54 protein-coding genes (1 of these 54 cut by a window edge) are annotated in these 55,140 nt (G+C 65.1%); 20 read left to right on the top strand and 34 right to left on the bottom strand.

Annotated features, from left to right (window positions below):
* The first annotated feature begins 372 nt into the window (after nucleotides 1–372).
* The 3 genes from AB4068_RS05945 to AB4068_RS05935 all read left to right on the top strand — a co-directional run bounded on the left by AB4068_RS05945 (nucleotide 373) and on the right by AB4068_RS05935 (nucleotide 3,451).
* Nucleotides 373–1,074 carry a queuosine precursor transporter gene (locus AB4068_RS05945; protein WP_059388549.1) on the top strand — a complete coding sequence of 234 codons (702 nt, stop codon included), beginning with the start codon at nucleotides 373–375 and terminating at the stop codon, nucleotides 1,072–1,074.
* A 182-nt stretch (nucleotides 1,075–1,256) separates the two neighbouring features.
* Entirely contained in the window at nucleotides 1,257–1,943 is a 687-nt protein-coding gene (locus AB4068_RS05940; RefSeq protein WP_284988682.1) for an ABC transporter ATP-binding protein, read from the top strand.
* 2 nt (nucleotides 1,944–1,945) lie between these two features.
* A complete protein-coding gene (locus tag AB4068_RS05935; RefSeq protein WP_284988808.1) occupies nucleotides 1,946–3,451 on the top strand; it encodes a DUF6297 family protein in 1,506 nt (501 codons plus the stop codon).
* A 63-nt stretch (nucleotides 3,452–3,514) separates the two neighbouring features.
* Here the strand turns inward: AB4068_RS05935 and tgt are convergent, their stop codons facing one another.
* The 4 genes from tgt to AB4068_RS05915 form a co-directional block, all read right to left on the bottom strand.
* Nucleotides 3,515–4,849: a tRNA guanosine(34) transglycosylase Tgt gene (tgt, locus tag AB4068_RS05930; protein WP_441432933.1), complete on the bottom strand. Its 1,335-nt coding sequence runs from the start codon at nucleotides 4,847–4,849 to the stop codon at nucleotides 3,515–3,517.
* Between the two features lie 51 nt (nucleotides 4,850–4,900).
* Nucleotides 4,901–5,626 (bottom strand): SRPBCC family protein, encoded by a 726-nt coding sequence (locus AB4068_RS05925; RefSeq protein WP_059388552.1) that lies wholly within the window; start codon nucleotides 5,624–5,626, stop codon nucleotides 4,901–4,903.
* A gap of 61 nt (nucleotides 5,627–5,687) precedes the next feature.
* On the bottom strand, nucleotides 5,688–6,737 hold the full coding sequence (locus tag AB4068_RS05920; protein WP_306963285.1) for a DUF6707 family protein: 1,050 nt from the start codon (nucleotides 6,735–6,737) through the stop codon (nucleotides 5,688–5,690).
* Nucleotides 6,738–6,843: 106 nt separating this feature from the next.
* The gene (locus tag AB4068_RS05915) at nucleotides 6,844–7,383 is read right to left on the bottom strand and encodes an NUDIX hydrolase family protein (RefSeq protein WP_059388553.1); all 540 of its coding nucleotides are present in this window, start codon (nucleotides 7,381–7,383) and stop codon (nucleotides 6,844–6,846) included.
* 291 nt (nucleotides 7,384–7,674) lie between these two features.
* Here AB4068_RS05915 and AB4068_RS05910 point away from each other — a divergent pair, with 291 nt between their 5' ends.
* On the top strand, nucleotides 7,675–8,277 hold the full coding sequence (locus tag AB4068_RS05910; protein ID WP_306963287.1) for a YdeI/OmpD-associated family protein: 603 nt from the start codon (nucleotides 7,675–7,677) through the stop codon (nucleotides 8,275–8,277).
* Between the two features lie 3 nt (nucleotides 8,278–8,280).
* Here the strand turns inward: AB4068_RS05910 and AB4068_RS05905 are convergent, their stop codons facing one another.
* Together AB4068_RS05905 and AB4068_RS05900 are read right to left on the bottom strand one after the other, a co-directional pair.
* Nucleotides 8,281–8,790, bottom strand: a complete 510-nt coding sequence (locus AB4068_RS05905) for a hypothetical protein (RefSeq protein ID WP_059388555.1) — start codon at nucleotides 8,788–8,790, stop codon at nucleotides 8,281–8,283.
* Nucleotides 8,791–8,819: 29 nt separating this feature from the next.
* On the bottom strand, nucleotides 8,820–9,992 hold the full coding sequence (locus tag AB4068_RS05900) for a glycoside hydrolase family 76 protein (RefSeq protein ID WP_332602448.1): 1,173 nt from the start codon (nucleotides 9,990–9,992) through the stop codon (nucleotides 8,820–8,822).
* 110 nt (nucleotides 9,993–10,102) lie between these two features.
* Here AB4068_RS05900 and AB4068_RS05895 point away from each other — a divergent pair, with 110 nt between their 5' ends.
* Together AB4068_RS05895 and AB4068_RS05890 are read left to right on the top strand one after the other, a co-directional pair.
* The gene (locus tag AB4068_RS05895; RefSeq protein ID WP_059388556.1) at nucleotides 10,103–10,894 is read left to right on the top strand and encodes an SDR family NAD(P)-dependent oxidoreductase; all 792 of its coding nucleotides are present in this window, start codon (nucleotides 10,103–10,105) and stop codon (nucleotides 10,892–10,894) included.
* Nucleotides 10,891–12,153, top strand: a complete 1,263-nt coding sequence (locus tag AB4068_RS05890; RefSeq protein WP_441432906.1) for an acyl-CoA dehydrogenase family protein — start codon at nucleotides 10,891–10,893, stop codon at nucleotides 12,151–12,153. The genes AB4068_RS05895 and AB4068_RS05890 overlap by 4 nt, the downstream gene beginning before the upstream one ends.
* 43 nt (nucleotides 12,154–12,196) lie before the next feature.
* Here the strand turns inward: AB4068_RS05890 and AB4068_RS05885 are convergent, their stop codons facing one another.
* The 4 genes from AB4068_RS05885 to AB4068_RS05870 form a co-directional block, all read right to left on the bottom strand.
* The gene (locus AB4068_RS05885; RefSeq protein ID WP_441432905.1) at nucleotides 12,197–14,539 is read right to left on the bottom strand and encodes a hypothetical protein; all 2,343 of its coding nucleotides are present in this window, start codon (nucleotides 14,537–14,539) and stop codon (nucleotides 12,197–12,199) included.
* Nucleotides 14,540–14,864: 325 nt separating this feature from the next.
* Nucleotides 14,865–15,197: an L-rhamnose mutarotase gene (locus tag AB4068_RS05880; protein WP_059388558.1), complete on the bottom strand. Its 333-nt coding sequence runs from the start codon at nucleotides 15,195–15,197 to the stop codon at nucleotides 14,865–14,867.
* A gap of 65 nt (nucleotides 15,198–15,262) precedes the next feature.
* Nucleotides 15,263–16,657, bottom strand: coding sequence for an MFS transporter (locus AB4068_RS05875; RefSeq protein WP_441432904.1), 1,395 nt, complete (start codon nucleotides 16,655–16,657; stop codon nucleotides 15,263–15,265).
* Nucleotides 16,658–16,920: 263 nt separating this feature from the next.
* Nucleotides 16,921–17,979, bottom strand: coding sequence for a LacI family DNA-binding transcriptional regulator (locus tag AB4068_RS05870; protein ID WP_441432903.1), 1,059 nt, complete (start codon nucleotides 17,977–17,979; stop codon nucleotides 16,921–16,923).
* 214 nt (nucleotides 17,980–18,193) lie between these two features.
* Here AB4068_RS05870 and AB4068_RS05865 point away from each other — a divergent pair, with 214 nt between their 5' ends.
* The 3 genes from AB4068_RS05865 to AB4068_RS05855 are packed head-to-tail and all read left to right on the top strand — an operon-like array spanning nucleotide 18,194 to nucleotide 21,398.
* Entirely contained in the window at nucleotides 18,194–19,330 is a 1,137-nt protein-coding gene (locus AB4068_RS05865) for a Gfo/Idh/MocA family protein (protein ID WP_284988692.1), read from the top strand.
* Complete coding sequence (locus AB4068_RS05860; RefSeq protein WP_441432902.1) at nucleotides 19,330–20,544, top strand: dihydrodipicolinate synthase family protein; 1,215 nt, start codon at nucleotides 19,330–19,332, stop codon at nucleotides 20,542–20,544. Before AB4068_RS05865 ends, AB4068_RS05860 begins: the two co-directional genes overlap by 1 nt.
* Nucleotides 20,541–21,398 carry a sugar phosphate isomerase/epimerase family protein gene (locus tag AB4068_RS05855; protein WP_307052828.1) on the top strand — a complete coding sequence of 286 codons (858 nt, stop codon included), beginning with the start codon at nucleotides 20,541–20,543 and terminating at the stop codon, nucleotides 21,396–21,398. The genes AB4068_RS05860 and AB4068_RS05855 overlap by 4 nt, the downstream gene beginning before the upstream one ends.
* Nucleotides 21,399–21,460: 62 nt before the next feature.
* On the opposite strand, the gene AB4068_RS05850 is transcribed toward AB4068_RS05855, so the two are convergent.
* Entirely contained in the window at nucleotides 21,461–23,536 is a 2,076-nt protein-coding gene (locus AB4068_RS05850) for a DUF6807 family protein (RefSeq protein WP_441432901.1), read from the bottom strand.
* Nucleotides 23,537–23,681: 145 nt separating this feature from the next.
* Nucleotides 23,682–24,518, bottom strand: coding sequence for a DUF1684 domain-containing protein (locus tag AB4068_RS05845; RefSeq protein WP_284988696.1), 837 nt, complete (start codon nucleotides 24,516–24,518; stop codon nucleotides 23,682–23,684).
* A 300-nt stretch (nucleotides 24,519–24,818) separates the two neighbouring features.
* On the opposite strand from AB4068_RS05845, the gene ppc reads away from it, so the two are divergent.
* Both ppc and AB4068_RS05835 read left to right on the top strand, forming a co-directional pair.
* Complete coding sequence (ppc, locus tag AB4068_RS05840; RefSeq protein WP_306963311.1) at nucleotides 24,819–27,617, top strand: phosphoenolpyruvate carboxylase; 2,799 nt, start codon at nucleotides 24,819–24,821, stop codon at nucleotides 27,615–27,617.
* A 197-nt stretch (nucleotides 27,618–27,814) separates the two neighbouring features.
* Nucleotides 27,815–28,120 carry a hypothetical protein gene (locus AB4068_RS05835; RefSeq protein ID WP_059388561.1) on the top strand — a complete coding sequence of 102 codons (306 nt, stop codon included), beginning with the start codon at nucleotides 27,815–27,817 and terminating at the stop codon, nucleotides 28,118–28,120.
* A gap of 17 nt (nucleotides 28,121–28,137) precedes the next feature.
* Here the strand turns inward: AB4068_RS05835 and AB4068_RS05830 are convergent, their stop codons facing one another.
* The gene (locus AB4068_RS05830; protein ID WP_059388562.1) at nucleotides 28,138–28,761 is read right to left on the bottom strand and encodes a DedA family protein; all 624 of its coding nucleotides are present in this window, start codon (nucleotides 28,759–28,761) and stop codon (nucleotides 28,138–28,140) included.
* A 57-nt stretch (nucleotides 28,762–28,818) separates the two neighbouring features.
* Here AB4068_RS05830 and AB4068_RS05825 point away from each other — a divergent pair, with 57 nt between their 5' ends.
* The gene (locus tag AB4068_RS05825; protein ID WP_441432900.1) at nucleotides 28,819–29,346 is read left to right on the top strand and encodes an O-acetyl-ADP-ribose deacetylase; all 528 of its coding nucleotides are present in this window, start codon (nucleotides 28,819–28,821) and stop codon (nucleotides 29,344–29,346) included.
* A 21-nt stretch (nucleotides 29,347–29,367) separates the two neighbouring features.
* Here the strand turns inward: AB4068_RS05825 and AB4068_RS05820 are convergent, their stop codons facing one another.
* Nucleotides 29,368–29,808 carry an SRPBCC family protein gene (locus AB4068_RS05820; RefSeq protein WP_059388564.1) on the bottom strand — a complete coding sequence of 147 codons (441 nt, stop codon included), beginning with the start codon at nucleotides 29,806–29,808 and terminating at the stop codon, nucleotides 29,368–29,370.
* 367 nt (nucleotides 29,809–30,175) lie between these two features.
* Nucleotides 30,176–31,123 carry an RluA family pseudouridine synthase gene (locus AB4068_RS05815; protein WP_441432932.1) on the bottom strand — a complete coding sequence of 316 codons (948 nt, stop codon included), beginning with the start codon at nucleotides 31,121–31,123 and terminating at the stop codon, nucleotides 30,176–30,178.
* 89 nt (nucleotides 31,124–31,212) lie between these two features.
* On the opposite strand from AB4068_RS05815, the gene AB4068_RS05810 reads away from it, so the two are divergent.
* Nucleotides 31,213–31,851, top strand: a complete 639-nt coding sequence (locus AB4068_RS05810) for an ArsR/SmtB family transcription factor (RefSeq protein WP_306963319.1) — start codon at nucleotides 31,213–31,215, stop codon at nucleotides 31,849–31,851.
* Complete coding sequence (locus AB4068_RS05805) at nucleotides 31,844–32,536, top strand: SRPBCC family protein (RefSeq protein ID WP_441432899.1); 693 nt, start codon at nucleotides 31,844–31,846, stop codon at nucleotides 32,534–32,536. Before AB4068_RS05810 ends, AB4068_RS05805 begins: the two co-directional genes overlap by 8 nt.
* Nucleotides 32,537–32,564: 28 nt before the next feature.
* Here AB4068_RS05805 and AB4068_RS05800 read toward each other — a convergent pair whose 3' ends face one another.
* The gene (locus AB4068_RS05800) at nucleotides 32,565–33,140 is read right to left on the bottom strand and encodes a TetR-like C-terminal domain-containing protein (protein ID WP_059388567.1); all 576 of its coding nucleotides are present in this window, start codon (nucleotides 33,138–33,140) and stop codon (nucleotides 32,565–32,567) included.
* Nucleotides 33,141–33,232: 92 nt separating this feature from the next.
* Between AB4068_RS05800 and AB4068_RS05795 the strand changes: the two genes are divergently transcribed.
* Nucleotides 33,233–33,721 (top strand): DUF4188 domain-containing protein, encoded by a 489-nt coding sequence (locus AB4068_RS05795; protein ID WP_059388568.1) that lies wholly within the window; start codon nucleotides 33,233–33,235, stop codon nucleotides 33,719–33,721.
* Nucleotides 33,722–33,818: 97 nt separating this feature from the next.
* On the opposite strand, the gene yczR is transcribed toward AB4068_RS05795, so the two are convergent.
* A complete protein-coding gene (gene yczR / locus AB4068_RS05790; RefSeq protein ID WP_441432898.1) occupies nucleotides 33,819–35,279 on the bottom strand; it encodes a MocR-like transcription factor YczR in 1,461 nt (486 codons plus the stop codon).
* A gap of 59 nt (nucleotides 35,280–35,338) precedes the next feature.
* Here yczR and yczE point away from each other — a divergent pair, with 59 nt between their 5' ends.
* Nucleotides 35,339–35,959, top strand: a complete 621-nt coding sequence (gene yczE, locus AB4068_RS05785; RefSeq protein ID WP_059388569.1) for a membrane protein YczE — start codon at nucleotides 35,339–35,341, stop codon at nucleotides 35,957–35,959.
* Between the two features lie 76 nt (nucleotides 35,960–36,035).
* On the opposite strand, the gene AB4068_RS05780 is transcribed toward yczE, so the two are convergent.
* The 9 genes from AB4068_RS05780 to AB4068_RS05740 form a co-directional block, all read right to left on the bottom strand.
* On the bottom strand, nucleotides 36,036–36,926 hold the full coding sequence (locus AB4068_RS05780) for an Fpg/Nei family DNA glycosylase (RefSeq protein WP_441432897.1): 891 nt from the start codon (nucleotides 36,924–36,926) through the stop codon (nucleotides 36,036–36,038).
* Nucleotides 36,919–41,943, bottom strand: a complete 5,025-nt coding sequence (locus AB4068_RS05775; protein ID WP_441432896.1) for a DNA glycosylase AlkZ-like family protein — start codon at nucleotides 41,941–41,943, stop codon at nucleotides 36,919–36,921. Before AB4068_RS05775 ends, AB4068_RS05780 begins: the two co-directional genes overlap by 8 nt.
* 52 nt (nucleotides 41,944–41,995) lie before the next feature.
* On the bottom strand, nucleotides 41,996–42,634 hold the full coding sequence (locus tag AB4068_RS05770; protein ID WP_084784462.1) for a DUF4232 domain-containing protein: 639 nt from the start codon (nucleotides 42,632–42,634) through the stop codon (nucleotides 41,996–41,998).
* Between the two features lie 105 nt (nucleotides 42,635–42,739).
* Nucleotides 42,740–43,468, bottom strand: coding sequence for a YcnI family copper-binding membrane protein (locus AB4068_RS05765; RefSeq protein WP_441432895.1), 729 nt, complete (start codon nucleotides 43,466–43,468; stop codon nucleotides 42,740–42,742).
* An 84-nt stretch (nucleotides 43,469–43,552) separates the two neighbouring features.
* On the bottom strand, nucleotides 43,553–44,176 hold the full coding sequence (locus AB4068_RS05760) for a hypothetical protein (RefSeq protein WP_441432894.1): 624 nt from the start codon (nucleotides 44,174–44,176) through the stop codon (nucleotides 43,553–43,555).
* A 139-nt stretch (nucleotides 44,177–44,315) separates the two neighbouring features.
* Nucleotides 44,316–45,560: a cation:proton antiporter gene (locus tag AB4068_RS05755; protein WP_332602426.1), complete on the bottom strand. Its 1,245-nt coding sequence runs from the start codon at nucleotides 45,558–45,560 to the stop codon at nucleotides 44,316–44,318.
* Nucleotides 45,561–45,599: 39 nt separating this feature from the next.
* The gene (locus tag AB4068_RS05750; protein ID WP_059388573.1) at nucleotides 45,600–45,995 is read right to left on the bottom strand and encodes a hypothetical protein; all 396 of its coding nucleotides are present in this window, start codon (nucleotides 45,993–45,995) and stop codon (nucleotides 45,600–45,602) included.
* Nucleotides 45,988–46,560, bottom strand: coding sequence for an SRPBCC family protein (locus tag AB4068_RS05745; RefSeq protein WP_059388574.1), 573 nt, complete (start codon nucleotides 46,558–46,560; stop codon nucleotides 45,988–45,990). Before AB4068_RS05745 ends, AB4068_RS05750 begins: the two co-directional genes overlap by 8 nt.
* 93 nt (nucleotides 46,561–46,653) lie before the next feature.
* Nucleotides 46,654–47,805 carry a sulfite oxidase gene (locus AB4068_RS05740; protein ID WP_441432893.1) on the bottom strand — a complete coding sequence of 384 codons (1,152 nt, stop codon included), beginning with the start codon at nucleotides 47,803–47,805 and terminating at the stop codon, nucleotides 46,654–46,656.
* Nucleotides 47,806–48,235: 430 nt separating this feature from the next.
* Here AB4068_RS05740 and AB4068_RS05735 point away from each other — a divergent pair, with 430 nt between their 5' ends.
* From AB4068_RS05735 to AB4068_RS05725, 3 genes are read left to right on the top strand one after another with little or no spacing between them, the layout of a single operon-like run.
* A complete protein-coding gene (locus tag AB4068_RS05735; RefSeq protein WP_284988709.1) occupies nucleotides 48,236–48,838 on the top strand; it encodes a DUF1214 domain-containing protein in 603 nt (200 codons plus the stop codon).
* Between the two features lies 1 nt (nucleotide 48,839).
* Complete coding sequence (locus AB4068_RS05730; RefSeq protein ID WP_332602417.1) at nucleotides 48,840–49,499, top strand: DUF1254 domain-containing protein; 660 nt, start codon at nucleotides 48,840–48,842, stop codon at nucleotides 49,497–49,499.
* 1 nt (nucleotide 49,500) lies between these two features.
* Nucleotides 49,501–49,677 (top strand): hypothetical protein, encoded by a 177-nt coding sequence (locus AB4068_RS05725; RefSeq protein ID WP_441432892.1) that lies wholly within the window; start codon nucleotides 49,501–49,503, stop codon nucleotides 49,675–49,677.
* 27 nt (nucleotides 49,678–49,704) lie between these two features.
* On the opposite strand, the gene AB4068_RS05720 is transcribed toward AB4068_RS05725, so the two are convergent.
* From AB4068_RS05720 to AB4068_RS05705, 4 genes are all read right to left on the bottom strand, one after another.
* Nucleotides 49,705–50,346, bottom strand: a complete 642-nt coding sequence (locus tag AB4068_RS05720; protein WP_284988711.1) for a dihydrofolate reductase family protein — start codon at nucleotides 50,344–50,346, stop codon at nucleotides 49,705–49,707.
* A gap of 227 nt (nucleotides 50,347–50,573) precedes the next feature.
* The gene (locus AB4068_RS05715; protein ID WP_216363181.1) at nucleotides 50,574–50,930 is read right to left on the bottom strand and encodes a ribbon-helix-helix domain-containing protein; all 357 of its coding nucleotides are present in this window, start codon (nucleotides 50,928–50,930) and stop codon (nucleotides 50,574–50,576) included.
* Nucleotides 50,927–51,136: a hypothetical protein gene (locus tag AB4068_RS05710; protein ID WP_284988712.1), complete on the bottom strand. Its 210-nt coding sequence runs from the start codon at nucleotides 51,134–51,136 to the stop codon at nucleotides 50,927–50,929. Before AB4068_RS05710 ends, AB4068_RS05715 begins: the two co-directional genes overlap by 4 nt.
* A gap of 183 nt (nucleotides 51,137–51,319) precedes the next feature.
* On the bottom strand, nucleotides 51,320–52,207 hold the full coding sequence (locus AB4068_RS05705) for a methyltransferase family protein (RefSeq protein WP_307055419.1): 888 nt from the start codon (nucleotides 52,205–52,207) through the stop codon (nucleotides 51,320–51,322).
* 208 nt (nucleotides 52,208–52,415) lie between these two features.
* Between AB4068_RS05705 and AB4068_RS05700 the strand changes: the two genes are divergently transcribed.
* Nucleotides 52,416–52,889: a MarR family winged helix-turn-helix transcriptional regulator gene (locus AB4068_RS05700; RefSeq protein WP_059388590.1), complete on the top strand. Its 474-nt coding sequence runs from the start codon at nucleotides 52,416–52,418 to the stop codon at nucleotides 52,887–52,889.
* Here AB4068_RS05700 and AB4068_RS05695 read toward each other — a convergent pair.
* The 4 genes from AB4068_RS05695 to AB4068_RS05680 all read right to left on the bottom strand — a co-directional run.
* Nucleotides 52,886–53,140 carry a hypothetical protein gene (locus AB4068_RS05695; RefSeq protein ID WP_059388591.1) on the bottom strand — a complete coding sequence of 85 codons (255 nt, stop codon included), beginning with the start codon at nucleotides 53,138–53,140 and terminating at the stop codon, nucleotides 52,886–52,888. The genes AB4068_RS05700 and AB4068_RS05695 overlap by 4 nt on opposite strands.
* 197 nt (nucleotides 53,141–53,337) lie before the next feature.
* A complete protein-coding gene (locus AB4068_RS05690; RefSeq protein ID WP_306963346.1) occupies nucleotides 53,338–54,135 on the bottom strand; it encodes an SRPBCC family protein in 798 nt (265 codons plus the stop codon).
* A 22-nt stretch (nucleotides 54,136–54,157) separates the two neighbouring features.
* Nucleotides 54,158–55,012: an FAD binding domain-containing protein gene (locus AB4068_RS05685; protein WP_441432891.1), complete on the bottom strand. Its 855-nt coding sequence runs from the start codon at nucleotides 55,010–55,012 to the stop codon at nucleotides 54,158–54,160.
* A protein-coding gene (locus tag AB4068_RS05680; protein WP_306963350.1) for a xanthine dehydrogenase family protein molybdopterin-binding subunit crosses the window boundary here: on the bottom strand, nucleotides 55,009–55,140 show its 3' portion. Its footprint extends 2,238 nt past the window's final position; 132 of the gene's 2,370 nt are visible here — the last part of the coding sequence; its start codon lies beyond the right edge, outside the window — the gene reads right to left on this strand; its stop codon occupies nucleotides 55,009–55,011. Before AB4068_RS05680 ends, AB4068_RS05685 begins: the two co-directional genes overlap by 4 nt.

Genomic DNA, 55,140 nt, shown 5'->3' with positions numbered 1-55,140 from the left:
GTATCCCGCCGCTCTGCTGGTCTTCGACCAAGCTTGCCGTACCCCGCGCCGCCCCGCCAGAGGGGGTCGAACGGGTCCGGGGCGACCCCGACGCTCGCTCGCTTATGTTGGGTTTTGGCCGGACGCTCGCTCACCTATGTCGGGTTTGGGCCGGACGCTCGCTCACCTATGTCGGGTTTTGGCCGGACGCTCGCTCACCTGGGGTGACACGCGTCGTCGGCGGTGGCGAGTTTGCCTGACAATTCTCGATTCCCCGATGCGAGAATGGGGGAGGCTCCGCGGTTTTGCAGGCGGGTCCACCACCAGTGCTAATACAGCGGGGCGCCGTGCTTACTCCAGCCGCCTGCGCGAACCACTATGAACGGACAAGCTATGACGTCAGCACCAGAATCCCAGACCCTCAGTAAACCCGCGCCGCGCTTCGCGTCGATAGGCTCCCCGTACTTTGGCATCATGCTGGCATGCATGGCCGTCGTGCTGATCCTGTCCAATATTGGCGCTGCCAAAGGCGTCGTCTTCGGTCCGATCATCACCGATGGCGGATTCTTCCTCTTCCCGCTTGCCTACATTCTTGGCGATGTCATGAGCGAGATCTATGGATTCAAGGTTGCCCGCAAAGCGATCATCACCTCGTTCGCGCTGTCAGCGTTCGCATCGCTCTGCTACTGGATCATCATCGCGCTGCCGGGTTTCAATGACGACTATGGCAACGCCAAGCAGGCCGCCATCGAAGGCGCACTGGGGCCGGTTCCCCAGATCGTCCTTGCTTCCCTTCTCGCATTCCTGGCCGGCCAGACAATCAACTCCCTGATCCTGGTGAAGATGAAAGCCCGTTCGGGTGAGAGAACTCTCTGGGCCCGGCTCATGGGCTCGTCCGGGGTCGGCGAATTCGTGGACACGCTTATCTTCTGCAGCATCGCGGCGTCGGTCATTGGCATTACGGACTTCGGAAGCTTCGTCAACTACGTGCTGGTTGGCTTCGTGTACAAGGTCGGCGTCCAGTACATCCTCGTGCCGGTGACGTCCTTGGTCATTGGCTGGATCAAGAAGCGCGAGCCCAGCTACTGGGCCTGAGCAGGAAATCCAGGATGGCATTTATGTGAGCGCGCGTCGGGCCGGGATGGCATTTATGTGAGCGGGCGTCGGGCCGGGACGGCATTTATGTGAGCGGGCGTCGGGCCGGGACGGCATTTATGTGAGCGGGCGTCCGGCCGTCGGCTCAGGGGAACCGCAGGGAAGTCCGGTAGTTTCAGAGGATGAAGCTGGGAAGCGCCGTTCTGACGGCCGAGAATCTTGTTGCAGGCTATGGCGAGCATGCTGTGTGCGGGCCGCTCGACGTCGAGGTTTTCTCCGGGCAAGTGCTCGGGATGGTGGGCGAAAACGGTGCCGGCAAGTCCACCCTGCTGCGCACGATGATTGGCGCCCAGGCCGCCATTGAGGGCGATGCCCACGTTCTTGGCTTGATGCCGGACGACCGCTCGGCCCTCTTCCGCAGCAAGGTCTCGGTGCTGCTGGATGAGGATGCCTACTTCGATTCACTCACGGTCCGTGAGCACCTTTCCTTGGTGGCCCGTGGGCATGGCCTCGCCAACCCCGACGGGGCTGTGGAGGAAGAGATCGGCTTCTTCGAGCTTCAAACCGCCGCCGATGCCTTTCCCGATCAGCTTTCCTCCGGACAGCGCCGCAAACTCCTCCTCGCCTCGGCATTCATCCGGCCCTTCGAACTGCTTGTCCTGGACGAACCGGAACAGCGGCTCGATACCCGCATGCGCGGCCTGCTTGCGCAGCGGATCGCCCGGACTGCCAAGAAGAGTGCCGCCGTCGTCATGGTCACCCACGATGCGGACGTCGCCCAAGCGGCGTGCACCCGGGCGGTAATAGTCGACGACGGCGGTGCGCGCGTGGTCAGTACGGACGAGGCTGTGGCAAGGATTCGCCGGTGAGCATGTCCACTGCTGCCGTAGCGCAGCCGGAGTTCGTGGATTTCGACCCCGAGCGTGCCACTCGAAAGGTGATTCGCCCGCGGGGCCAGTCCTTGCTCTCCAGGCTCAACGAACTGTACATCCAATTCCTGACGTTCGGCGTCGGCCTGATTTACGCGATTGGCCTCCTCAACGGGCTCACTGCCGCAGCGGAGCATGGCTTCGGCGGCCACCTGATTTCGGTCGGCTACGGCGTGGTCCCCGTTGAATACGGCCTGGTGGTTGGGTTCGGGCTCTTGGGCCTCGCGGCCTATTGGGTGGCGGGCAGGCTCGGGCCACTGGCCATCACGGCGAATCAGCGGCACTGGTGGTACTCGCTGGCTATCGACCGCGAGCCGCTTCTAGCCCGAGGATTGCGTCGCGCAGTCTCGGCTGCCGCCGTCGTCGGAGCCCTCGCCACCATCCCGGTAGCAGTCATCAGCGGTTCGAACGCGATGGTGTTTGCCGGACGGGTCCTGGCAGGGGCACTGACAGGTGCCGCTATTCTCGCGCTGGCCGCGTTCGCCCAGACGCGTTCACGGGCGGCGGCCGGGCAAGGTAGGCCGATGAACTGGCTGTTGGCGGCTGCTTCGGCCGCACTCGGCGCGATGCTGTTCGGGACGCTGCAGGGGAACTGGATCTTCGCCGTTGCCCCTGCTGTCGCTTTGGTTGCGGCGGCGCTCGGGATGCGGAACAAGCTTTCCAGCGTCCGCACGACATCGCTGCTCAAAGCCGGGTCCGCGAGGGGACATGTTCAGGCTGCACTGACGCTCATGGACACCGGGGAACTCAGTGCCTCGCTTTCCAGCGGCGGCAAACGGAGCCGGGTCAAGCTCCCCGGCACGCCCAGCACCGCAGCAGGCGCGCTCTTCCACGCGGAGGCAACTGTGCTCGCCCGGCAACCCGGGCGGCTGTGGCGCTGGGGCCTGGGTCTCGCCGTCGTTCCCTTGACCGGGCTGGTCCGGACGTTCGATTCACCCGTCATCCTGCTTCCGGTGCTGCTTGCCGCGGCGATCTTCTCGTCCACAGCGGCGGCAGGGCCCCTTTGGCAATTGCGCATGGCCCCCAGCCTCGACGCCCTCCTCCCGATTTCGAGGACAGCTTCGCGCTGGGTCCACGTCGCGCTGCCGGTCATGCTGATGGGTTTGTGGACGACGGCGGCTGCCGGATTTTTCGTGCTGGCGGGCGGCTTCCGGGTGGAGCTCCTCGTCCTGGGTGCGGCGGCGGGAGGCGGTTTGGGCGCGGGGATGCTGCGACGAGCCTTCCGCCAGCAGGAAGACCTGACCAAGCTCGTGTACCTGATGCAGCTTGGGCGGAGCGGACCCGCCATGCTTGGAACCAGGATCCGGGGCTACGTGCTGTGCCTCTTCGCCCTGGCGCCTTTGGCCTTGGGCATGCTGTTCAACGCGCCGGAGGTTTTGGTGACGCCCGCCGTCGTGCTCAATGTGGTGCTGCTGGTGATCGGCGTGGTGACGGCCGACCGCCCCTGAGGCGCCCCTTGGCGCGATCTCGACGACGACGGCGGGTCGCCTGCCCGGGAAGCGACCGAGACCCTAGGAGTAGTACCGCCCCAACGTCTCGGCCTTGAACTCGAAGAAGTCCCCGGATTCGATGGCCAAGCGGGCGTCGTCCACCATCTTCACCACGAAGCGCTCGTTGTGGATGGAGATGAGCGTGTGCGAGAGCAGTTCATGGGCCTTGTACAGGTGGTGGATATACGCGCGCGAATAGTTGGCGCAGGTGTAGCAATCGCAACCGTCCTGCAAGGGTCCGAAATCCGATTTGTAGCGGGCTCCGGAAAGGTTGAACCGACCGGACGGAGTATAAAACGCCGAGTTGCGGGCCACGCGGGTAGGGGAGACGCAATCGAAGGTGTCGGCACCGTTTTCGATGGACGTGAAGATATCGTCCGGCTCGGAGATGCCCAGGAGGTGGCGGGGCTTGTTCTCGGGAAGTTCCTCGTTGCACCAACGCACAATGGTGCCGAGGTTCTCCTTCTCCAGTGCACCGCCGATGCCGAAACCGTCAAAGGGCATCCCACCAAGATCCCGGCAGGCCCTGCGGCGGAGGTCCTCGTATTGCGCCCCCTGGATGACGCCGAACAGGGCTTGGTAGGGCTTGCCCACGCGCTCCGCCGTCAGCCTCTCATGCTCCACCACGCAGCGCTCGGCCCAACGACGTGTGCGCTCCAGGGATTCCTCCTGGTAGCCGCGGGAATTCTGCAGGGTGGTCAGCTCGTCGAAGGCGAACATAATGTCTGCGCCGATCTGGTGCTGCACCCGCATGGAGATCTCCGGCGAGAAACGGTGCCTGTCCCCGTTCAAGTGCGACTTGAACCAGACGCCGTCCTCATCCACGTGCGCCAGCCGCTCCTTGCCAGGGGCCACGGCATCGTCTGGGCCCGACGCATCCACGGAGGTCATGTCGATGACCTTCTTGAACCCCGAGCCGAGGCTCATCACCTGGAATCCGCCCGAGTCCGTGAATGTGGGTCCGTCCCAGTTCATGAAGGCGCCAAGACCGCCCGCCGCGTCGAGGATCTCCGGCCCTGGCTGCAGATACAGGTGGTAGGCGTTGGCCAGCAAAGCCTGCGCGCCGAGCTCCTTCATGGATTCGGGCAGAACGGCTTTGACAGTGGCTTTCGTCCCGACGGCGATGAACGCGGGCGTCTGGATCTGGCCGTGCGGGGTGGTGATGGTGCCGGTGCGGCCCAGGAACTCTCCGCGCTGGCCGCCGTCGTGACGGCTGCCGCCGTCGGCGTTCAAGAAGCCCGACGACGGCGGGCGCGTTTCGCTGAGCCGCGCACCCACCTCGAAGGAAAACGCGGACTGCTGGGCAGCTGCGAGCGTGGACGGATCGGACTCGGAGTTAGACCCGGAATGGGGCACGGAAGAATCGGCTGGCACCGTTACAGTCTGCCAGCCCCGGAGCGTGAATCGTCAGTGCGAATGCACCTCTGTGGGGTAGTTCTCAGCCTTCCAGCTGTCCCAGTGGGAGCGGATCGAGTCCAGGCTGGCCGCGCCCAGGTCGTAGGTCGAAGCGATCACGATCGTGCCGCCGTCGGGCCTCTTCTCCGGAATCACCGGCTGGTCAGCCACAATCAGCAGCCCGTCGCCATGTTCCGCGTAACTGTGGACGGTGAGGCCCACCTGGTGGTTGCTCCGGAACCAGACCTTGCCGGAGAGGGCCTCGCCCGTGGGAAGCGTGAGCGAGTATTCCTCGCCAGGTGCCGGGACGTCGGCCAGTCCAAGTTTCTGGATCCCGGATCCGCTGCCGCCAGGCAGGGAGACAAAATGCGTGCGCCGGTGCCCGTGCGGATGGCGTTCCAGGGCGAATCGGAGCTGGTGCAGGAACGTCAGCCAGCCCTGGGTGATGTCTTCGTCCCACGCGGCCCATTCGGAATCATGGTCCAGGGCCGCCCGCGTCACGCGGACCTCGGTGCCTCCGCTGACCGGGGTGAGCTCGAAGACGTCGCCGCCGTTCACAGTGAGGCTTGTGTGGTCGGGACCCTCGACCACGTCGGTGCTGAAGTAGATCTGGTTGATTTCGTCGCCGAGTTCGTCGGCCTCCCAGCCGTGCCATTGAGCTACGAGCGACGGTTCGCGCAGCGAAGTCCAAACTTGCTGCGCGTCGGCATTAACAACAACGCTCAGATTGTTCGTCATGGCCCGAATCTACCGCCGTTGGCGCGAACGCGACAGGTCTTGCGAAATCCTCCGATAGCGCCTACGCCCGCACGGCCTCGAGTTCGTTCGCGATCCGGTGATCGAGTTCCCCCACGCCCAGGGTGTTCGAGCCGCCGTGCGAGCGGAGGAACAGCAGGGTTTCGAGCCGGAGCAGCCGCCATTCGCGCTCGGCATCGCGGTTGCCGTTGTCGATGGAGCGGAAGATTTCCTTGTCGTACAGGTTCGGTTCGTTGAGCCCGCGCTGCCGGACTTTGGCGGCGATCCGGGCCTTGAACGGGTCTGTCTCCACGGTGTCCGGGGCTTGCAGGAGTTGATCGTAGACTGCCGCGCGTTCCGTTTGGCCGAGCTCACGGCAAATGAAGCTGGAAAGTGCGAGGGAACGTTCAACGGACATCCACCGGTCGCGGTTTCCGTCGTAGGGGAGCACATTGAGAATATCGGCCACCGCGAGGGCGCGGTCCGGATCCCGCAGCTCGATGAAAAGGTCGTGGGCCAGGTCGCTCAGGTCCCGCAGGCAGCTTCCCGACTTCGTATTGATGCCCTTCACGAGGCGCTCGCTCAGCACCGCGACCCCATTCCGGCCGGGGTGCGCTTCGCCAGCGGCGCCCACGATGTTCTCGGGAGAGTCTGTCGGTTCGGGGATCAGGGCGAGCTGCGCGGGATCCGGCCCCGCCGGCCGGCTGACAGTCGGTGCCACCGCAGGCAAAGGAGGCACGACGACGGCGGGAACGGCTTCCGCGGGCGCGTCGCCGCCGTCGGAGGTACCGCCGTCGGGCGCGTCGCTAGTATCCGGCTCCAGGGCCGGCTCTTCGCCGAGCGGGGCCGGAACTTCGGCGAGCGGCGTGTCGGCGACGTCCGGGATGGCGGTCGCTTCGCCCACCGGAACGCTGGACCCGATCGCGATCCGCACGTTCCCGCCGTCGAGCGTGGTCACCAGGATGAGCGCGGGCACGCCAAAATCGTCGTGTTCGAGCTCAATCTGGGTGATTTGCTCCGCGGGACCATCACCAGGGAGGAACAGGTAGTCCCCGATTTGCAGGGCCCCAGCCTGCTTTTCACGGTACTGCTGGTCGGCTGGGCTGTGAGTCATCGGAAGTCCTTTGGTTCTCTTGGGGTCCGCCCAACAGTCTATAAAACCCCACCGAGCAAATCGGGGAGGCGGCTATTACCCGCGCTGCCGCTACTAACTGCGCGGGCTACTGTCCGACGCCGGCGAAGGCCAGAGCCTGGCGCACCAGATTGCCGCGGCCGCCGCTGAATTCCTGCTGGACGTCGTCGCTGAGGATTTCCTGCGGAGTCATCCACGTCAGCTCGAGGGCGTCCTGGCGAGGTTCGCACTCGCCCGTCACGGGGATGACGTAAACAAGGGACACGGCGTGTTGGCGGTCGTCCGTGAAGCCGGTCTGCGACGGTGCCGGGAAGTACTCGGCCACCGTGAACGGCACGGGACTGACGGGCAATTGCGGGAAGGCCAGCGGGCCGAGGTCCTTTTCCATGTGGCGCAACAGCGCGGCCCGGATAGTTTCGCGATACAGCACGCGGCCGGACACGAAGGAACGGACCATGGTGCCGTCAGCGTCGCCTTGCAGAAGGGTACCTACCTCGTTGACGAATCCGAGCGGATCCAGACGGACGGGAACCGCCTCCACGTAAACCATGGGGAGGCGGCCGCGGGCTTCGAAGAGGTCTTCATCGGAAAGCCAGCCGGAGTACGGGTCAGGGGTACGAACACTCATGGTTAAGTTCTACCCCATCCCGTGCTGTTCCATGCCGTACGAATCAGACAGCCAGGATTGCGTCGAGCCAAACTCCTGCACGCTCGCTCACTTATGTCGTCGAATCGGGCGACGCTCGCTCACGTATGTGGCCAAACTCGGGATCCCTCGCTCAGATGATCTGAGCGAGCGTTTCCGGAAAGGCCGATATACGTGAGCGAGCGTCGGGGTAAGGGCCCATATAGGTGAGCGAGGGTTGGGCGTGAAGTCAGTGGGCTTTCGCCACAGCCTAGCTGGCACCAGAATGGGGCCATGGCTGTTGAACTTGAAGAACTGATCGTCAAAGATGCTGCCGAGTGGCGGTCCTGGCTCGAAAAGAACGGCGCCGATAGCCCGGGCGTGTGGCTCGTGCTGCACAAGAAGGGCGGCAACGTGACGGAACTCGATTACGCCGCGGCCTTGGATGAAGCGCTTTGCTTCGGCTGGATCGACGGCCAAGGCAGAAGGCGCGACGACGAAAGCGTCTACCAGCGCATGACCCGCCGCGGCCCCAAAAGCCCATGGTCCAAGCGGAACGTGGGGCACATTGCCCGTTTGGAAACTGAAGGCAAGATGACTCCGGCCGGATGGGCCGCCGTCGACAGCGCCAAGGCCGACGGTCGTTGGGAAGCTGCCTATGTGGGCCAAGCGGACGCGGAAGTCCCCGAGGACCTCGCTGCCGCCATCGCCGCGGTTCCCGAAGCCCAGGCGATGTTCGATGTGCTGACCGCGGTCAACCGCTATTCCCTGATCTACCGCACCAACTCGGTGAAGAAGGCGGAGACGCGGGCCAGGAAGATTGCTGGCTTTGTCGAGATGTTGGCGAGGCAGGAGACCCCGTATCCGCAGAAGAAAAAGCCCGCGGTGGCAGAGTAGGACCTACTCGGACTTCTCCCGGGACAGAGCGACGATCCAGCCTGGACTGTCCTCACCGAGCCGCTTATCTAGCAAGACCCTGGCCTTGGCAGCGGCGATCTGCACCTTGCGGTCCTCGGCGCCCACCGAGGCAGGACGCTGTGAGGGGACGACGGCGCGGGGTTCGGACGCCGTGGCGGCTGCCAGGAGCGCGTCCTCAGTGCCGACTTTGAGGAGCGAGAGTTCCTCCCGTGACGCGAGTTCGCTGTGGCCCAGAATTTCGATGGCTTTTTGACCCATTTCGGCTTCGGAGCGGCTGCGGGACAGGGACGCGTCGAGGGCCCATTGGGCGCGGCGCCACCACTCGGACCTGTCATCCGCGCGCGCCTTCTGCCGCAGGGACAGGAGGCCTACGATCGCGGCAACCATCGCCGCGACAAGGACAGCGAGCGGGCTGAGCGCGCCAACGATCTGCCACCATTCCGGCGGCGCACCGACCAGAGTGACGGGTATCGGGCTCGGGATCGGGTTCACAGCTCCAGACTAGGCCCCGGCACTGACAATTATTGGACGCGCGCGGCGGCTTCCAACACCATCCACGCCTGCAGCTGGGTGGAGAGTTCGACGGCGGTGCCCGGCGCGTACGTCTCGGCCGCCGGGCGCTGCGGTTCCGTCGAGAAGACGAGCCAACCGCCGTCGTCCTTTCCGGAAGCTTCGTTGGCATCGTCGGTGCGCACCGTCCGTCCCGCCCACAGAGCCTCCGCGGTATCGAGGACCAATTGCCGCGCGGCAGCGCGGGTGGGGGCGGGCAACCGCACGTCTCCGGCGGCGAGCGCCAGGTAGCGGACGAGGATTCCGGTGAAGAGCCCGCCGTCGCCGGTGCCCTCGCCGCGGAGAACGAGCCTCCCCTGAGTGTCAGGCTCACGGACCGTCAGATGTTCGGCCACCGAGCCCACCAGGGCGGCGCCGCGTGCCAGGTTCGCGTCTCCACCGAGTTCCAACAAGGCGCCGAGCACTGGACCCTGGTTGTAGGTGTAGATCTCTTCGGCGACGACGAGCTTGCCCTCCTTGATCCACGCGCCGTCGAGGTATAGGCCGCGCGCGGGTTCGAAGAGCGTGGCGTCGAGCCAGTCCAGGAGCCCCTGTGCCCGCACTGGATGACCGGTCCGGGCGAAGTGCAAGGCCACCGGCGCCGTGGCCGGGGTGTTCTTGAAATCGCGCTTGGTGCTCCAGAAGGTGCCGCCGCCCATGTGTTGGGTGGAAGCCGATTCGAACTGCGGAGAGAGGCTTTTCTGCAACCGGGCGTTGCGTCGTCGGCCAGGCTTCTGCGCCCGCGCGGCCAAGGAATCCAAGCGCAGCACGGCGAGGGCCAGCCACGCCATGTCGTCGTAGTAGCTGTTGACGTAGCGCAGGAAGTTGCGCAGCCGGATGCTGGCGACCACGCGTGAAGCGAGCTCGCCGGCACTAGGGCGATCACCGCCGTCGAACCTTGATCCCGAGGCCAGTTCGCGCAACCCCGCGTCCACGAGGCAATCGACGTAGTGCGCCTGCCACCAGTAGTTCCACGACTGAAACGGAGAATGGCTGGAGGGCCGGACCGACGCCGCAAGATGGGTTCCTGGAAGGAAGAGGAGGCGCCGTCCGAAATGCCGGGTCACCGAGCGTGCGGCGTGGTCGGCCCGCGCGGCCCAATCCGGTGTTCCGGGGGTGCCTTGCGGGGTGTCGGCGGCGGACATGGTGACAGCCTAACGCCGCGCGCTTGGCCGCAGGCCCCTCACCAGTGCACAATCAAAGTGATTCAGTTAACATTCATTAACGGATTTTGGTTCTGCATCGAGGAGGATGGATGGACATCAAGGGCGCAGTTGCGTTGATAACCGGCGGGGCATCGGGTTTGGGGGCCGCAACCGCAAGGCGATTGCTCGACGCCGGAGCGTCGGTAGTGCTGCTTGACCTCCACTCATCTCCCGGCGAGTCCCTCGCCGCCGAACTCAATGCCGCGGGAGCCGACGGCAGGGCCGTGTTCGTCCCCGCCGACGTCACGAACGAAGAGCAGGTGCAGGCCGCCGTCGATGCTGCCGTCGCGCTGGGCCCGCTCCGGATCCTGGTCAACTGTGCTGGCGTAGCAACCCCGGGCAAAGTACTGGGCAAAGACGGTGTGCTGCCGCTCGAGAACTTCAACAGGGTCATCCAGATCAACCTCGTGGGGACCTTCAACGTGATCCGCCTCGCTGCCGCCGCGATGGCCCGGAACGAACCTGCGTCCACCGAACTCGGTGGCGAGGAACGCGGAGTCATCATCAACACAGCCTCCGTGGCGGCTTTCGACGGCCAGATCGGACAGCCTGCGTATGCCGCGTCCAAGGGGGCCGTGGCCGCGATGACGTTGCCCCTGGCCCGTGAATTTGCGCGCTCGCTGGTGCGCGTCATGGCCATTGCTCCAGGCATTTTCGAAACCCCGATGCTGGCCGGCTTGCCCCAGGACGCCCAGCTCTCCCTGGGCCAGCAGGTGCCGCACCCGGCGCGTCTTGGCCGCCCCGCCGAGTACGCCAACCTCGTGGCGCACATCGTGGAGAATGCCATGCTCAACGGCGAAACCATCCGCCTCGACGGCGCAATCCGGATGGCACCGAAGTGAGCCAGACGCACAAGCTCGCGGCCGCCGTCGAACACCCGGCTGGTTCGCTGCCTTCCTTGCCTTCGGCAGACTTTTTCGATTTCGAGTCCCTCCTCAGCGTCCAGGAACAGCGCAAGCTCAACGAGCTCCGGCAATTCCTGGCCACGGAAATCGCGCCGTATGCCAAGGATTGGTGGGACAAAGCTGAGTTCCCGGCGCACATCCTGCCCAAGCTCGCGGCCCTTCGCCTGAGCACCCCCACGCACCGCGGCTACAGCAGCCTGTTCGCAGGGCTCGTGATCGCGGAAATGACCCGCGTGGACACCTCCATTGCCACGTTCTTCATGGTCCACCACGACCTTTTCATCGAGGCGCTGTACGAGTTCGGCTCCAAGGATCAACAGGACCGCTACCTCGACGACGCCTCCAATCTGCGGACCACTGGTGCGTTTGCGCTCACGGAACCGGATCACGGATCCGACGTGGCCGGCGGCCTGCAGACTGTGGCCCGCCGGGTCCCCGGGGGAGCCGACGACGGCGGCGACTACTGGGTGCTGAACGGCGCCAAGCGCTGGATCGGCAACGGGACGTTCTGCGACCACATGCTGGTCTGGGCCCGGGACGAGGCCGACGGAGCTATTCGCGGCTTCATCGTGGACGGCACGCTGCCTGGCGTGACCCGCACCAAGATCGAGAACAAGATCGCCCTGCGTACGGTGCAAAACGCTGACATTGTCCTCAAGGACGTCCGGGTTGCCGAGACGGATCGTTTTTCCGGGATCAACAGTTTCGCGGACACCAACCACCTGCTGCGCGGATCACGGCTCATGGTGGCCTGGCAGGCCGTGGGACAGCAGTTGGCGGCGTTCGACGTCGCCCGCCAGTATGCGCTTGACCGCCAGCAGTTCGGCCGCCCGCTGGCGAAGTTCCAACTCATCCAGCAGCAATTGGTAGACATGCTCGGAAATGCCGTGGCCAGCATGGGGATGATGGTGCGGATCGCCCAGCTGCAGGAGGGTATCTACACGGACAGCAAGGGAGTGCGGCACGGCGGAGCCCAAATGGCCCAGGTGGCGCTGGCCAAGGCGTACTGCAGCGCCCGTATGCGCGAAACCGTGGCGATGGGCCGATCCATCCTGGGCGGGAACGGCATCGTGACGGACTACCGGATGGCAAAGATCTTTGCCGATGCTGAGGCGATCTACACCTATGAAGGATCGTTCGAGATCAACTCGCTCATCGTGGGCCGGGCCGTGACAGGGGTTTCCGCGATCGTTTGAGGGCTTTTGGCGGAGTATCGCGCCGGTTTGCGGAACCGGCTGCCTACATCGCGAGTCGCCTCACGTTGGTGAGCCCTTGGACCTGCACGGGAGTGCTGCTGCTCACCTTGGTGCCATTGGAGAGCTGGCCTTCTCCGTTGTAGCCCCATGCCCGGACGGTCCCGTCGGTGAGAAGGGCGTACGTGCTGAATCCGTTCGACGAGATCGAGGCGACCCTGCTCAGGCCGGTGACTCGGGCGGGGGATGCGGTATGGGTGGTGGTCCCGTTTCCAACCTGCCCGTTCGGGTTGTAGCCCCAGGCGCGGACCGTCCCGTCAGCCAACACTGCATAGCTCGTGCCGTAGCTGACCGAGATCGAAGCGACCGCGGTGAGACCAGGGACCCTAACCGGGATGCTGCTGTTTTGGCCGATCGGGCCGCCGCCCAGTTCTCCGGCGTGAAGTCCCCAAGCGCGAACCGTGCCATCGGTAAGGAGCGCATAGGCATGTCCCCCGTCAACCGCGAGGGAGGCAACGCCGGAAAGGCCGGCGACCTGAACGGGGATGGCGCTTTGCGGTGCCGAACTGCCGGAACCAAGCTCGCTGCTCAGGTTGTTTCCCCAGGCACGGACCGTTCCGTCGGTCAGAAGGGCATATACGTTCCCCCAGCAAGTGGAAAGTGATTCGACGCGCGCGAGGCCGGACACTTTGACCGGAGCGTCCCTGTTGATCGTGGTGCCATCCCCGAGCGCACCGTCACTGTTTTCGCCCCAAGCCCGGACCGTTCCGTCGGTCAACAACGCATAAGTCGCACTAAATGTAGCGCTGAGGGAAGCAACTCCCGTCAGGCCAACAACCTGGACCGGGGTGCTGCTAAAGGACAAGGCGCTGTTGTAGCCCGTGGTGGGACTATACCCGCGGGTGCCGTTTCCCAACTGGCCGTCGTAGTTGTTTCCCCATGCCCGGACCGTCCCATCGGCCAACAATGCATAGGCGTTGTCCGTATTGGCGACGATGGAGGTCACCCCTGTCAGGCCCGCGACTTGAACCGGGGTGTTCCGGTACTCGGTGGTGCCGTCGCCCAGTTGACCCCAGTAGTTGATACCCCAAGCCCAAACCGTGCCGTCAGCGCGCAACGCATACCTATTGGCGCGACCTTGAGCAGTCATGACCACATCGGTCAATCCCGAAACACCGATCGCCGAAAGACTGTCCGTATAGGTGCCATTGCCAAGCTGCCCGTAGCGATTGTCGCCCCAGATGCCCACGGAGCTCGTAGATGCCCCGGGAAGGTAGTAGTAGCCGGAGACGTCCGCAATTAGCTGGGTGGTGCCCCACGCGCGGTTGTAGAGCGTAACCTTGCCGTCGGCCCCGACCGGGACCGTGACGGAATTCGGAACAGTCTGCCCAGGCGAAAAGTTCACGTTCGATGAACCCGGCCGATCCGTCCCTGAGGCGTACGCCGTAATGAACCCGACCGACGTCGGGCCCGTGACAGTGAGGTTGAAAGTAACTGCCGCAACGTTGGCTGGAACTCCATTCGCCCCACCTGCCTGGAAAGACACCACCCCGTCAGCCCCCACAGGACCCCTGTTGCGGGTATCCAGGAAGCGTGTGGGCGCTACGGGAACAAATGCACCTGCTACAGTCGGCGTCCCGGCAACGTAGTAGCCGGATACGTCGGCGAGCAGTTGGGTGCTGCCGGACGAGCGGTTGAAAAGGGTGACCTTTCCGTCGGAGCCGACGGGGACGGTGACCGAGTTCGGAACTGTCTGGTCTTTTGCGAAGTTGACGTTGGAGGAGTTCGGGCGAGGTGTGCCGGAAGCGTAGGCGGTGATGAACCCGTACGACGTCGGGTTCACAACAGTGAGATTGAACGTGACTGCCGAGACCGTCGCCGGAATCCTACCCAACCCACCGACCTGGAAGGACACTGTTCCGTCCGGACTCGCGGGAGCGCTGGTCCGGGTTTCCAAGAGCCTGACGGGTGCGACAGGCACGAAGGCGCCCGGCACAGTCGGCGCTCCAGGGAGGTAGTAGCCCGAGACATCAGCGATCAATTGGGTGGTTCCCGACGAGCGGTTGAACAGGGTGACCTTTCCGTCGGCCCCTACCGGGACCGTGACGGAGTTCGGAACGGTCTGGCCGCCGGCGAAGTTCACGTTGGATGCGTCAGGTCGGTTGGTCCCGGAAGCATATGCGGTAATAAACCCGAAGGACGTGGGATCGGTAACTGTGAGATTGAAAGTAACAGCCGCCGCATTGGCCGGAATCCCGTTCACCCCGCCAACTTGGAAGGACACCGTTCCATCAGGGCCCACGGGAGCACTGTTTCGGGTATCCAGGAACCGCGCCGGAGCCAACGGGATAAATGCGCCCTCGGCGGTGGGTTTCGAGGTGGTACCCATGAGCGCTAAGGGTGTCGGTGCCGGAGCCGAGGCTGTATCCGCCTCTGCTGCGGGCGCCGCCAAGCCAGACCAAAGCAGTAGGATCCCCACGGTCGCTGCCACACTGGCAGTTCCACGCTTTATCCGTGCACTCAAAGAAACCACAACGCCCCCAATAAACATGCCCGGAAGTCTTAGGCAAGCCCCAATTCGTTCTTGCGGAAAGTACCACACTGGGCCGCTGTCCGGAATTCCAAGGGGCAGAGCACTTCCGGGGCTTGTTTCCCAGGCCGGAGCTTGAAGCGCGGCGATGGGAAACAAGCCCCGGTTTTCGGAACCCAAGGCCTCAACCCCGGAACAGCTGGTCCTCGAGATTGAAGATTTCCGTGAGCTGGACGAATCCTTGGTCGGGTGCCTGTGCGTCGTTTTCGAACAGGAGCGCCATTTCCGCCTGCCAGCGGGCATTCACGTCAGTCAGGGCCATGCGGGTCCGGGCCGCATCGAAATCGTCGCATTCCACGTACCCCACCAGCAGCCCGTCGTCAGCCAGGAACAGCGAATAGTTGTTCCATCCGGCTGCCTTGAGTTCACGCAGCATCTCCGGCCAGACGGCCGCGTGGCGGCGCCGGTACTCCGGAATATGGCTGGGTTTGACCGAGGAGCGGAAGCAGACGCGCATCGAGGTTCCTACCTTCTGTGAATCGTTTCATTCATGGGCGGCGAAGAGCCGCAAAATCGCGCAGCTTACCGGGTGCCGGCCCGGAACTGGCGGTATTCCTCGCGCGGAACCGGCGTCGCGTCCGGGGTGCCCAGCTGATTGAGGGGGATGCGGTATGTTTCCCGGGCCGACCAGGCGGCCACGGCTCCGATGATGCAGATTCCGAAGCAGATGGACCCGATGATGAGCGGTACGTTCGCGGACCCTGGCGGGGCGATTGCCGCGAAGATACTCGGAAGGAACGCGGTGATGACAAGGCCGATGTTCTGCGAGATGGCGAATCCCGTGACTCGGGTGCGCGCGGGGAAGAGTTCCTGGAAGTAGCTGGCGAACGTTGCATTCCAGACTTGGTAGAGCGTGCCCCACATGAGGATCGAGAGGATGATCGTGAGCAGTACGTTGTTCTGGCTGACCGCGTACAGATAGGCGTAGGCCAGCACGCCGGAGCTCAATGAGCCGAAGATCATCAACGGCCTGCGGCCGAACCGGTCCGACAGATCTCCGAACAAGGGGATGAGGGCCAGGGCGACGACGTTGGCCAGGACCGGGATCCAGAGGTAGACGGTGGTGCTCATACCGACGCCGTAGCCCGGCTGGGTGGCGTACGCGGCACCGAAGACTGCCACGGTGACGCCGACGACGTTGACCAGGGTCATGCAGATTGCGCGAACCACGTCGAGACCGCTTTCGCGCAGCACGCGGACGATCGGCATCTTCGGGATCTCTTGATGCGCCTTTTCTTCGGTGAAGATGGGGGTTTCTTCGACCCGGCGGCGGATCATGTACCCGGCGAACACCACAAGGGCGCTGAGGAGGAACGGAATGCGCCAACCCCAGGATTTGAACGATTCACTGGAGAGCATGGCAGAGAGCGGGAGGAAGACCGCGGCCGCGATAATCTGACCGGCCTGGGTACCCTGGAGCGCGAAGCTTGCGTAGAAGCCCCGGCGGCCGAAGGGTGCGTGCTCCACGATCATGGCGCTGGCACCGCTCAGTTCGCCTGCAACTGCAAAGCCCTGGATGAGCCGAACGGCAACCAGCAGGACGGGTGCCAGGACGCCGACCTGGCCGTAGGTGGGCAATAATGCGACGGCGAAGGTCGAAGCGCCCATCATGAGCATCGCCAGGACCAGGACATTCTTACGGCCATGCTTGTCGCCCCACTGTCCCAGGACGAATGCGCCGATGGGGCGGGCCACGTAGCCCACGGCGTATGTGCCAAGGGAAGCGATCAGCGCCACGGTCGGGTTTCCGGCAGGAAAGAAGACGCCGGGAAACACCAGAGCGGCGGCCTGTGCATAGATGAACCAGTCGTAGTACTCAAGGGCGCTGCCGATCCAGCCGCTGGCTGCCGCTTTCCTCGTGGTGCTGGACTGTCGCGGTTCGATTGAACTTCGCTGCCTGCTCGCGTCGATCTTCATATTGTCCTCCTTTGGACAAGTCGTTGGGGCCACTGGAAGGGCCTTCCCGTCTTTGGGTGTGGTTTCCAGCAGGAGTGCGGCGCCATTGCAAGAATCGGACTGAACTTCCGCTTGGTATGCGCTTTCCCATCTGGTAAGCGCTTTCCATGAGACACCCGCGCGGCCGTGCTGTCAAGGTTAAGGTGTTGCGTCGGTCACACTGGCGAGAGACGCTCGGCCCGGCGCGATCGCGTCATCGATGGAGCGGCCGCGAGCCAGGGGAACTACGGCGAACCCGTGCTCTTGCGGAGGGTGACGCTGCCCGCGACGGCGGCTGGACCGCCGCCGTCGTCGTCGGAAAGGGCCGCAATGGTTGCAAGCCGTCCGATTTCTTCGAGTGGCAGGCTTACGGTGGAGAGCGCCGGCCGGAAGTCCCGGAGCCATTGGATGTCGTCGAATCCTGCGAGGCTGGCGTCGTGGGGGATCCTGAGCCCCTGGTCCCTCAACGCGGCAGCCACGCCGATGGCCATGACATCGTTGCTCGCGAAAATGCACAAACGCTGCTCCGGCGCCGACTGGCCGGAGGTCTTGATCCGCCAGGCAAGCTCAATGCCGGCGTCGAAACCGCCGTTCCGGTTGAACGCGACGTGCACAACATCCGCGGCGGGTTGGCCGGCGTCGGACAAGCCGCGTTGGAATCCCATAACGCGCTCATCCGAAGTTGTTAGCCCTTCTGGACCTGCCACGATGACGAACGGCCCTTTGTGGGTGCGCGCCAACTCCCGCGCCAGATCCTGCGCAAGTTGTTCGTTCGGGACGGCGATGGTGCGGTAGTTGTCCGTTTCGGCGACGCCCAGGATCGCTTGCCCGACGACGCCCACTCGCCCGCCGTTGCGGCAGTAGCGGTCCAGTTCGGCGGCTAGCTCGGTGTTCGCGCGGGCGTCTTCGGAACGTGTTGAACGCGATCCTGCGATGACGATCGACTCGGCCCGCCGTGCAGCGAAGGCGGCGACGGCTTCCTTCTCCTCAGCGGGGGTGCCATTGGTGGTGGCGAGCAGCACCATGCGGCGCTCTTGCCGTGCCGCGGCCTGTACGCCTTGCGCTATGGCGGAAAAATAGGGGTCCGCGATATCGTGCACGATCAGGCCGATGAGGCCTGTGCTGGATTTCGCCAGGGCCTGGGCCTGGGCGTTCGCGATGTAGCCGAGGGTGTCGGCCGCCTGGCGGACGCGCTCGGCGATGTCCGGCGCGGGCGTCCTGGCGGACCCATTGAGTACCCGGGAGGCTGTGGCGGGGGAGACGCCGGCCAGTTTGGCCACTTCGGACAGCGTGCTTGCAGTCACGGACAACTCCTCTTCAAAGCCTCAGTCTCGGGCACTTTCAGCAACATCCGATTATTGCAGGCCCAACTAGCAGTGGGAAAGCGGTTGCCAGACCCGGGGCGGCGTGTCATCATGAATGCATTGGGAATGCGCTTTCCCACCTCATTACTTTCCATCTGAAGAAGGACTCATGGGCACCAATTCTGTTACAGCAACAAAGTCCATAAGGATCGCCATGAACGGCATCACTGGCCGGATGGGCTACCGCCAGCACCTGCTGCGTTCCATCCTTCCCATCCGCGACGCCGGGGGCTTCACCTTGGCAGACGGCACCCGCGTCCAGGTCGAACCGATCCTGGTTGGCCGCAACGAAGCGAAGATCCGCGAACTCGCCGAACTCCACAAGGTGTCCGAGTGGTCCACCGACCTCGACGCAGTTATCAACGACCCCACGGTCGACGTCGTTTTCGATGCGTCGATGACGAGCCTCCGCGCGGCGACGCTGAAGAAGGCCATGCGCGCCGGAAAGCACATTTTCACCGAGAAGCCGACGGCGGAGACGCTGGAGGAGGCCATCGAGCTGGCCCGCATCGGCAAGGAATCCGGGGTCACGGCCGGCGTGGTGCACGACAAGCTGTACCTGCCGGGGCTGGTCAAGCTGCGCCGCCTGGTGGACGAAGGCTTCTTCGGCCGGATCCTCTCGATCCGCGGCGAATTCGGCTACTGGGTCTTCGAAGGCGACGTCCAGGCGGCGCAGCGCCCTTCCTGGAACTACCGCAAGGAAGACGGCGGCGGAATGACAACGGACATGTTCTGCCACTGGAACTACGTCCTTGAAGGCATCATCGGCAAGGTCAAGAGCGTCAACGCCAAGACCGCCACCCACATCCCGACCCGATGGGACGAATCCGGCAAGGAATACAAGGCCACGGCCGACGACGCCTCCTACGGCATCTTTGAGCTCGAGACCCCGGGCGGGGACGACGTCGTCGGACAGATCAACTCCTCCTGGGCGGTCCGCGTCTACCGCGACGAACTCGTGGAGTTCCAGATCGACGGCACGCACGGGTCCGCCGTCGCGGGCTTGAACAAGTGCGTCGCGCAGCAGCGCGCCCACACCCCCAAGCCCGTCTGGAACCCGGACCTGCCCGTTACGGAGTCCTTCCGCAGCCAGTGGCAGGAAGTTCCCGCGAACGCCGATCTGGACAACGGCTTCAAGCTGCAATGGGAAGAATTCCTGCGCGACGTCGTCGCCGGCCGGGAGCACCGCTTCGGCCTGCTTTCCGCCGCCCGCGGCGTGCAGCTCGCAGAACTCGGCCTGCAGTCCTCGGCCGAGCGCCGCACCATCGACATCCCGGAGATCGTGCTCTGATGACTTCCCTCCTTCTTCCAAACCACGACGGCGGGACCCGCCTCTACAAGGTGCGGCCGGCAACGTCGTGGGCCAGGCCGACGTCGCCCTTGACCTCACGGCGTGCCTACGCCGCGGCGCACGTGATCCCCGAAGCAACGGCCGACAACACCCCGGGTGCCCCCGCGCGCTTGGACTGGGACGCCACCATGGCGTACCGGCACGAGCTGTGGTCCTACGGCCTGGGTGTTGCCGACGCCATGGACACCGCCCAGCGAGGCATGGGCCTGGACTGGGCCGCCACGCAGCAGCTCATCAAGCGAACCGGGGTCGAAGCGACATCCGTGGTGGCATCCGGCAACACCGCTACCGCCGGGAAGACCGTCAGGGACCTCGTCTCTTGCGGTGCCGGAACTGACCAGCTGGACCTGGACTCTGTCCCCGAGGGGCCCGCCGGAATCAATACCGTGCTGGACGCCTACCGCGAGCAGATCGCCGTCGTGAGCGAAGCGGGACCGAAGGTCATCATCATGGCGTCGCGGGCGCTGGCCAAGGTGGCAGCAAGCCCTGAGGACTATCTGCAGGTCTACTCCACGCTCCTCAGTGAGGTGGACCAGCCCGTCATCCTGCACTGGCTCGGGACCATGTTCGACCCCGCACTGGCCGGCTACTGGGGATCGGACGACGTCGCCGAATCAACGGAAACCTTCCTTGGCCTGATCCGGGACCACGCGGACAAGGTGGACGGAGTGAAGGTCTCGCTGCTCGACGCTTCGCATGAAGTTGCCCTGCGTGCAGCCCTTCCGGAGGGCGTCCGCCTCTACACCGGCGACGATTTCAACTACCCGGAACTGATCGACGGCGACGGCGCCCACCACTCGGACGCGCTGTTGGGCATCTTCGCCGCGATCTACCCTGCCGCCTCGGTCGCCTTGCAGAAGTACGACGCCGGCGACGCCGCGGACGCGCGCGCCATCCTGGACTCCACCCGCGAACTGGGCAAGCACATCTTCAGCGCCCCCACGTTCTACTACAAGACCGGGATCGCCTTCATGTCCTGGCTCAACGGCAAACAGCCCGGATTCCAAATGGTCGGCGGGCTGCATTCCGGGCGCTCCGTGGTCCACCTGGCACGCACCTTCGAACTCGCCGACCAGGCCGGGCTCCTGAGCGATCCCGCGTTGGCCGCCTTCCGCATGTCCGATTACCTCCGCATCAACGGGGTGAGCGCATGAACGACTTTTCGCGGCCGTCCGACTTTTCCAGATTGTCACTCAACAGCGCCACCACCAAGAAATGGACCCTCGCCGAGGCGGTGGACGGTTGCGTCCGTGCCGGGATCCCGGCGATCGGCCCGTGGCGGGACATCGTCGCCGACACCGGCCTGGACAAAGCGGCCAAGCTGATCAAGGACGCCGGACTTCGCGTTTCCTCCCTCTGCCGGGGAGGCTTCCTCACAGCCGCCGACGCCGAAGGGCAGGCCGCCGCTGTGGCGGACAACCGGGCAGCCATCCTCGAAGCCGTGGCCCTGGATACGCAGGAGCTGTTCCTGGTGGTCGGCGGACTCGCCCCGGGAGAGAAGGACGTCGTCGCGGCCCGCCAGCGCGTGGCCGACCGCCTCGAGGACCTGGTGCCCTTCGCCGTCGAACACGGGGTCCGGCTGGTGCTCGAACCCCTGCACCCGATGTACGCAGCGGACCGGGCCCTCATCTCGACGCTGGGCCAAGCGCTCGACCTCGCCTCGCCTTACGACGCGAAGGCGGTGGGCGTCGCCGTCGACACCTTCCACGTGTGGTGGGACCCGGAACTGAAGCAGCAGATCCAGCGGGCCGGCCGGGAAAACCGGATCGCCTCCTACCAGGTGTGCGATTTCAACCTCCCCATCGCCGCCGACGCCCTGCTGTCCCGCGGCATGATGGGCGACGGCGTGATCGACTTCGCGACGATCGGCAGCTGGGTGCGCGACGCCGGATACACGGGCGACATCGAGGTCGAAATCTTCAACCAAGACATCTGGGACGCAGACGGCGATTCAGTCCTGGAAACCATGAAGCAGCGCTACGCGGAACTCGTGCTTCCGTACGCCTAACGGCGCGGCGCGGGCGGGTCTGAAAGGGCGGGGCACGTTGCGTGCCCCGCCCTTCTGCGTGCCTAGCCTCCGGCGGAGACCCTGTTGGCCATCAGCTCGGCAACCTCGGCCGGAGACAGCTTGGCGTCGACGATCCACACCGTGAACGTGCGGACCAAGGAGTCGCCTGCGGCAAGCACCACTGGCCGGTCCCACGCGAGGGCCGAACCCACTGCGGGGTAATCCGCCATCCGGACGAACCAAGGATCCGGCGCCTCAGCCGGGGCAGCGAACACCAGGGTGGCGGGGCCTCCAGGGAAGTCGGCTGCCCAAGCCAGCCACGGTGACGCCGAGCCGTGGACTTCGGGTTCGCCGCGACCTTCGGCAGTGAAGACCTCAGCTTCGGCGCACGCAGGCAAGCGCCAGAAAAAGCCGCCGTAGCCGCTTCCGGGGGCGCCGTTTGAGCCGGGGCTGCCCAGCGAGGAGTCGACGACGGCGGTCAGTTCTGTTCTTAGCTCCAGTTGCCAGGTGCGGCGGTCGAGCTGCCGGGAGCCGGTGGTGCGGCGTTCGCGGAGAAGTTCGGCGCCGTCCGATGCCTGCCAACTCAATTCCTGCTCCAGCAAGCCGGGCCCGGACACTGTGGAGCGCTCGATGATGCGCCCATGGTCTTGCCGTTCTTCGTAAGGGCCCGACGCGCGGATGTACGTTTTGCCGCCCCAGAAATTGGTCCCGTTCACATCCTGCAAGGTGAATCCCGCGCCAAGGTGCCAGGGGTGGTCTGCCGGCAGGTGATCGGTTACGGGGACTCCGGCCAGTGTACGGACCGGGTGCAGATAGGGCCGCGGGGAGAGCCGCGTGGCAAGGCCTGTACCGCTCTGCACGGTCGCCAACAGGGCAGCGCCGCCAAGCTCGCCGCCGTCGGGCAGGCTCAAAACCGGCCTTCCGGCGTCGACGGCTGGCCGCGCCCAAGGCAAGCCGAGTTCGCTGAAGGTGGCGTGCGCCGCCGTCGCGCGTTCCAGGGCGTCTTCGATTCCGTCGACCACGGGACGGGCGGCGTCGCCCTCGCCCTCCCAGGTGACGTACTGCTCCGGTATCAGCGCCGGAGATTCCGCGGTGCGGATGGCTTCGAGGACCTGCATGAAGGCGCCGCTGTCCGCGAGCGGACTGATCAGCGGCGCCGCGGTTGCGGGCCCCGGCGTCGAGCGACGATGCTCCAGCAGGTCTTCGGTGAGGTCCACCCGGCCGTATACGGTTTCGCGCTTCCCGGCGGCAGAGCTGACAGTGAGGCGGTCTTCGGTGTAATGGAACACTGCAGTGCCTTCGCTGCCCTGCAGGGTGATGTACGGTTCCACGGACTCGGCGGCGCAGAGGGTGAGCGCGCACGTGATGGGCACGCCCGCTGCGGTGCGGATCCGGATGACGGAGGTGTCGTCGGCTTCGATGTCGTTGGCGCGGTACAGGTCCGTATCCACGGACGCAAGATCGTCCACGGTTTTCGCCCCGGCGATCCTCAGCGCTGTGGCGATGGCGTGGGCCAGGGGGTTGGTCGCCACCCCATCGACGACGTCGACGCCGTCAAGGCTGCGCTTACCCGCCCATCGTGAGCGTTTGTAATAGGCGCGGTCACGCACCCAACGCCCGGTGGCCGAGATGCCCAGGAGCGTGCCGATCTCTCCCGCCGCAAGGAGTTCATCAATGGCCTGGAGGGCCCGGGATCCGAGGCTTTGGAAGCCGACCTGGACGATTCTGCCAGCTGCGGTGGCGGCTTCCTGCAGGCGATTGAAGTCGGCGAGGGAAGCGACTGGAGGCTTCTCAAGGTACAGATCGGCGTGGGGGAGCGTCGTGAGGGCGAGTTGCGCGTGCGTCTGGATGGGGGTGGCCACAATGACGAGGTCCAACGCGGGGGTTCCCGCCAAGAGCTCGTCCAAGTTGCTGAATACCGCGGTTCCGGGCGGGAGGGCGCCGGGGGCGGGCGGATTCGGATCCGCCACGGCAACAAGTCGCACCACGCCGTTTGCCTGGAGCCTTTCGAGGTTCTGCAGGTGGTGCGCGCCGAAGCCGTGGACCCCAATAAGGGCCACCCTGCTGGGCTCATGGCCGGACTGTTTGTGTTCTGCCGGTTTGCGTTCTGCCGGGACGGGCGTGGACAGGGTGCCCATGGCTCTCCTCATCTGTCCCCGGGAGGCGGGGCTGCTGACGTCGGTGTCGTTTCAGGACCGCTTGGTAAGCGCTTTCCAAGAAGAGTGTACCTTGAGTCCAGGGGAGATGTAACGGCTTTGGTTTGCTGCGTTTAGGCGGTTGCGTTTAGACGATCCGGCCGGCCGGCAGTTTCTCCCCGGCCTCGACCGCCACGTCGATCGAATTTCCCGCTACAGGCATGGGGCATGTGCCATATGGGGTGAAGGCGCTCGGGTAGTTGATGGCGCGGTTGAAGTCGAGGACCACGGAACCGTCGGGCCGGGGGCGCGAGACGGCCAGCTTGCGCCATTCGTCCGTGGTGTTGCCGTTCGTCTCGTCGTGGAAGGTCACCGTGAGGGCTCCGAGCTTCTCGGCCTCGGCGTGCAGGCGGATCTCGTGGGGAAGTCCAGGCGCCCGGAAAACCACCTCGCCTACCGATCGGTGCACCCCATCCACCAAAGGATTGGCTGTCCCGATCGGCACATCCACGGGCTCGGGGTACGCCTCGAAGCGGCCTTCAAGCACCCAGTCCGGGTTGTATTCAAAGGTGGGAACGGCGTCGAACTCCGTCAACACCGGCGAGGAGTTGTCCCTCGTGCGGATGGCGTACTTGTCCGCGCGCATGGCCAGTTCCACCACCACTTCCGTGCCATCCGAGCCGCCGAACTGCACCCACATGAGCGATTCCTCGTCCTGGAGGGTGGCTGAAATCGTGCCGTCCACGGGAGCTCCCGTCTCCACGAGCGTGAGTCCGTCGGTCGCGCTCGCGGTGAGTGTCGCCGTCGTGCCGTCCGTCGACCAAAGCCCCGGGACGAGCTCGACGGCGGCGGGTGCGGATTCGAGCCACTGGAAAGAGGTGAGGGTCAGCCAGCCGTGGTCCGCAGCGAGGGCGGCGTTGCGGCCGGTGCGGAAACGTTGCCAGCGTTCCAGCTGGGCGTTGCTTGCGGGGGCTGTTGCGCTCATGGTTCCTCCAGCGGCTTGGGGCGGTGTTCGTTGGCTTAACCATGCACCCGTCGCCACCATTCCCGGAACCCAACTGACTAGCAGTTGTTGTCGTTTTGACGGCTCATAACGACAACAACTGCTAGTCAGTTGGGCCGGAGCGGGCGGGCGGAGCGCGCAGGCGGAGCCCGCGACAACATTTGAGACGGATTGCCACCGGCCTCAGGGCTGCGGGTAGGATTCCTTTGGAAATATTAGTAATCCGGCTCACAGTATCCAGCGCAGTGTACGGGCCACACCCAACGCCAGAAGGTATTTTTCATGGTTGACACTGCACATCTCAGCACCGACCTTGCCGCGGAACTGCGGGCCGATGTCCGCCGCGTCTCCACGCTTCTCGGAGAGTCATTGGTCCGCCAGCATGGCCCCGAGCTGCTCCAGCTCGTCGAGCAGGTGCGCCTGCTCACCAAGGAATCCAAGGAAGCCGCCCGCGGCGGCGCCGATGCCACAGGCCCGTGGAGCGCGCACGACGTCGTCGCCCAGGTCCGTGAGTTGCTCGCCTCATTGCCGCTTGAGGAAGCCACCGAGCTGGTCCGCGCCTTCGCCTTCTATTTCCACCTCGCCAACGCCGCCGAACAAGTGCACCGCGTCCGTGGACTGCGCACCCGTCAGGAAAAGGACGGCTGGTTGGCCAAAGCCGTGGCCGAGATCGCCGACGAGGCCGGAACCAAAGCCCTGCAGGACGTCGTCAATGAGCTGGACGTTCGTCCTATTTTCACCGCGCACCCCACCGAAGCCTCGCGGCGTTCGGTGCTGGACAAGATCCGTAAACTCTCGGACGTCCTGGCCGAATCCACCGTTGAGGGCACGGCCGCCCGCCGTCGGCAGGACCGCCAGCTCGCCGAGATCATCGACCAGATGTGGCAGACCGATGAACTGCGCCAGGTCCGCCCCACTCCCGTGGACGAGGCCCGCAACGCCATCTACTACCTGAGCAGCATCCTGACCGATGCCATGCCGGAAATGCTCACGGACCTTTCAGAGCTGCTGGGGGAGCACGGCGTCGTGCTGCCAGCGCACAACGCCCCCATCCGTTTCGGTTCCTGGATCGGCGGAGACCGCGACGGCAACCCGAACGTCACCGCTTCGGTCACGCGAGAGATCCTGCAGCTGCAGAACCAGCACGCCGTGCGGATCAGCATCTCGATGATCGACGAACTGATCTCCATCCTCTCCAACTCCACAGCCTTGGTGGACGCGGAAAAGGATCTCCTGGACTCGATCGCCGTCGACCTCAAGAACCTGCCCGGCCTGGACAAGCGCATCCTGGAGCTGAACGCGCAGGAGCCCTACCGCCTCAAGCTGACCTGCATCAAGGCCAAGCTCATCAACACGGGCCGCCGCGTGTCCGCATCCAGCCACCACGAACCCGGCCGCGACTACGCTTCCACCTCGGAACTCCTGGCAGAGCTCGAGCTGTTGGAAGCCTCGCTGCGTAAGCACTCGGCTGTGCTCGTGGCCGACGGCGCCCTGGCCCGGGTCCGCCGGGCGATCGCTTCCTTCGGGCTGCACTTGGCGACCCTCGACATCCGTGAGCATGCCGACTACCACCACGACGCCGTCGGGCAGTTGGTGGACCGGATCGGCGTCGGAACTCCCTACGGCGAGTTGAGCCGCGCCGAACGCTTCGAGCGGCTGAGCGCGGAGCTGGCTTCGCGCCGCCCGCTGTCCGGCCACCCCATCAAGCTCGACGGCGACGGCGACCGCACCTACGACGTCTTCCGCAGCATCCGCCACGCCCTCCAGACGTACGGGCCCGATGTCGTCGAAACCTACATCATCTCCATGACGCGCGGCGCGGACGATGTCCTGGCTGCCGCTGTGCTGGCCCGCGAAGCCGGACTGATTGACCTGTTCGGCGCGGCTCCGTATGCCAAGATCGGCTTCGCCCCGCTCCTGGAGACCGTGGAAGAGCTGCGTGCTTCGGCCGAAATCGTTGACTTGCTGCTCTCTGACCCGTCGTATCGTGAGCTGGTACGGCTGCGTGGCGATGTCCAGGAGATCATGCTCGGCTACTCGGACTCCAACAAGGAATCCGGTGTCATGACCAGCCAGTGGGAGATCCACAAGACCCAACGCAAGCTACGCGACGTCGCCGCCAAGCATGGCGTCAACGTCCGTTTGTTCCATGGCCGCGGCGGTTCCGTAGGCCGTGGTGGCGGACCGACCTACGACGCCATCATGGCCCAGCCCAACGGAGTGCTTGAAGGCGCCATCAAGTTCACCGAGCAGGGCGAAGTCATCTCGGACAAGTACTCCTTGCCGGAGCTCGCCCGCGAAAACCTTGAGCTCTCCCTGGCGGCCGTGATGCAGGGTTCCGCGCTGCACCGCACCCCGCGCACCTCCGACGACGAGCGCGAGCGCTACGGACACGTCATGGAGATTATTTCCGACGCCGCGTTTGCCCAGTACCGTTCCCTGATCGACGATCCGGACCTGCCGGCGTACTTCCTTGCCTCGACGCCGGTGGAGCAACTCGGATCCCTGAACATCGGCTCGCGGCCCTCCAAGCGGCCGGATTCCGGTGCGGGACTGGGCGGGTTGCGGGCCATTCCGTGGGTCTTCGGTTGGACGCAGTCCCGGCAGATCGTTCCGGGCTGGTTCGGCGTTGGCTCAGGCCTGAAGGCAGCCCGCGAGGCAGGCAACACCGCTGAGCTTGCCGAAATGATGAAGCGCTGGCACTTCTTCCAGTCCGTGATTTCCAACGTGGAGATGACCCTGGCCAAGACCGACATGGACATCGCCGGGCACTACGTGTCTTCGCTGGTTCCGGAAGAGCTGCACCACCTGTTCAAGGCGATCCGTACTGAGTACGATCTCACGGTTGCCGAGGTGGAACTCCTGAGCGGCGAAACCGAGCTCTTGGAAGCCCAGCCGACGCTCAAGCGTTCCCTCGAAATCCGCGACCAATACCTCGACCCCATCAGTTACCTGCAGGTGGAGTTGTTGCGTCGCGTCCGCGAGGCTTCCATTTCCGGTGCCGAGATCGACGAACGCCTCCAGCGGGCCATGCTCATCACCGTCAACGGCGTGGCCGCCGGCCTCCGGAACACGGGATAGCGGCTCCTTCCGTTCCTTCCCTTCCGACGCTCGCTCACTTATGTGGGTCTTTTGGCGCACGCTCGCTCACATCATGTGAGCGAGCGTGCGGCAGGGAGGGCTTGTTTGGGAGCGAGGGTTGCGTCCGTCCGACCCTCGCTCACATATATGCGTCCTTCTGGAAACCCTCGCTCACATCGAGCGTTTAGGGTTGAGGGATGCCGTCGTTCCAGACCAAGTTGAAGATCACCGGGCTCAAACCAGGAAACCCGCCGGAGTCGGTAATGGCCGCTGCGCTTGAGGCCCTGGAAACGCGTCATCATGTCGAATCCAATCAGCTCGACATTGTTGGTGGCGTCGCCCAAATCAGCCTCCGCTTCCTCGTGGAGCCGCGCGACTATCCGGGCGAGAACAGCGAGGCCCGCGCGTCGGCAGCCATGATGCGCGACGCCGTCGAACGCGTAGCGCTCACAGGGAACCTTTATGTGCTGCGTCGCAAACGGGGGAAATGGTCGCCGGTTTGAGTCCGACGCCGGGACGCCTAAAGGTGCGGCGGCTCGCCCGGCTCGTCCACCGGCGAGCGGTCACCCCGGCGATGCGTGACGATCACGCCCACCACGACGCCAATCAGCAGACCCACGCCGACGCCGATCAGTGAGCTCGCCCAGAACGGAAGCTTCGTCGTCGAGCCCGTAAAGTAACCCAGCCCGGTCTGCCATGTGGCCCACAGCAGCCCGCCCAAGCCGGCGCAGAGACTGAAGCCGCGGGAGGAAACCTCTGCGATCCCGGAAGCAGCCGACGCAGCCAGCCGCCCGCCGGGGATGAACCGGGCTCCGATGATCGCGCCGTAAGTGGAGGATCGCCCGGCCCTGGCGATCGCCCGGTGGATGCCCTGATGGACTTTGCGGCCCCACGCCCAACGGTCCAGGATGTGTCCCAAGCGACGCTTGAAGAGTTGGAAAACAATCATGTCGCCCAGCCAGGAGGCGACGGCGGCCATCAAACCCACCAACCACAGGTTGACCCGGCCCTCCGCTGCCAGCGCGCCACCGGTGATCACCAACATTTCGGACGGGATGGGCGGGAAGATCGCGTCGCCCACCACCATGGGGATGATCCAGGCATAGATCGCGGCTCCCCAGCCATCGGCGGTGGTGATGTCCATGGGCACAAATTACCGCACTTTGGTGCATCCACCGGAGTGTCGTGCAAGACTGGCGCCATGCGGCTCGAAATCCTGCAAGGTGACATCACCACGCGCGACGTCGACGCGATCGTCAACGCCGCCAACTCGTCATTGATGGGTGGCGGGGGAGTGGACGGCGCGATCCATCGCGCCGCGGGCAGGGAGCTCCTGGCCGCGTGCATGGAGGTGCGCGAACGGTACCCGCACGGGCTGCCCGTGGGCCAAGCCGTGGCTACCCCCGGGTTCAAATTGCCTGCCCGATGGGTGATCCACACAGTTGGCCCCAACCGCCACGCGGGCCAGAACGATCCGGAACTGCTGGCGTCGTGTTTCCGCGAGAGCCTGAAAGTGGCAGCGTCCCTCGGAGCGAGTTCCGTTGCGTTCCCCGCAATCAGCGCGGGGGTCTACGGCTGGGACGCGCGCGAGGTCGCCGCGGTAGCGCTCGACGCCGTCAGCCGGCTCGACGTCGAAAGCTCCAGCGGGCTGGAACTCGTCGAATTTGTGCTGTTCAGTGCGGAGACGACCGACGTGTTCCGGAGCGTGTTCGGGGCTACGGACGGGTGAGGGCACGCTTTCGCAGCGGCGTCAGACGGACTGCGCCTCAAGCACGGACTTCAACTGCCCTAGCTGTCCGACTTCCGACTCCATGGTCTTGGTGATCATCGAGCCCATGAGCTTCATGAAGCCCTTGGGCTGGAGATCCAAGGCAAACCGAACGGTGGTGCCGCCGTCGGCCTCATTCAGGGTGAAGGATCCTGTTGGGCGGGCGGGGCCCGCGATGACCTGGAAATCGAGCCGCTTGCCCGGCTCGGCCGCGGTGATCTCGTAATCGCCGGCGATCGTGCGACCACCGGGGCCAGCCATCGTTTGCGAGTACACGGCACCCTTGTTGCCTGCTTCTCCGCTTGCGAGGGCGACATTCTTCACGCCCGGACGCCACAGCTTATTGTTCAGCCCGTCCGCGAGGAAGGCGTAGACGTCGTTTGCGGGGCGGTTGATCGAGACTTCGTTTTCAGCGTGGGCCATGTGGTTCCTTTTCGCGAGACCGAACACCGCCCGCGGTTGTCGGGCCGGCAAAACCGAGCATATACGCCCGGTCCGCTTGGCAACTCGGGAACGCGCCATTGTTTCGTCGGCCCCGGATCCTGAACACCCGTCCCCGACGCTCGCTCGGGTACGTGGGTGTTTGGGGGGACGCTCGCTCACATATGTGGGTGTTTGGCCCGACGCTCGCGCGGGTACGACCCCAAGCTGAACATGTTCCTCATTTTGGGTGAGCGAGCGTCCCGGGAAGGGCCGTCATATGTGAGCGATGGTTTGGGGGAAAGCCGTTATGGGTGAGCGAGCGTCCCGGGAAAGGGCGCCATATGTGAGCGATGGTTTGGGGGGAGGGTCAGGCGGGGTGGGCTTCGCCTAGCTCGAGACGGCTCCGGTATTCCACGGGTTGCTTGCTGATGGGGTCAACGAAGCGGATGCCGCGAGCGAGCAATTGCAGCGGCTTGGAGTAGTCGTCCGGGGCCTTGTCCAGGAGTTCGGGATAGAACGCGTCGTTCACGATTCCCAGCCCGAGTGAAGCCATGTGCACGCGAAGCTGGTGGGTCTTGCCGGTGTGGGGCTCAAGCCGGTAGAGCGCCCGGCGGGCGGCGCCGCCGTCGTGAGTGCCGCCGTCGAACGTTCTCAGCAGCTCAATGCGGGTTTCCGCGTTGGGTTCGCCGTCGATCACCTCGGCGAGAAGGTAGCTGCGGGATTTTGTCATGCGATTGCGCACGACGGCGGGGAATTCGACGGCGGGAAAGCCCGCGGCGGGTGCCGCGGCGGAGATGCACTCGTACTCCTTTTGCACCTGCCGTTTTTCGAAGAGCACTTGGTACTTGCCGCGGGTCTCCGGATTGGTGGAGAGCAGCAACACCCCGGCAGTCATGCGGTCGAGCCGGTGCATCGGGATGAGGTCCGGCAGGTCCAGTTGGTTCCGGAGACGGACGAGTGCGGATTCCTGGATGTAGGTCCCGCCCGGAGTGGTGGGCAGGAAGTGGGGCTTGTCGACGACCAGAAGGTGCTCGTCCTGGTGCAGGATGTTGATCTCCACCGGCATACGAGTCTCCGGCGGGAGCGTGCGGTAGTACCAAATGAAGGTGTGTTCTTCGAGCGGGGTGCGGCGATCAAGGGGCGCGCCGCCCTCGCCGACGATTTCGCCGGCGTCGAACCTGTCCTCGATGCCCTGGGGGTCGATATGACCCCAGCGGTGCATCATGTAGTCCATCGCGGTGTCCCAGGGCCCCTCGTCCGGGAGGCGCAGGCGGGTGGCGTTGACGCCGTCGCGCACTGGAAGGGGGGATTGCATCACCGGTCTATTCTACCGGGGTTATGGCCAGGCCTCCGACGAGAAAAAAGTTCTTGACAATAAAAGTTGTCGGTAGGCAGAATGGAAGCATGTTGGACATCGAAGTGATCGAGGATCCCGCCGCGGCGGAAGCGTCGCTGGACCCGATCCGCACCCGCATTCTGCAGGAACTGGTCGAGCCGGGTTCCGCCACGCAGTTGGCGGTCAAGGTGGGCCTGCCCCGGCAGAAAGTCAACTACCATCTCAAGGCCCTCGAGCGGCATGGACTCGTCGAACTCGTGGAGGAACGGAAGAAGGGCAACGTCACCGAACGCGTTTTGCGCGCGACGGCGGCGTCGTACCTGATCTCGCCGGTGGCACTTGCATCCGTGGCGCCGGATCCCCGGCGCTTCTCGGACCGCTTTTCCGCCTTCTGGCTCCTGGCCCTCGCGGCCCGGACGGTCCAGGAGATGGGCAAGCTGATAGCCGGCGCGGCCGCGGCCAAGAAGAAGCTTGCGAGCTTCGCGATCGACGGCGAAATCACCTTCCGGTCGGCGTCGGACCGTGCCGCTTTTGCCGAGGAGCTCGCCGTCGCGGTGACCCGGCTCGTGGACAAGTACCACGACGGCGGTACCGGCGCTTCGACCGAAACGGTGAGCGGCGCACGCAAGCACCGGCTCGTCGTCGTACTTCATCCCGCACTCAAGACAACGCAGCACTCTCCAGAAAAGGAACAGGACAATGACTGACAACCGTGAATTCGAAATCGTGGCCGACACCGAACTGCCCGGCACTCCTGAACGGGTCTGGCAGGCTGTCACCCAGGACACCTCGGCCTGGATGTTTCCCACCGATCAGTGGCCGGCCGTGAAAACCGTGGACGAATACCCCAGCCACCTTGTGACCCGGATGGACGGGCCGGACGGCTGGTTCAACCAGTTGGAGCACGTGCTCGAACCGCTCGACGGCGGCCGGGCCAAGCTGCACTACGTCCACAGCGGCATCTTCGCGGACAACTGGGAGGAACAGTACGACGGCGCCAGCAAGCACACCGAGTTCTACCTGCACACCCTGGGCCAGTACCTTCAGTACTTCGACGGCAAGCCTGTGGTCTTCACGGACATCCAGGGCCCGGCGGCCTCRCAGGCGCCCGACGGTTTCGTGCAACTGAAGAAGGCCCTCGGCGTGAACGGCGTTGCAGAGGGTTCCGCGGTTGAGGTGGACGTCGACGGCGTGGGGCGGTTGAGCGGAGAACTCGACTTCTCCAACCAGCACTTCCTAGGCCTGCGGACGGCGGACACGCTCTACCGGTTCTTTGGCCGGAACTCTTTCGGAGCACCCGTGGGCATGACGGTGCACGATTTCAGCGGCAGCGGTGATTCTGAACTGACCGCGAAGGCCTGGGGCGACTTCTTGGAGAAGGTGTACGCCTAACCCGCCCGCCAAGGGAGGCGAAGCTGGCTCAGGCTGCCCAGCCGCGTCCCACGGCGTCCAGCGCGGCGGCGTAGATCCCTTCCCAATCGGTTCCGGGCTCGTCCATGTTCGCAAGTTCCAGGCTCACCAGTCCGTGGACCTGTCCCCAGATGGACATGGCGATCGTCGCGGTTTCGGCATCACGAACGGTCCCCGCTTGCTGCGCGGCGGTCACCGCTTCCATCAGGGGAAGCATTGCTTCCGAGGCGACTGCCGGCGTCGGGCTGCAGTCCACATAGCTGGCAAGTGCGCCGCCAAACATGAGCCGGTACAAGGCTGGATGTTCAAGTGCCCAGGAACGGTAGGCGAGGCCCAAGCCTCGGAGCCCCCCGTTTTCGGCGAGCCGTTGCGAGTCGCCGAACGAGCGGAATCCGTCGTCGACGGCGGCCGTCAGCAACTGCGCCTTGCCGCCGAAGAGTGAGTAGACCGCCGTGGTTGAGGTCTGGGCGGCTGCGGCAACGTCGCGGAGCGTGACTCGCGCAGGGCCGTGCCGGTCAACGAGTTCGGCCGTTACCTGAAGAAGCCGCTGCCGGACGAGCTGGTCATGAACGATGGGTCTTGCCATGCCTCCAAGTGTTTCATAACATTGTTTCGTAACGACGTTATGAAACTCGACGAGCGGAACTTGAGCTACCGTTCCCAGACCGAAGGATTCGCATGGCACAGGAAATCTTCCCGGGGCGCTTCACGGCCGACACCGGGCGCGAATCGGTGACCGTATTCCTTATCGGAATGCGGGCCAACCGTTGGTGGAAGATCGGCAAAGTGGCGCGAGTGGCATCGTCAATGCCCACCATGCTCCGCCATCTCGCAACGCATCCCGAGTCCGGACTGCTCGGGTGCGAACAGTGGTTCGGGCGCACCACCATGCTGCTCAGCTATTGGGAGAGCCCCGAGCATCTCAGGCGCTTCGCGGCGGACAGGGACTCGCCGCACTTGGCGCCCTGGCGACGCTTCATGAAGGAAGTCGCGGGAAGCGGCGACATCGGCGTGTGGCACGAAACCTACCAGGTGCCGGCGTCGGGAATCGAGGTGGTCTACAACGGCATGCCGCAGTTTGGCCTGGCCAAAGCCACCTCCCATGTCCCTGTCGGTCCGGGCACCAACACCGCCAGGCAGCGCATGGGTGCCGGGCAACCCAACTGACTCGCAGTTAATGTCGTTCTGAGGGCTCAAAACGACAACAAATGCGAGCCAGTTGGGCGGCGGAGGGGGCAAGTGGCGGGCTGCGGAACGGCGGGATTTAGGCAACCGCGGCGGGTTCCTTGGGCGCTTTCAAGGTCCTCCGGAGTTGCGGTGACGCATCGATCCGGGCTTGGGCATCGCGCAGTGCCAGCACCGCCGTCTCAAGCTGGGCCGGCGCGAGCGTGTACGGAACGCGCATGAAGTGCTCGAAAGCCCCGCCGACGCCGAAGCGCGGGCCGGCCGCGAGCCGCACGCCGAAGTCCGGGGCGACGACGGTGAGCGCGGTACTCGACGGCGTGGGCAACCTGCACCATGCCGTCAGCCCGCCGCGCGGACGTTCCACGTGCCACCCGGGAAGGTGCTCGGCCAGTAATCCGAGGAGCGCTTCCCGGTTCCGCCGCAGCTCCGCAAGCCTCGCATCCAGCGGTTCGGCGAAAGCCCGCAGCAGCCGAGCCGCAGCCAGCTGCTCGACGACGGGCCCGCCCAGATCCATCGTTGTCCGGGTCTGCACGAAGCGGTTGATCAGGTCCTCTTCGGCGCGGATCCACCCGGTCCGGAGCCCGGCCCAATGCGATTTGCTGAGCGATCCGATGGTCACCACCGCCGGACTGAACGCCGCGAGCGGCGAGGTGCTGACGCCGTCGAGGTTTAGCTCCCGCAGCGTTTCGTCTACCACCAGGACAGTGCCCGTCCCTGCCGCCTCGCGGACCAGGCGGCGGCGCTGGAGGTTGGACATGATCCGCCCGGTGGGGTTGTGGAAGTCCGGGACGAGGTAGGCCATGGCCGGGCGTTGGTGGCGCATTGCGGCCACCATGCCGTCGATATCCCAACCGCCCGACGTCGGCTCGGCGGCAGGCGGCATCGGCACCGGAACCGTGCGTGAGCCCGAAGCGCGGATTGCATCGAGAGCGTTGGGGTAGCTGGGATGCTCCACGAGGACCTTCTGCTGCCGCCCGGCGAGGGTCTTCAGGATAATGTTCAGCGCGTGCTGGGCCCCCGAAGTCACCAGTATCTGTGCGGCCGTCGTGGGGATGCCGGCTGCCGTGTAGCGGTCCGCGATGGCTTCCCGGAGGGATGGGAGGCCGACCGCGTCGTAGCCAAAACCGGGCAACAGCGCAGGGAGATCGATCAACGCATCCGCGAATGCCCGGTGCACCACCTCGCCCGTCGCTGGCAGTGAAGCATAGGCGAGGTCGAGGATTCCCTCCGGAACGGCCAGTCCAGGTCCGCTGACGGGGACCGTCCGGCGTGGAATGCCCGTCCGGCCCCTGCTGCCCTGGCCGCCGCCCAGGAATCCTTGCTCGCGCAGGCTGGCATAGGCGGCAGTGACGGTGGTCCGGCTGACGCCCAGGGTGACGGCGAGCGCGCGCTCACTGGGCAGCGCGACGTCGAGCGGGATGCGCCCGTCCATCACCAAAAGGCGTACGACGTCGGCAAGCTCGCGATAGGCGGGAGCGGCGCCAGTGTTCCACGGACCGAGGAGACGCACCATGGCTGTGGGGTTGAGGGATCCGGGCATAAGACCAGTATTGCAAACTGGCTATGGAAAGCAATGCCAGTTTTCGGGAGCATGGTTTCATGATGACCCGCAGAATCACCCAGCTCCTGATTGGCCTCGCAATGTACGGGATCTCCCTGGCCATGTTCATCCGGGCCGGCCTTGGCCTGGACCCCTGGGATGTCTTCCACCAAGGCGTCGCGGGGAAGATCGGGTGGAGCATCGGCACCGTCGTCGTAGTGGTCAGCTTCCTGGTTCTTCTCCTCTGGATACCGCTGAGGCAGATGCCCGGTTTCGGAACCCTCGCCAACGCCGTTCTGGTGGGAGTCTTCGCGGACATCGGCCTGGCCCTGATCCCGGCGTTCTCGCACCTGGGTGGCCAGATCGCCATGCTCGCCGGCGCCGTGGTCCTGAACGGAATCGCTTCCGCTTGCTACATCGGCGCACGCCTTGGCCCGGGTGCCCGCGACGGACTCATGACGGGACTTGCCCGCCGCACTGGATGGTCGGTGCGTTTGTCCCGGACCTTGATCGAGGTTGTCGTGCTCGGTGTGGGCTGGCTGTTGGGTGGGTCCGTCGGCGTTGGAACCGTTGTCTACGCCTTGGCCATTGGCCCGGTGGTTCAGCTATTGCTGCCGCTGTTTACGGTTCCGGTGAAGGCTCCCGTGGCTGCCCCGGAAGCGGTGCCGGCCACTTCGTGACGCGGAATCTTCCTGGCGACTCGCAGATTTCTTGACGCCCCCGGAATTCCGGGGGCGTCAGGGAATTTCCGCAGCGTCAGCCGGACGAGCCGGGCTGGCACTCCGGGCAGAAGTAGATGGTGCGGTCTTCCATCCCGGACGCTGGCCCCAGCACTCCGCGGCGAATCGGCGTCCGGCAACGAAGGCATGGTTGGTGCTCGCGGCCGTACACCCAGTAGCCGGAGCGGGGAATTCCCCGGACTCCAGGGAACGCTGTGCCGCGCGTGATCCTTGGCCCGGGTCCGAGGTTGGCTTCGAGCATAACCTTGGCTTCGGCGAGCATCGCCGGCAGATCCTTCACAGCCGATACCGGCGCGGCCGGATGCACCCCGGCCAGGAAACACGCCTCGCAACGGTAGATATTGCCGAGGCCGGCGAGGTTCCGCTGGTCCAACAGTGCGACGCCGATCGGTGCGTCCGGCGCGGCCCGGAGCCGACGAACGGCCTCTTCCGCGTCCCAGTCGGGCCCGAGCAGGTCCGGGCCGAGGTGCCCTACTACGCGGGACTCGTCCGGCGTCGGGATCACCTCGAGGATTCCCAAGGAGAAGCCGACGACGTCGGCCGTCGCTGTGCGGAGGACGCACCTGGCCGTGTGGCCGGGTTTCCTCCACCGGCCGCCGGGGGAATAGACCTGCCAGCTTCCCTCCATTTTCAAATGCGAATGGATGGTCAGGGCGCGGCGGGATGGTCTGGTAGCCGCCGAACCGGCGTCGTCCGCCGGCCCAGTCGCGACCGACCCAACCGCCGCCGGCTCCAGCAAGCGCATGAGCAGGTGCTTTCCCCGTGGCACTACCTCGGACACGGTCCATCCGGCCAGGTTCAGTGTGGCAAACCTGGGTACCCGGAAGTCCGAGGAGACAAGGGTCTGCCCACCGAGGGCCTTGTGCAACTCCGCGGCGGCCCGCCAGACCGAGTCACCCTCAGGCACGGATCCTCAAACCCTTCGGCGTGGAGTACGCCCCGGCAGCCGCAAGGGCGGAAGCCACGGGGGTGTCCAAGAGGTCATGGCCGTTGACCTTTTCCATAATCAATTTGTCCACGGCTCCCCGCCGCACCACTCCGACGAGCGCGGCAGCGGCAGCGGCCAGGGCGGCGTCGTCTTGGCTGAAAGTGAGCAGGGTCTTCCCTCCCCGTTCGACATACAAAACCAAGGCGCCGTCGACTATCACCACCAGGGCACCTGCTTTCCGTCCCGGACGGTGGCCCGATCCAGCGTCGACGGCCAACGCGGGCCACGGGAGGGCCGCGCCATACGGGTTTGCGGGGTCCGTTGCGGCGAGGGCCAAAGCGACTGGCTCCGTTTTGGCGAGTTGGGCGTCCTCCGTGAAGGAGCGTAGTCGGTCCACTGTCGCCGGCACGGCAAACTGGGCGGCGCCGAGGTGCTCGATGAAGTAGCCGCGGCGGCACCGCCCGGCTTCTTCGAGGCGCGCGAGGACCTTGTACATCAGCCCGAATCCGCCCACGATGTTCTCCACCATGACGGAACCGCGGGTCACCACGCCGTACCTGTCGAGGAGGAGTTCCGCGGTGCCGCGCGCGTGGATGGTGGGGTCGAGCTCGGGAGCAGGCAACGCGGACCAGCGGCCAACGGCGAGCGGGGGAGTCGGAGCCGCTCCGGTGACCGAGCCGTAGCGTCCGCCCGTGAGTCCTGGCGATCCCATCAAGCCCGTGCCGTGCGAGCGGCCGAGCCTGCTCATGCGGAGGGACCTGGCACGCGGCGGCCGCGCGGGCTGTTTGTGCGCCGTGCGTCCGCCGGCAATCATCGCGCGGACGGGGGCGAAGGTGTCGCCCGTGATGCGGCCGGCCCACACGAGGTCCCACAGGGCAGCCACCACGGCATCGTCGCTAAGGACCGCGTCCATGCCGCCGGCAACATCGGTGAGTTGCCGGAAGAAATAGGCGCCCCCGCCGGTCTGCAGGTATTCCAGAAGGCGGAGTTGGGCGTCGCCGGGCTCGAATTCAGGGTCCGGGTTGAGGGTGAGCTCCGCGGCTTCGGCCACATGGAGACTGATCCACCCGTCGTTCCCGGGCAACGAGCCAGCCCCTGACCACAAGACTTCGCCCGCGGCCATGAGCTCGTCCAACATGGCCGGTTGGTAATCGGAAATGCGGCTGGCCAGCACCAAAGGCTCCCACGCCGACGCCGGAACAGGCACGCCGGAAAGCTGGTCGATGGCGGTCATGATGCCGTCGAGCCCGCGCAGCGCCGGGGCACCCCTGCCTCCAGAAGAACCAGGACGGCCGGCCGAGGGCACGGATACGTTTTGCCAGGCGGGGAGGAACCGGCCGTACGCGGCAGCGTCCACCGGCTCCACTTCGGCGCGCAGTGCAGCAAGCGAACGACGCCGGAGCTTGCGCAGCACTTCGGAATCGCACCACTCGCTGCTCAATGGGACTCCGCGGAGCGGAACAGCCGGGAGTTCCGGTGCCTCCAACAACTCCGGGCCCTCATCGGGAACCGTGGCCGGCGCACTCGGGTGCGGGCGGAACTCGCCCTCCACTACGCGGCCGTCCGCCGCCAGGCGTTTGAGCGCAGTGCTTACGACGGCGACACCCAGTCCCAGCCTCGAGGCGGCTTCCTCGGCCGTGAAGGGTCCGTGGGTTCGTGCGTATCGGGAGACCAGGTCCCCGAGCGGATCGTGGACGGGTTCGATGAAGGCGAGCGGCACTCCCATGGGCAGCGGAACCCCGATGGCATCGCGGAGCCGGGCCGCGTCCTCGATAGCGGCGAATCGTTCAACGCCGCTGAGCGTCACGGTGAGGGCGCGGTTGGCCTTGCGCAGCGCCGCCAGATGCGATGCGGCCAGATGCGATCCCGCCGCCAGATGCGATCCCGCCGCCAGTTGCGACGCGGCCGGATCCGCGGAAGCTTCCACTCCTTCGGGCTGCAAACGGGCCGCCACTTCGTCGACGCTCAAGGGGCCGAGCAGGCGCAGCAAGTCCGCGACGCCTTCCATCCCACGGACCAGCCGGTCCGGTGCCAGCCGCTGGAGCTCGAGCTCGGTGGCCTCGATGACTTTCGCGTCGAGGAGTTCGCGTAGTTCCACCCTGCCCAGGAGCTCGTTGAGGAGCGTGGAGTCGAGGGCCAAGGCAGCGGCCCTGCGTTCGGCGAGCGGTGAATCGCCCTCGTACAAATACTGGGCCACATACCCAAAGAGCAGCGATTTGGCGAAGGGCGACGGCTGCTGCGTGGTGGTCTGAACCAAGCGCAGTTCCCTGCGTTCGATCGAAGCTGCTATGTCTTTCAACGCGGGGAGGTCGTAGACGTCCTGCAAACACTCGCGCACGGTTTCGAGCACGATGGGGAAAGACGGGTACTTCTTCGCGACATCCAGCAATTGCGCGGAGCGTTGCCGTTGCTGCCACAGCGGCTGCCTTTTCGCAGGGTTCTGGCGCGGCAACAACAGGGCGCGCGCGGCACACTCGCGGAAGCGGGAGGCGAACAATGCACTCCCGCCAACCTCCGCCGTCACGATCTGCTCAAGCTCCTCAGGGTCGAACAGGAACAGCTCGGCCCCCGGGGGTTCGTCCTCCATCATCGGGACCCGCAGCACGATCCCGTCGTCGGCGGCCATCGCGGAACCGTCCAGCCCGTAGCGCTGCTGGAGCCGCTGCCCGACGGCGAGTGCCCACGGTGCGTGGACCGTCATGCCGAAGGGGCTGTGCAGCACCACGCGCCAATCGCCGAGTTCGTCATGGAACCGTTCGACCACGAGCGTCCGGTCATTAGGGACCACTTCCGTGGCCTGCTTCTGTTCGCCCAGATACTGGATCAGGTTGCCGGCGGCGAAGTCGTCCAGTCCGCTGGCCTTGCAGCGTTCCAGTGCTGGCTCTTGGTCCGAGGCGGAAAGCTCACGCACGAATGCTCCGAGGGCGCGGCCGAGATCCACCGGCCGGCCCAAGGAATCGCCCTTCCAGAAGGGGAGTTTTCCGGGCTGGCCGAAGGCGGGCGAGACAAGGACACGGTCGTGCGTGATGTCCTCGATTTTCCAGCTGGTGGCGCCCAGGGCAAAGATGTCCCCGACGCGTGATTCGTAGACCATTTCCTCGTCGAGCTCGCCGACGCGTCGGCCGCCTTTGGCAGCGCGCGACGCCGGACTGGGCTCCTGTGCGGACCCTGGACCGGCCTGGCTGGAACCGGATCCGGACCCAGAACCGGTGCCTTCGCTCTCGGTGCCGATGATGTACACGCCGAAGAGCCCGCGGTCCGGGATGGTTCCGCCCGAGGTGACGGCAAGTCGCTGTGCTCCGGGGCGGCCCTCGATGGTGCCGGCATTCCGGTCCCAGATGATGCGCGGCCTGAGTTCGGCGAATTCGTCCGAAGGATACCGGCCAGCCAGGAGATCCAGGGTGGCTTCGAAAGCTGAGCGGGGCAGGGTGGCGAAAGGAGCGGAGCGCCGCACGGTGGCGAACCATTCCTCTACGTCGATGCTTCCCAGCGCGGTGGCGGCGACCGTTTGTTGGGCGAGGATGTCCAAGGGGTTGGCTGGAACGTGGAGGCGTTCGATCTTCCCGCTCAGCATGCGTTCCACAGTGATGGCGGTGTGGACGAGGTCTGCCCGGTGCTTGGGGAAGAGTACGCCTTCTGAAATCTCGCCTACTTGGTGCCCGGCCCGCCCAACCCTTTGCAGTCCGCTGGCCACCGACGGCGGCGACTCGACCTGGACTACAAGGTCCACGGCACCCATGTCGATGCCGAGTTCCAGGGACGACGTGGCCACAACGCACCGCAGCCGGCCGGACTTGAGGTCATCCTCGATGAGTGCCCGCTGGTCCTTGGACACGGAACCGTGGTGCGCGCGGGCCAGGACCGGATCGGCGCCGCTCGTGCTGCCGGCCTGGGCCATCATGTGCGCCGGAGTCGCCGTCGAGGACGGCAGCCCCGAGTCCAGCGCCGAATCCGCCGCGGCGGAAAACACATCCACCGCCATGAGTTGGCGCTCCGCGTAGATCTCGTTCAATCGGGCTGTGAGTCGCTCCGCGAGGCGCCGGGAGTTCGCGAACACAATGGTGGACTGCTTCAACAGCACAAGGTCGACGATCTTCTCCTCGACATGCGGCCAAATGGATGCTTGCGGTTGCAGTCCGGAGGCCGGCCCGGAGTCGAAGGCGCCCGCGGCTCCCGCCAAGTCGGACATGTCCTCCACAGGAACGCTGACGCTGAGGTTCCAGTTTTTGTGCGACGGTGGTGCGACGATTTCCACGGGTGCCGAACCGGCGAGGAACTGTGCGACGAGCTCGCGCGGCTCCACGGTAGCCGAGAGGCCGATCCGTTGGGCGGGTTTCGGCAGCAGCGCATCGAGCCGTTCCAATGACACCGCGAGGTGTGCGCCACGCTTGGTGCCTGCAACGGCGTGGACCTCGTCGACGATCACGGTGTCCACCTCGCTGAGCGTCTCCCGGGCTTTGGACGTCAGCATGAGGAACAAGGACTCGGGCGTGGTGATGAGGATGTCCGGCGGGTGGCTGAGCAACGCGCGGCGGTCCGCCGTCGTCGTATCTCCTGAACGGACTCCGACGCTGACCAGCGGGGCCGGCAACCCGAGCCGTTTTGCGGTTTGCGTGATGCCGATCAGCGGCGAGCGGAGGTTCCGTTCGACGTCCACGCCGAGGGCCTTGAGGGGCGAGATGTACAGGACTCGGGTCTTGCGCTTGGGAGCTTTGGCACGGGCGGTTGTGCCCTCAAGTTCCGGAAGGGCGTCCGCCGAAGCAAGCGGGGACACGGACAAGAGCCGGTCCAACGCCCACAGGAATGCTGCGAGCGTCTTGCCGGAACCCGTGGGCGCAACCACAAGGGCGTGCGATCCCGAAGAAATGGCCTTCCATGCACCGTCCTGGGCAGGGGTGGGCGCGGAGAAAGCACCAAGGAACCACTCGCGCGTGGCACGGCTGAAGCGGTCCATGGCTGAATTGCCAGGACCGCCCGGTAGCTTCTGCTCCTGCATTCCTCCATCATGCCTCACGGCACCGACACAATAAGGAACAGCGCTGGACCGCCTACCCCGCCTGGAACGCCTGGACGGTCAGGAGATTGATATTGGTGTTGCTGCAAGCCGTGTATTGCTGCGGGATGAACAGCGAAGCGGTGTCCTCGGGTGGGTAGACCCGGAAGCCGGCGGCTGGGGCCTGGGTGCACTCGGGGTAGTTCCCGGCCTGAGTGTAGCGGAGTTGGGCGAAACCGGCCTTCCCCGGAGCGAGGAGCACTTGCGTCACAGGCTGGGAGTCGTCGCGCGCGGCAGCCGCGCCGATCGGATCGCCCGCGGGTCCCGACGTGAGTGAGACGCCCGGGAAGCCATTGAGGACGCAGGGTTGCGTGCCGGAGTTGGTCAGGATGAGTTTCATGTAGACGCTCCCTGCCGCTCCGCCCCCTGTGGAGTCGACAGATGCTGTCAGCGAGCCCGCTTTGCAGAGAGCGACGCCTGATGGCGTCGTCCCGGTGCTCGATGGCGTGGCGCTGCCGCTTGAAGTAGGAGTACTTGAGGCCGAGGCCGACGGTGACGACGAGGCCGACGCCGTGTCGCTGGGTACGGCTGATCCCGAGGGCTGGGCCTGGGTTTGGAAACAGCCGGAGAGCAGGAATACCGAGGCTGCTGCCATCGTGAGCAGGAGACCGTTCTTGACTCGCATATTCGTCATGCGCACAGCTTTTCGTCGTCATTTGCCGGAGTCAACTGCGGCGCGGCAGCGGCGCCGGATTGGCGTCCGGATCGTAATGTTCCGGACGCCGACCCAACGGAGCCGTTACTTGGAGACTGATGCCTTGGCGGAACGGCTGCGGAAGAAGGCCGCGCCACCCAGACCCAGCCCTGCCACGCCGGCGATCAGGCCGGCCCAGCTGCGCGCCTGTGAGCCGTCGTCGGTCACGGAAGCTGCCTGCTCGGTGGAGATGGACGCGGCCACGTGGGTGTCACCCGCGGCCGGATCTGCGGCTGTGACGGCCACCGAAGGAGCCGGAGCCTTCAGCGAGTGCGCGTCCTGGCCGTCCTTCGGGATTTCAGCCCAGTTCGTCTGCCCTTGCTCGCAGTTCTGGAGCGTGGGGAAGTAGAGGGTCTTGCCAGCGGTGTCGGGCAGCTTCACGGACAGGACCAGCGCGTCGCGCAAGTGCGGGTCCAGCGGAGCCTTGGCCGTGTAGACGATCTGGCTGGTGCGTTTGGTGATCGATGTGCCGTCGGCCAGTTTCTTGGGTTCCGGCAGCGTCTGCGTCACTTTTTCGACTGTCCAGTTGGGGTTCACCGTGGGCGTGGCGTCGGTCAGTTCCTCGGGCAGGTTGATGGTCAACTTGGTGGTGCCTGAGGTGTCGCAGCCGTGCGGGACGCCGAACGTCAGCAGGGCATACGAGTTGGCCGTGGTCTTGTCCGGGTTGATGGAGACGTGGGCAGATGCGCCTGCGAGGCCGGCCATCATCAGTGCGGCGGTGCCGCCCGCGATTGCGGTAGCGGAGAGGGCGCGGCGGAGTGAGGATTTGTTCATGGTTGTTGCCTTTCAACGGGCGCGCGAAGGCGCGCCAAAGTCAGGGGATGTGCCCGTCACCAGTTGAGGCGGCGCCGGGCGGAGTCAGGAGGATACGACGACGGCGGGCGGGCCGCGTCTGCTGTCTTGCCTGAGGTTCCGCCACGGGCGAGGGATGAATACGGCAGGTGCGCTGAACGCAACAGCTGCGTTGCCGGCGTCGGGCCTGAAGATCAGTCGGATGAGCTGCAGGAGGGGACGAAGCCAGGCCTCGAGCTGCCACAGTGCCTGCTCGCCCTTGGCAAGGAGCAATGCCGAAGCGGCAGTGGCGAGGGCGTGCCCCGTCAGCATCAACCAGCTGAGGGGAGTGTCGACCTCGTGAAAATGGACTGTTTCAGTGCCCAGCGGCGGGGAGAGGTGTTCAGCCGCCAAGTGGTGTGCTGGTGAGCCCGGAGCCGGAACAGTGAGCGGACCGAATGCCGTGAAGGCCTCGTGCAGGAGAAGCTGGCCGGATCCCAGAAGCGCGGCAATGACCGGGAATCCGAGCTTGAACCGGGTGGCAAGAGTGGTGACGAGCCCGGTCAATGCAAGGACGGCCAACAGGACCGGAGCGACGGGAAGCGCACCCCCGGAGAGGACATGGGCACCTGCCGCGAGGGCAACAATGGCGACCGCCAGGGCCACCGAACGCATGGCATGGAAGGGCGTCCGGGCATGCGATGCGCGCACGGGTTCCTCCCTCGGTAGCGTTCAAGCGGGTGGTCGACAGTCCAGCTCGGTCTGGTCAACCCCGCAATTCTACCGGTGGTTCGTGGCCGTGCCGCTGTCGGATGGGTCGTGTGACGGGGTCATGCTGCGGGTTTGGGAATCAGGCAGTTATTGCCGGACCACCTTCGGAGGGCTTGCCTGCCGGGCCTTTGCCGGATTGTCCTTTGCCGGCCGGCCCACCGCTCTTCGGCCCCTCGCCCGCCGGTTCCGGCGCGGCTTCCGAGAAGCTGCGTGCCGCCCGCGAACCCGCGATGGTGCTGGCTCCGATGCTGATGAGGGCACCGAGGATCATGGCGGCGGCTTCTCCCGGTTCCAGCAAGTGCAATTGGGAGCCGATGGTGGCGGCTGCAACCGGCACTCCCAATTGGGACGAGGCCAGTACTGCGAGCGGCAGGGGCTGGCCGAGGGCCCGGATGCTTCCGTGCACCAGCAGTGTTCCAAAGCCAAGGCAGATCCCGAGGAGGATCATGCTTGGGCTGCCCGCGAGGGTCCTTAGGTCGAGCGATGCACCCAGCCAGACGAAGAAGACCGGCCCCAGGAAACCGTCGCTCACGGCGAAAAGCTGGTGCGCCAGGCGACGGGGTTCGCCCACCGCGGAGACCACCAGGCCGAAGGAGAACCCGGCCAGCATGATGGAGACGTGGCCGAGGACCGCGAGCCCTGAAAGCGCGAACAGCAAGGCCAGCTGGATCCGCAGTTCCAGGGCGAACTTCCGGTCTTCGGATATGTCGTGTAACCGTCCGCGGTTGCCGCTGTTCTCCAGCCAACGAAGCACGAAGAACAAGACCAACGCGCAAGCCGCGACGACGGCTGCCCCGACCGCTGCCCGGCCGGCGTTCGGGGGGTCAACGGCTAACGGAAGCGCCACAATGCAAGCGATATCAGCGATCGCCACTTGCGCCGTCGTCGTCAGGACCTTCGGCCCTGTCAGCCGAAGCGAGTCGACGATCGGCAAGACCAACGCTGCTGAGGAGGATGCGAGCAGGACGATGTAGAGGGGAGCATGTCCGGTGCCGAAGGCTAAAGCGATGACGACTCCGACGACGGCGGCCAGCACCGCGGCGACGCCGGCGCGCAAGGCGCCGCTACCCAGGGCGGGACGGATGGCCTTGTCCCGCACGGGGACGTGCGTCCCGGCGACGAACATGATGAGGGCGAACCCGACGTCGGCCACGAACGTGAAGGTGGGATCCGAGGAGTCCACCAGTCCCAGTCCCGTGCGTCCGATGACGATGCCTGCCAGCAACTGCCCCAAAACAACGGGAAGGTGCCATTTCCGGGGTAGCGCCAAGAGCGGACCGAGGAGCGCGACTGCGGCGATCAGCGAAAGCTGAAAGAACGACACCTTCCTCCTTCTCCGGGCCTGGCGGTTGGTCTGCGGTGTTTACCGGGGCGCATCAGCCAGTTTCAGGGGAATGTCCGTGTTCTCGTCGGTGTAGTAGCTCGCGCACACCCGGTGATAGCCATCGGCCACCTGAGCGGGCATGCCCGTGGCCAGGTCTCCCCGGACCATCAGGATGGGCGAGAGCTTCTTGCCCTCCTTGATCTTCTTCAGGTCCGAGGCCACGTGGGCGTTCTCTTCCGGGAGCAACGCCAAGCGGGCGGCCCGGAGGATGTCCTTGGCTTTGCGGTGCTGGATGGGCGCGTCCTTGAGGGCGGCGACAACCGATGCCACCACGTGGTCGGATTCCAGCAGGGAAAGGTAGTCTGCGGCGCTTGGGTAGTCCTGGTCCTCGGGCTCCGGCAACCAGCGGACTTCGCCTTTGTTATCGTCAGGCATGCGTCGTACTCCTTGGCCAGCGGTATCGGCTTGCAAATGTGGGTGGCGCGGGACGGGGGACCTTGGAGAGGTCCGTGCCGGGACGCCGTCGTCGTAATTCAAGGGCGAGGCTTTCTTGGCCGCGTGCCATCGCCCAGTGGTGATTCGCGGCAAAAGCGGGTTTGAGCAGCCAGCTTAGCCGCCGGAGCAGGGGTTTCGATGTGCTGACCCGCCAGTCATAGGTGATAACGGTTTCCGGGCCGTCCTGTTCGAAAGTCCAGCGCCCGGTACCGCGCAGGTCGCCGCTCGCCGCGATCGCGAAACCTTGCTCTGTGATGGGTTCGGTGACCGTGAACCTCCAGCGCAGCGTGTACGGCAGCCAACCTTTGGAGTGCAGCGAGAAGGCCTTTCCCGTACCGTCGGCGTTTCCCGGGTCCAGCGGAACAACCCTCAAGTACACCGAAGGCCACCAGCGGGGCAGTGTCCCCGCGTCGCCTAAAATATCCATGACCTCACGCGGGGTCCCCGCGACGCGCCAGACAGTGAGGAACTCGTAGTCGGCGTTGCTCTTGGAAGTGCCGCCCATTGCTGCCTCCAGGGCGCGGATGGATAGTGGACTCACAGTACTCATGCCGTTGCACACGGTCAACGGCCCGGCTTCGGCGTGCCGGCGGGCGAGTTACTCCCGGACGGTCACAGCCAGCCGCTGGATGTCGTTGTTTCCCATGCCTTGATAGTTCCACTCCGGCGTTTCCGGCTGGGTCTGCCCTGTGGAATCCGTCGCACGGCATGCCAAATCGTGGGAACCGGGCGTTGCGATCCACGTGAATGTCCATCCGCGCCACGCATGCCGGCCGGTGGGAGCTTGAAGTTGGGCCTGCTCCCAGACCCCGTCCACGCAGACTTCCACGCTCTCCACGGTTCCTTGCCCGGACCAGGCCCGGCCGCTCAGCTGAACCGGTCCCGCGTTCACCGCGCGTTGCCGTGTGAAGAAATCTGGAACGCCGGGGGGAGCCATGAGGGAACGGACTTTGATCCGTTGGACGGGCTCGCCGGGATCGCCTGCGTCTTGGGTGTAACGGTAGGAGTCGAGCTGTTGGTAACCGTCGAAGCTGTGGTCAATTGCCTCGATGGATTGCAGCCATTTGACGCTCGTCATTCCGTACCAGCCCGGGACGAGGAGCCGGACGGGGTAGCCATGTTGAGGTGGCAGGGCTTGGCCGTTGACCTCATAGGCGAGCAGGACGTCGTCGGACATTGCTTCCGCGAGCGTCAGGCTGCGCGCGTACTGGTGCTCCACGCCGCCCTGGATCCCACGGTCCGCGCCCGTGAAGACGAGTTCGACGGCGTCGGGTGACACGCCGGCGTCGAGCAGCAACGGAGCAAGCGGGGTGCCGGTCCACTCGGCGGTGCCCACCCCACCCTGGTCCCAGGGCTGGCTCACAGGCCGCGGTTCCAGCCGCGAGCGGCCGTTGCCGGCGCACTCCATCGTGACGGCTTGGGTGCGGCGCTCGCGGTGCTGGAGGTCAGGCAGGGTGTACTCGTGCGGATGGTCCACGAGCCCGCCGATATTCAGCCGCCACGAGACGGGATCGATCTGGGGAACGTCGAAATGGACCAGGAGATAATGCATGCCCAGCGGTGTGACGGGCCATCGGAGCATTTCCAGCGGCATGGCGTGGTTGCGCGAAGCGAGTTGCAGTTCCTCGCGGGTGATGGGACCGGTTGTCGGAGCGGCCGGTGCGGTTGGTTCTGTCGGAACAGCGGGGGCGGTAGGGGCCGGGGTGGCAACAGCGGCGCCTTCCGCTGTGCGGCGGGTGTTGACGCTCATGCTCCCAGTATGGTCGCCCGTGGCGGTGGTGTCACTGGGATTTGCGCGGGGAAGCGAGGCGCTTGTCCCGCGGCGTTCGGCGACGGGGCGGGGGGTCCGCGTCCGACGTCGGGCTGTTGGGAAAGTATTCTTGGTCTTTGGCGCTTGCGCTCCTGGACAGAGACAGATGGAAGAAGGAGAGCCTCCGTGAAAATCCGAGCCCCACGACTCGACGTGAGTGGCGTTCTCCTTGTTTGGGCCCTGATATTCGGGCTTTGGCAACCTTTTATTTGGTGGCGGGGGATTGTCGCTGCCGTATGTTTGATCATCGCGCTGTGGGGCTTTGTTGCTTGGTACCGGCGTCGTCCTGCGCGGGGGCGTTCGCGCAACTAGTTCCAGGCCGGATCGGTGCGACCCCCCCAACCACATAGCCCAGTGGTAGTTTGCGGTTATGGCAAATGCCCTCGCGTGGTTCTCCCAGTCCGGTGTGGTGCAAGGATTGATTCTCGGTGCCGTGCTTGCGTTCTTGACGGCGATCCTCGTCATGAACGCCGTGGGCAGGGCGCTCACAACGACCGTCAACGGTTGGAGTGCCATCCGCAAATGCGGCCAGCCCGGCAACGGAGTCCTCGTCCGGGCCGCCTGCGCCAAGGCCCTGCCTGTCGTGAATGTGTTTGAAGAGGCTGCGTACTGGACCGCCACTGTGGATGGCTCAGGGCAAACGCTGAGCGGCGGGAATGGATACGTCCTGCATTTTCCTCCCGGGAACCTCCCGCCGCATGACGCCTTCTGGTCGCTCACCCCGACCGATACCGTCGGGTACATGGTGGAAAATCCCACCAATCGCTACAGCGTTGGTGACCGTTCCGCTCTGGCACAGAATGCCGACGGTTCGGTCGACATCTATCTGCAGCATCAGGCTCCGAGCGGGCACGAGCAGAACTGGCTGCCCATTCCGTCCGGAAAGTTCAAGCTGATGTTCCGCGTGTATCTGCCCGGCGCGGCGATTCTCGACGACACGTACCAATTGCCGCCGGTTGTCAGGGCGCAGTGAAATGAACCGCCTCATCTTGAAATACGGACGTCCCCTCACCGCCGTCATACTGGCCGTCTTCGCCTGGGTCATTTACCGGCGCATCGCCAACGGGGACGGAATCGTTCCTCTGGTCATAGCGGCGGTCATCGTATGGGGGCTCGGCGCGCCCGCTTTCATCTACCTCTGGCCGCGACTCACAGTCAACGGGTACAAGAGGGCGATACTCAAGCACGGATTCGGTGAGGGCCCCATCCCCGTCAACACGCTGTACGCCGTGCCCGGCACATCGTCCCCGTCGACGGCGACTTCGCGCGGGAGCCTTATGGCAACCGGGGCCGACGACTTGCTCTACATCGGCGGTTGGCTCGACTTGAGCAAAGGGCCGCAAATCCTGCACGTACCGGACATGGCCGGGCGCTATTTCAGCGTGCAGTTCACCGACCCGTCAAAAAGCACAAACTTTGCCTACGTCGGCAAACGCACCACGGGAACCGAAGCCGGCGACTATGTCCTCAGCGGACCCGGCTGGAAGGGAACGGTACCCAACGGAATGACGCAGATTTCTTCGCCAACTGATTCCGCGCTCGTCATTGGCCGAGTTTTCGTCGAAAGCGACAGCGATCTTCCAACCGCTTACGCGCTCGCGAAGCAAATCCAGCTCGCGCCGCTAAAGCAATAACGTGATCAGCACAGAAGTACGACGGCGGACGGCTCGCCGCCGCTGGCTGGCCGACCGGCCCTTCGACGTCGCCGAGGACGAAATCGCCAGATTCCGGTGTAGCGGGAAGAGCCCCCTGCCGATCTTTCTCTTGTCCTTCGCGGTTCCCAGCCTGGCGCTCACGCTCAAACGCGAGTAGCCGCACTCAGACGATCCTGTGTGATGGTTATCGGCGGAAGGTGACGTGGATGATGCCGCTTTCGGCGGTCTCTGACGTGACGGTGTAGTCGCTTTCTAGCCCCCGGAGATCGTCCCAGAGCCGTATTCCGCTACCGAGCAGGATTGGTGTGATCGCGACGTGCAGCCGATCGACAAGTCCGGCACTGAGGTAATCGCGCACAACGGTGGGGCCACCTCCGATACGCACATCCTCTTCACCCGCCGCACTGAGCGCTCGTTCAAGCACTTCTTCGGGGCTGGTGCTGACGAAGTGGAAGGTCGTACCGCCGGCCATCGTGATGTCAGGGCGGGGGGTGTGAGTGAGGACGAACACCGGGACGCGGAAGGGCGGCTCGTCACCCCACCAGCCCTTCCACTCGGGGTCGTCGGGAAAGTTATGGAACCCGAACATGCCGGCACCCATAATCTCAGCTCCGACCCCCTCGAAGTAGGCCGCGGCGTATTTGTCGTCGACACCGGACGTTCCTTCTCCACTGGTGTCATGCAGAACCCGCTCACGGAAAGTGCGGGTGGACGTATATGCGTCAACGAGTCGGCCCCAGTCCGAACCGAACGGATTCTCCGGAGTTGCGTCCGTCGTCGTGGCGAAACCATCCAGCGAGATATTCAGGTCAACTCGAACAGCCATGGTGAAGGTCCCCTCAGATCAGTGGTTGCGTTATGCACCCACCATACTGGTGGTGAGATCTCCTCCACGGAAGAATTCCTGGACGAATTCGTCATCCCTGGGAGCACATGAAAAGTGACCAAGGAGACCAACAGTATGAAATAGGCGGCCAAGAGTGGGCAAACATACCCCCAATCGGCAGCGTTGTCATCTACGACTACCGGGCCCGTCAATCAGCTGTCTGCCTGTCAGGAGGCTTTGGCAAGGTATTGGGCCAGTGCTTCCCTGAGGATTTCGCTCGGCTTGCGGTGCTCGATTTCGGACCGGGCAACCAGTTGTGCGTCCATGTCCTTCGGGAGGCGGATGGTCCGGGACGGGGATGTTCCGCTGCTGCTCAGGGAGGGTTTGCCGACGGCTCTTTTTACTGCCTCGGGCGAGCCCAGGGCTGCTTCCAGCAGGGCGCGTCCGGCACCTTGCCCGGACGCCTTGGTGATGCGGGCGTCAGGGCCTATGTCGGCGGTCTCCGCCCATTCGCCCAGGGCACGGAAGTGGGCCTGTTCCTCCGGGCTCAGGTCCTGACCGCCCTTGGCCTTCTTCTCATTCATTCCGTTGTTCCTCTCTCGGCAATGTCGAGTATCTTCCGCCTTGCCTCCATCACGTGGAAGACCAGGATGTCGTTAGGCGGTGTAATGACTGCCATGACTTCGAGAATCGTCCGGCGGTCCCGAGAAGGGCCGATAAACAGATCCGGACGTGCGCCTGATTCCACACGCGGCTCATCGAACTCTTCAACGTGGTAGATCTGGTTCAAGATTGCATGCAACGCATCCCCGCGGGCAATTCCATGTTTGTTTGCGCTGTCCGCCCACCTGATCCCCATTTTAATATTGTCTCACAATAAAAGGGTTATTGCGAGACAATATTGGGCTGTAGCTCTCGGTCCGAGCGAGCGAGACTGAGGAACGACAACCTTCGAAGGGACATGGGTGTGCACTCATCGTTCCTGAGTGCGCGAAGCCCTCGACACCCCCGGTACCCAGCAGCGCACGGCATCGCGGTATTGACGGAATTCTTCGCCGAACCGTTCTTCCAGGTCAGATTCCTCAAGCGGCCTGACAACGTAATTCCACACCAGCGAGCCCACGACGGCGTAGGCCACTACCAGCCATGACTGCAGGATGACGCCAACTGCCGCGCCCTGGAGAATGCCTGCGGCCGCCATTGGATTCCGGATCCAGCGATACGGACCCGCGATGACCAGATGATTGGGCATTGCCGACGGCAGCGGGGTGCCATTGCCCAACGTCGACATCGCCACGGCCGCCGAGATACCAAGGGCGCTGGCTAGTACCAGAACGGCGACACCCACAGGAGCGGCAAACGACGGAAACGGGAGAACCACCGCCCAGCGCTGTTCGAGAAAGGCAACTGCGAACGGAATCACCGCCAGGAAGAACCCCCAGAACAGGACAATTTGCCCAAATGTTGAGGCCACGTGGGCGGCGGCGGTCGCGCGGGGGATTGCGGGACGGAATGCGAACGGACCGCGGATGATCCACGCGGTCGGCACGTGTCCCAGCAAGACTAGGCAGAGCGAGATCAGCGAGCCCGCGCTCGCAGCGCCCATGCCGAGTACGCCCCAGCCCGCTTCGGTTGTGACAGTGGCGTAAACCGCCAGTGCGACGGCGACGGCGCCCGTCCAGCCGGCACTCACCAGCGCGGCAGCCTTTACGCCAAAAGACGCCACGGCCGACGCCACGACGAATAAAGGAATGTCGAAGACAGCAACCGCAACCGGGTCGAGGTTACCGAGGGTCGCCTCGCGCACCACCGGCGACAGGAAAACCGCGGCCCACCACAAGAAACCGGCAATCGCCTGCATGGCGAAATATGCCCTGCCCCACCAAATAGCTCCGCCCCGCCGAATCAAGGGCGACACCCGCGCAGCCCAAACATGCGTAGCCCCAATCCCAGACAATTTTGGCTCAGCCTACCGAATTCGAACGCTGCGTCCGTCTTCACACGAGTCCCTCGCAGGACTAGTTAACCCCTCACCCCCCCAAAATCCCCTCACCGCTACAATGGGACATATGCCGGACATCGAGCGTTGGCCCACCGGAAGGTTGCTGTCTACAGCGGCCCGGTTGGTGGAACACGCTTGGGACGAGAATCTCAGGGCGATCGGCCTCACCCACGCCGGCGTCATCGCGCTGGAGGTTCTTGCAGCCACTGGCCCCATCACCCAGACCACGCTCGCCCAGATCGTGCGTGTGCAGGCCCAAACCATGGGGCAGACCCTCAGCAGGCTGGAGTCACACGGGCACGTTAGCCGCCGTCGAAGTTCCGAGGACCGCCGGGTACACGTCGTTTCGCTGACCGATGCCGGCAGGGACGCACTTGAGCGGGCAGCGGAATCGGAACGGCAGGTTCTTGCCCAGGTATCGATCGATACGTCGATGTTCCGGCAGGAACTGAAAACAGTCGTGCGCGAACTGGCAGGCCGGCAAGCACCAGAAGGAGACAGCGCTAGCGCCCCTCTTGCCTCCGCGGCATTGGAAGACTAGTCCGAGGAAACATCGACGGCGGCCTGCTCACCGGGCGCAGGAACCTCGCCGCGCGTGGAACGCTCACCGCGGGCAGCCAACTCATCCAGGACCGCGTCGTACCAGGACTTGACCCCGAACTCGGGCTTCCCGACGTCGAGCAGCCTGAAAAGGGCGTCGGCCAAAAAGTTGAGCTCCGCAACGGACAGCTTCGCAAGCCCCTGGACCGGGTCCAGTTCGCCTTCCAGGCATGAGGTGAGTAATGCGTTCACAGCGCAGCTCCAAGCATGGGAGCAGCTACGTAAAGAGTCTTGGAAGAGAGGGGAGTCGGGCGGGTCATGAGGTCGCTCCATGGAAAGAGTTCCTAGGGCCGCTGCATAACCCACCCTGATGATATCGACACGTGGAGCCGCGCGGCAAGCGCGCCGCGCGGCCGGAAACCACCAGCAACAATGCCTAAGTGGGGCGTTCAGTTCCTTCCCCGTCGCCGGACAAGCCAAGCCACCAGAACCACGACGGCGGCGGCGCAAAGCACGGGCCCGAAACGACGCACTAGCACCGGCCACACGGCCGAGCCCAGATCCAATTCCGACGACGACGCGAGCGGCGCGGACCGAGGTGCGGGTGCAGCCGCGGCCGCAGGCACAGGCGCCGCCGGCGGCTCAACCACCTGCGCTGCAGAACCCGCAGCGGGCCCGACGGCGGCGGGCCCGGCGGCTGCTCCAGCCGCGGGCTCCCCGGGCTGCGCTACCTCGCCGGTAGCCGTCCCGGACCCTGCCGACGCAGCCGAGGCTCCGGCGTCGGGCTCGATTTCGCTCGGAGCCCCGCCGCCCGCCTTCCCGATCACGCACTGGACAAACTGCTCCAGCAACTTGTCCGAGATGTCCTGGATGACTCCGCGGCCGAATTGGGCCGGTTTGCCGGTGACGTTCATGTCGGTGGTCACGTCCACGGCGGTGCCGTCGCCGTCGGGCGTCAGCACTGCCGTGACCGTGGCACCCGCTGTGCCGTTGCCGCGTTTGTCCTTGCCCGTCGCCGAAATGACCACCGTGTGGGTCTCCTGGTTGCGTTCGAGGAATTCACCCGTACCGGTATAGATCATGGCGATCGGCCCGAGCTTGACCTTGACCGTTCCGGTGAACTGCTCGCCGCTCACGGACGTGAGGGTCGCCCCAGGGAAACAGGGCGCGATGTCTTCCAGTTGGTTGAAGGAATGCCAGGTGTCCTCCAGCGAACTGGGAACCACGAAGTGATGTTTGAGTTCCACGTCTCCCTCCGCCCGCCTTCCGCTAGAGCCCGGCGGCCGCGATAACGGCCCGCTTGGTCAGGACCTCGGCCAAGCGGCGGCGGTAGGCCGCGTCACCGTTGAGGTCGCTCGCGGGATCGGTCCCCTCGGCAGCGTGTGCGCTCGCCGAGGCGATCGCTTCCCGGGTCAGCGCGGCGCCCACGAGTGCCTGCTCGACGGCGGTCGCCCGCAACGGCGTGCTGGCCATGTTGGTCAAGCCGATCCTGGCCTCGGCGATCGTGCCGCCTTCCACCCGGACCATCACGGCAACCGCCACGATGGACCATTGTTGGGCCACCCTGGTGAATTTCTCGTAGTGCGCACCCCAGCCGGTGTACTTCGGCACCCGAATATGGGTGAGGATCTCGCCGTCGTCGACGGCGGTAGTGAAGTACCCCTGGAAGAAGTCCGCCGCTGCCACCCGGCGCTCCCCCTCCGGACCTGCCAGGATGAACGCGGCGTCCGCGGCCAGCACCGGTGCGGGCATGTCGCCCGCCGGGTCGGCGTGAACCAGGGCGCCGCCGAACGTGCCGCGGTGGCGGACCTGGGGATCCGCGACCGTCGCAGCTGCCTTGGCCAGCAACGGCACGTGCTCGGCAATAAGCGGGTCCGTGGCGATCTGGTGGTGCGTTGTCATGGCTCCGATCAGCAGGGCGTCGCCGTCGTCGCGGACCCCGGACAACTCGCCGATCCGGCCCAAATCGACCACCATCGCCGGGTCGGCCAAGCGCAGCTTCATCACGGGGATGAGGCTTTGACCCCCGGCCAACAGCTTTACGTCGTCGCCGGCGTCGGCCAACACGCTCAACGCCTCCGCCACCGTGGCCGGAGCGGCGTAATCGAATGCGCTCGGAATCATTGCACATCTCCCGTGGTCTTGGCTTCTTCAAGGGCGGCCCACACACGCGCCGGCGTGCATGGCATCTTGATGTCCTTCACGCCAAGGTGCCGAATCGCGTCCAGCACGCCGTTGACAATGGCGGGCGT

Origin of the sequence: Arthrobacter sp. 2RAF22 (assembly GCF_052115325.1) — a bacterium.
Classification (GTDB): Bacteria; Actinomycetota; Actinomycetes; order Actinomycetales; family Micrococcaceae; genus Arthrobacter.
The sequence above is the reverse complement of the archived record's forward strand: the minus strand, read 5'-3'. Positions and strand labels throughout refer to the sequence as shown.

Bases quoted from the DNA above. Each gene is read 5' to 3' on its own strand.
- AB4068_RS05735 (WP_284988709.1), top strand. From the start codon at position 48,236: ATGGCAAATGCCCTCGCGTGGTTCTCCCAGTCCGGTGTGGTGCAAGGA.
- AB4068_RS05925 (WP_059388552.1), bottom strand. From the start codon at position 5,626: ATGACGAACAATCTGAGCGTTGTTGTTAATGCCGACGCGCAGCAAGTT.
- AB4068_RS05815 (WP_441432932.1), bottom strand. From the start codon at position 31,123: ATGCAATCCCCCCTTCCAGTGCGCGACGGCGTCAACGCCACCCGCCTG.
- ppc (WP_306963311.1), top strand. From the start codon at position 24,819: ATGGTTGACACTGCACATCTCAGCACCGACCTTGCCGCGGAACTGCGG.
- AB4068_RS05920 (WP_306963285.1), bottom strand. From the start codon at position 6,737: ATGACTCACAGCCCAGCCGACCAGCAGTACCGTGAAAAGCAGGCTGGG.
- AB4068_RS05845 (WP_284988696.1), bottom strand. From the start codon at position 24,518: ATGAGCGCAACAGCCCCCGCAAGCAACGCCCAGCTGGAACGCTGGCAA.
- AB4068_RS05685 (WP_441432891.1), bottom strand. From the start codon at position 55,012: ATGATTCCGAGCGCATTCGATTACGCCGCTCCGGCCACGGTGGCGGAG.
- AB4068_RS05850 (WP_441432901.1), bottom strand. From the start codon at position 23,536: ATGGGCACCCTGTCCACGCCCGTCCCGGCAGAACGCAAACCGGCAGAA.
- AB4068_RS05740 (WP_441432893.1), bottom strand. From the start codon at position 47,805: ATGAGCGTCAACACCCGCCGCACAGCGGAAGGCGCCGCTGTTGCCACC.
- AB4068_RS05765 (WP_441432895.1), bottom strand. From the start codon at position 43,468: ATGAACAAATCCTCACTCCGCCGCGCCCTCTCCGCTACCGCAATCGCG.
- AB4068_RS05940 (WP_284988682.1), top strand. From the start codon at position 1,257: ATGAAGCTGGGAAGCGCCGTTCTGACGGCCGAGAATCTTGTTGCAGGC.
- AB4068_RS05705 (WP_307055419.1), bottom strand. From the start codon at position 52,207: ATGCAGGCGATTGCCGGTTTCTTGTGGTGGGCCGCGGTTTTCCTGTCG.
- AB4068_RS05935 (WP_284988808.1), top strand. From the start codon at position 1,946: ATGTCCACTGCTGCCGTAGCGCAGCCGGAGTTCGTGGATTTCGACCCC.
- AB4068_RS05860 (WP_441432902.1), top strand. From the start codon at position 19,330: ATGACTTCCCTCCTTCTTCCAAACCACGACGGCGGGACCCGCCTCTAC.
- yczR (WP_441432898.1), bottom strand. From the start codon at position 35,279: ATGCCCGGATCCCTCAACCCCACAGCCATGGTGCGTCTCCTCGGTCCG.
- AB4068_RS05715 (WP_216363181.1), bottom strand. From the start codon at position 50,930: ATGAATGAGAAGAAGGCCAAGGGCGGTCAGGACCTGAGCCCGGAGGAA.
- AB4068_RS05885 (WP_441432905.1), bottom strand. From the start codon at position 14,539: ATGGGTACCACCTCGAAACCCACCGCCGAGGGCGCATTTATCCCGTTG.
- AB4068_RS05830 (WP_059388562.1), bottom strand. From the start codon at position 28,761: ATGGACATCACCACCGCCGATGGCTGGGGAGCCGCGATCTATGCCTGG.
- AB4068_RS05915 (WP_059388553.1), bottom strand. From the start codon at position 7,383: ATGAGTGTTCGTACCCCTGACCCGTACTCCGGCTGGCTTTCCGATGAA.
- AB4068_RS05795 (WP_059388568.1), top strand. From the start codon at position 33,233: ATGGCACAGGAAATCTTCCCGGGGCGCTTCACGGCCGACACCGGGCGC.
- AB4068_RS05945 (WP_059388549.1), top strand. From the start codon at position 373: ATGACGTCAGCACCAGAATCCCAGACCCTCAGTAAACCCGCGCCGCGC.
- AB4068_RS05820 (WP_059388564.1), bottom strand. From the start codon at position 29,808: ATGGCCCACGCTGAAAACGAAGTCTCGATCAACCGCCCCGCAAACGAC.
- AB4068_RS05910 (WP_306963287.1), top strand. From the start codon at position 7,675: ATGGCTGTTGAACTTGAAGAACTGATCGTCAAAGATGCTGCCGAGTGG.
- AB4068_RS05810 (WP_306963319.1), top strand. From the start codon at position 31,213: ATGTTGGACATCGAAGTGATCGAGGATCCCGCCGCGGCGGAAGCGTCG.
- yczE (WP_059388569.1), top strand. From the start codon at position 35,339: ATGATGACCCGCAGAATCACCCAGCTCCTGATTGGCCTCGCAATGTAC.
- AB4068_RS05745 (WP_059388574.1), bottom strand. From the start codon at position 46,560: ATGGGCGGCACTTCCAAGAGCAACGCCGACTACGAGTTCCTCACTGTC.
- AB4068_RS05835 (WP_059388561.1), top strand. From the start codon at position 27,815: ATGCCGTCGTTCCAGACCAAGTTGAAGATCACCGGGCTCAAACCAGGA.
- AB4068_RS05880 (WP_059388558.1), bottom strand. From the start codon at position 15,197: ATGCGCGTCTGCTTCCGCTCCTCGGTCAAACCCAGCCATATTCCGGAG.
- AB4068_RS05875 (WP_441432904.1), bottom strand. From the start codon at position 16,657: ATGAAGATCGACGCGAGCAGGCAGCGAAGTTCAATCGAACCGCGACAG.
- AB4068_RS05855 (WP_307052828.1), top strand. From the start codon at position 20,541: ATGAACGACTTTTCGCGGCCGTCCGACTTTTCCAGATTGTCACTCAAC.
- AB4068_RS05730 (WP_332602417.1), top strand. From the start codon at position 48,840: ATGAACCGCCTCATCTTGAAATACGGACGTCCCCTCACCGCCGTCATA.
- AB4068_RS05700 (WP_059388590.1), top strand. From the start codon at position 52,416: ATGCCGGACATCGAGCGTTGGCCCACCGGAAGGTTGCTGTCTACAGCG.
- AB4068_RS05825 (WP_441432900.1), top strand. From the start codon at position 28,819: ATGCGGCTCGAAATCCTGCAAGGTGACATCACCACGCGCGACGTCGAC.
- AB4068_RS05895 (WP_059388556.1), top strand. From the start codon at position 10,103: ATGGACATCAAGGGCGCAGTTGCGTTGATAACCGGCGGGGCATCGGGT.
- AB4068_RS05800 (WP_059388567.1), bottom strand. From the start codon at position 33,140: ATGGCAAGACCCATCGTTCATGACCAGCTCGTCCGGCAGCGGCTTCTT.
- AB4068_RS05750 (WP_059388573.1), bottom strand. From the start codon at position 45,995: ATGCCTGACGATAACAAAGGCGAAGTCCGCTGGTTGCCGGAGCCCGAG.
- AB4068_RS05775 (WP_441432896.1), bottom strand. From the start codon at position 41,943: ATGCAGGAGCAGAAGCTACCGGGCGGTCCTGGCAATTCAGCCATGGAC.
- AB4068_RS05865 (WP_284988692.1), top strand. From the start codon at position 18,194: ATGAACGGCATCACTGGCCGGATGGGCTACCGCCAGCACCTGCTGCGT.
- AB4068_RS05900 (WP_332602448.1), bottom strand. From the start codon at position 9,992: ATGTCCGCCGCCGACACCCCGCAAGGCACCCCCGGAACACCGGATTGG.
- AB4068_RS05770 (WP_084784462.1), bottom strand. From the start codon at position 42,634: ATGACGAATATGCGAGTCAAGAACGGTCTCCTGCTCACGATGGCAGCA.
- AB4068_RS05720 (WP_284988711.1), bottom strand. From the start codon at position 50,346: ATGGCTGTTCGAGTTGACCTGAATATCTCGCTGGATGGTTTCGCCACG.